Source organism: Flagellimonas sp. 2504JD4-2 (assembly GCF_053642935.1).
Window position 1 is genome coordinate 576,714 of the sequence record NZ_JBSIOV010000002.1, and the last position, 57,671, is coordinate 634,384.

Sequence of the window (57,671 nt, forward strand, 5' to 3'; positions counted from 1 at the left end):
TTGAAAACACTGAATTTTCCCCTTGCCGGTAGCGCAATATAATGTCTCCATAGATAATCGTGTTTAAGTTCGAGTTCCGTAGGGACCTTAAAACTATGCACCTCCACCCCTCTTACATTAAAATCCTTGAATACTTCCCTTATCAGGCTATCCTTTCCTGCAGTATCCATACCTTGAAGGCATACCAAAACGCCATATTTACCGTGGGCATAGAGGATATCTTGAAATTTTCCCAGTTCTTCCCGAATATCTTCCAAATCTTTCTTTAGTTCCTTGTCAGAGGCTCCAAAATCGGTATATGTGGCCTTTTCGGAGAGTTTTATGGTATTTTGTACCAGATATGCGCTTGAATCTACTTTTTCCATAGGTCTGAATATAGTTTTTTTTGATCATTCCTTCAACCATCGCCCAAAAACTACCGTTTAACGATCCTTTTTACGTTTCATAGTTTTTGACCGTTTTTTATCGATTTTTTTCGTCTCTCGCCAAGCTCCCAGCGTAACTTAGTGATAATCAAAGACGCATTGTCCCAAATCCTGCGCTATGAAAACAAGAAAGATTATCCTGCTTATAGTCTTTATAATAGGTATTCTCAGCCTATTATTGATGGCTTCCTTTACTACCCGGAATGCATGCGAGTACGCAAGTTCCAATATTGAATACATAAAAGGTCATGTTCAAAAAGCGATTATTGCTGATGAATTTGAGATGTCCAGATATTATGCATTCAAAGCACTTAATGGCATTGAGAAAACCCGTTTGAACTTTTTGGATTGTGGTTGCTCCGGAGCGATTGAAAGTTTGGAAAAAGCCGTTATGTACTTGAAAAGTGCAACAGTGACCAAATCTTTTGACGATTCGAAAGAATGGCTTCATTTGGCTTTGGAAAATACGGTTATCGGAATCAAAGTACTTCGGGTTTTTGAGCAGGAGACCTCTAGTCTTTACGGTAATGATCTTTTGGTTTTGAATACCAGAGACGCCAGTAAAAATGAAGTGGGGACACCCTTACCAATGGGGAATTTGAAAAAGCTTGTTCATAATTGCCTTTTGGGGTTTGAATCTTCTTTGGGTAAAGTAGTGACCGATGTGGAGTGTCAAGAGGCCAATAGGTTTATTTCCAAAATCCATGAAGATGCACAAACCACTTTACTTAAAACAGAATTGACGGTAGCCAAAAAAGAATATCACCAGCGGGTGAAAACCATTGCTCAAGAGGCCCTGAATCGACTGGGCGAATGCCCAGAAGAATAGACTACTTGCTTGCAAACAACTTTACATCATCTTCTGATACTTCTTTGCTCCCAAGAATTATTAAACGTTCCACAACGTTGCGAAGCTCCCTTACGTTTCCGGTCCAATCATAACCTTTTAAAAGGTCAATGGCCTTTTTTGAGAAACCTTTTTGGGCAGTACCCTGTTCTGATGCTATTTTCTGTGCAAAATGGTCTATTAACATGGGAATATCATCCCTTCTGTCATTTAGAGCAGGAACCTTTATTAAAATCACAGCCAATCTATGATACAAATCCTCTCGAAACTTGCCATCAGCTATTTCTTTTTTGAGGTCTTTGTTCGTAGCGGCCAAGACCCTAACATCCACTTTAATGTCTTTGTCCGTTCCGACCCTGGAAATCTTGTTTTCCTGCAGGGCACGGAGCACCTTGGCTTGTGCGGATAAGCTCATATCCCCAATTTCATCCAAAAAGATGGTTCCTTTGTTTGCCGCCTCAAACTTACCGGCCCTATCCTTAACCGCCGAAGTAAAAGCTCCCTTGACATGACCGAAAAGTTCACTCTCAATCAATTCCGAAGGAATGGCAGCGCAATTCACTTCAATAAATGGTGCAGATGAGCGCTGACTCTTTTCATGCAACCAATGAGCCACCAATTCTTTTCCGGTGCCATTGGGTCCAGTGATCAAAACTCTGGCATCGGTTGGAGCAACTTTTTCTATCATGTCTTTAATGACCCCGATCTCCTTGCTTTCTCCGACCATTTCATAATTTTTGGAGACTTTCTTTTTAAGGATTTTGTTCTCGACCACAAGTTCTTTTCGATCCAAGGCATTTCTAACAGTGGTCAGAAGACGATTTAAATCCGGGGGTTTGGAAATGTAGTCGAATGCTCCCAATCTCATTGTGTTGACAGCCGTATCCAAATCACCATGGCCAGAAATCATGATAAATGGAACTTCCGGTTTGATTTTTTTTGCGGCTTCAAGCACTTCAACCCCGTCCATTTTGGGCATTTTTATATCGCATAGCACTAGGTCAAAATCATCTTTTTTAATGGCTTCAACACCTTTTAACCCATCTTCAGCTTCGTGAACATCATAGCTATCGCTTTCCTCACCCAATATCTTTACCAAAACCCTTCTAATGGCCGATTCATCTTCAATTACCAATATTTTTGACATAGTTTGCTATTTAAAAAATTCCAATTTTGAACCCAGTCCTAATATAAAGATTTGATTCATCATTCAATAAAAAAACATCTCCCCGGTCATCATTCCGCAGCTTCCCTTCTTGCTCAAACGTACGCCCAAAATATGCGTAGAGGGCCATTCGTTTGGAGATATTGTATTGATACCCCACTGCACCTACCAAAGCCGATAACGAAATTTTGGAAGCCAGTTGATTCTCAGGCAACGCAATATCGTCTTGGATGTTCAAAAAGTATCCATCCAAGAATAATGCCATTTCAAACGTATGCTTTTTAGCAACATGGTGTTTGAAGTTTGACCGTGGTATTCCAAGCGTAAAAGACCACTTCGGATGGAACCTTCGGTAATAACTGACCAGAGGTAGGGGAATCGGGAGTCCTGTTGTGCTATTGTAGGATAGTCCAAGTACGATTCGATAAGGTTTATCCGCCTTATTGTTTTCCTTCCAAAAGGTTGCTGTTGCATTCATAAAGAAGTCATCCGTCATTACCCCATCCGTAAAATTCGAGGCCAACCTTGGTGTAAGGATGGTGACCAAATTCCAATTCTCGTTCCATTTGGTAATATAACCAAGGTTTAGATCCATGACATGAAAGCGAATCAAATCACTTTTGTCAAATGGAAAATCCTGCGAATATCCAATATCAAACCTATTATATTCAAATCCAGTGATCAGATAGTCCTTTTTCTCATTGAGCTTTATGGGAAGATTAAACAGGATTTTATAGCGCTGGGTCTTTATCCCTGTATCATTCTCCGGGATATTCAGATAATCAATCTTAAAAATATCTGAGCTTTGACTATGTAACAAAGAGGCACAAAAGAAACCTGTGGAAACCAAAAGAATCCTAAAAACGGTATGACATGCCAGGGTTTTTATGCTATTGTAGTTTTTGTGGCGGAATTAAATGAACATCCCGTTGAGGGAACGGAATGCTAACGCCATGTTCCTTGAATTTAGTATTGATGTTGTAACGTATGTCACTTTTTATTTTAAGATCCCCAAAGATATCATTGGTAAAATAGTGCAGGGAAAACAAAAGTGCCGAATCCCCGAAGTCATCAAAAAGGACAAAAGGTTTTGGGTTTTTCAATACTCTTTTTTGTTCTGCGGCGACTTGTTCCAAAAGTTGGGTTACCAATTCCACATCGCTACCGTACGCCACTCCGACATTTACACGCTCTCTTGTCGTCTTATGGTTTTGGGTGTAGTTGTAGACGATATCACTAATAAATTTATGATTGGGAATAATGATGATCTTATCATCCCGGGTTATTGCCCTGGTCGTTCGCAGTTTGATTTCATATACTTTGCCCACTTTGCCATCTACCTCAACAATATCACCAACTTGAAGGGACTTATCCACTATGATAAAAATACCACCGAGGATATCTTGGAACAACTCCTGTAATGCAAGCCCCAAACCAACAAAGAGTGCGGCGGAAGCAGTAATTACCAAGGTAATATCGATTCCGGCCGCGCTGAGCGTGACCAAAACCACCACCAAGTAAATCACGTAATTGATGAATTTGAAAACACTGGTGAATTTATGCCTGTCCTCCGTTTCCATCTTACGGGTCAACAGGTGTTTAAGCCATTTCAGGAGAAATTTAGTAACTACGAACGCAACAGCCAAGAGCAGAAGTAATCCGATGGTAAGATGAATGGATTTCTCCCCTTCGCCCAAGTGGATTCCCCAGTTTAGAAATTCCTTTATGGACCCCCAGATATCTTCTTGGATAATTTCCTTTATTTCATTGTTATCGTCTTGCGTTACCATCTAATACCTTAACCATTTGAAAAGTTCCTTATATGTTGGTCTTTTGCCATACATTAAAATTCCAATCCTATAAATTTTTGCTGCCAAAGAAACAATTCCCCAAAAAGTAACTATTAAAAGTATAATCGACAACAACAATTGCCATAAAGGTACACCTCCTTCTCCAATGCCCCCGGGCAAGCGCATCAGCATAACAATGGGGGATGTAAGGGGAAATAATGAAAAGCCTACGGCAATAGGCCCATGGGGATTGCTGAAAACAGAGAAAAATCCAACGTAAATAGCCAACATCAATGGCAAAATAATCGGAAATATAAATTGTTGCGTATCTGTTTCATTGTCCACGGCTGCACCAATTGCGGCATATATCGAACTGTAAATCAAATAGCCCAAAATAAAGTACACCAAAAATGAACTGATTAAAAGTACCCAGGGAATGTTGATGATCTCTTGGGCATATAGCATCATTTCACCATCAAGTTTTGGTATCCCCTGCATTCCTGGGGCTGCGAGGTTTGCTTCTCCAGAAAGTGCTCCCAAATCAATTTTGAAGACCAACATTGAAATAAACAGCAAAATTGATGCTGAAACAATCCATATGGCAAATTGTGTTATCCCTGCCAAGGACGTCCCTATGATTTTCCCAAGCATCAATTGAAAAGGTTTTACCGATGAAATGATCACTTCTATAATCCTGCTTGTTTTTTCTTCAATGACGCTTCGCATAACAAAACCGCCATAAATAATAATGAACATCATTATCGCATAGCCAAAAACCCCACCGATAAATGCCTTTATCTCATTGATTCCCTTTACACTTTTTTCTCCATCGAAACTGGCCAAATTGAGTTCGAACCGTTTTTCAATGTTCGAAAATTGTTTAGAGGACACTCCCAATCCTTCCAAACGTTTCTGTCTTAAGCTTTTTTGAAAGATGTTTTCAAGATTCCCAATAACATTGGTATTCGGATTGTCTTGTGTAAATAGAAAGGCGCCCTTGGCTACTTGTTCCAAATTTTCTCCAGAGGGAAGGTATATCAATCCATAATAGCCAAGTGAGATCGTTGAATCTTTGGCCTCTTCCAAAGAAAGGTCCTCAAATTGCACATAAGATGTATTCTTGGTAGCTGTAAACTCCTTTTTAAAAAAATCACTTTGATTCAGTACGGATATTACCCTTTTCTCATTGTCATTGATGTCGGTCAGAAAAGCAATCAACACAATCATGCCCACAATCAGGATTGGACTCAAGATCGTCATTACAATAAAGGACTTGTTGCGCACCTTTGCCAGATACTCCCGCTTAATGATCAACCTCAACTTATCTATCATTGTCCTTCTTGTTTACGGTTTGAATGAAAATGTCGTTTGCAGAGGGAATAGTTTCCTCAAAACGGTTGATGTTTGCTTTTTTTGATAGCTCGGCAATCACTTCCGAAGTCTGATTGGATGGGAGTTGCAAGGTAAAGTCCAATTGATTTTCACTGGCATCAAAATGGGATGAACGTATGTTGAATTTATCTTCGAGTGCCTTCAAGAATGTATCAGCTTCTTGCTGAATTTCCAATCCTACGTTAAAAACATTGTTCTTATAGGCTTTCTTTATATCGGATAACCTACCGTCCAATATTTTTTCTGATTTATGGATGAGTGCGATGTACTCACAAAGTTCTTCGACCGATTCCATACGGTGGGTCGAAAATATAATGGAGGTCCCTTTTTCCTTTAGCTGAAGAATTTCGTCCTTGATGACATTGGCATTGATAGGGTCAAATCCACTGAAGGGTTCGTCAAAAATCAACAGTTTGGGCTCATGCAAAACAGTGACAATAAATTGTATTTTCTGCGCCATTCCTTTGGAAAGCTCCTGTATTTTCTTGTTCCACCAATCTCCAATTTGAAGACGATCGAACCAGTATTCCAGCCTTTTTTTGGCCTCATTTTTTGAAAGTCCCTTGAGCTGAGCCAAATAAAGCGCCTGCTCTCCAACCTTCATACTCTTGTAAAGTCCCCTTTCCTCCGGGAGGTAACCAATATGGGCAATATGCTCGGGCGCAAGTGGTTTTCCATCAAAAATCACTTCCCCTGCATCCTGATAGATTATTTGGTTGATGATACGGATAAATGTGGTCTTGCCAGCACCATTTGGTCCTAGGAGTCCATAAATACAGTTTTTGGGGATTTTAAGGGAAATATTGTTCAGTGCCGTATAGTCTCCATAGGATTTGGAAACGCTATTGGCAACAAGGATGTCATCCATTTAAGGTGTTTTTTCATTTATTTAAAAATTTTTATCAGCCCATATTAGGATAATAAAAATTATTCCACATAAATCAACCGCTTCGCTTTCGCAAAAAAAAGATTAATTATTTTGGGAAAGGATATTAATAATTAGTTTTTTTTATGCGCATTTCAAAGATATGTATTTGCCCAAAAATATGGACTGCTCTATAAAAACAAAACCCACCCTCAAATAAATCAAGGATGGGAAAAAAATTGCTATGAAAAAGAAAATTAGATATTGGTTGCCCAACATCTGTTTCAAATATACGTTTTTTATTTAAACAGTAAACTTTTCAATTAAGAGAACATATCTTTTACCTTCTCAAAAAACGATTTATCGGATTTTTCAGGTTTTGGCTCAAAATTCTCATCATTCTGCATTCGCTCGAAAAATTCTTTCTGTTCCTTGCTCAACTCCTTGGGTGTCCACACGTTAACATGAACCAACAAATCTCCACTACCATAACCATTGATGCTGGAAATGCCTTTACCCCGTAATCTTAAAATTTTACCGGATTGAATTCCGGGTTCCAATTTTATGCGAACCTTTCCTCCTACCGTATCAATTTCTTTTGAGCTTCCAAGAACCGCTTCTGAAAAACTGATATAAAGGTCGTAATGAAGGTTGTCACCCTCCCTTTTCAAAGTATCGTGTTCGAGCGTCTCAATAGCAACCAATAAATCACCCGGAACACCATTTCCCGGAGCTTCGTTACCCTTACCAGAGACTTTAAGCTGCATTCCTTCCTCTACTCCAGGTGGTATTTTAATGGAAACCGTTTCTTCTTCAACAATCAATCCCTGAGCATCCGCCCCACTAGGTCTGTTATCTATGGTTTGTCCGGCTCCCCCGCAAGTATTACAGGTAGTAGCGGTCTGCATTCTACCCAAAATAGTATTGGTAATCTTGGTCACTTGACCACTTCCATTACAGGTAGGGCAGGTTTTATAGGTTACACCCTGGGCCTGCTTTTTCCTTCGGACCTTAACTTTTTTCTCAACTCCTTCGGCAACTTCTTCCAAGGTAAGCTTCACGCGAATGCGAAGGTTACTGCCCTTTACACGGCGCTGTCCACCACCGAAACCACCAAATCCGCCGAAACCGCCGCCAAAAGCACTGCCAAAAATATCACCAAATTGACTGAAGATGTCATCCATGTTCATGCCGCCACCGCCGAATCCAGCACCACCTTCAAAGGCTGCATGACCGAATTGGTCATACTTGGCTCTCTTGTCCGGATCACTCAGTACCTCATAGGCTTCGGCCGCTTTTTTGAACATTTCCTCCGCCTTGGCATCACCTGGGTTTTTATCTGGGTGAAATTCAATCGCCTTCTTTCTGTAGGCCTTTTTGATCTCAGCTGCCGAAGCACCTTTGGAAACACCCAATATTTCGTAATAGTCCTGCTTCATGTGCTTTTAGTTACCGACAACCACCTTCGGGTGTCTTATGATGCGTTCACCCAATCTGAATCCTTTCTCGACCACATCTATTATTTTTCCTTTCAACTTTTTGTTTGGAGCGGGTATTTGGGTAATGGCATCGTGCACCTCTGCATCAAACACATCTCCTTCTTTTACCTCTATCTGTTCCAGTCCCTTTCCTTTCAAAGTCTCTTTGAGTTTGTTGCTTATCAACTCCACTCCTTTGAACATTTCCTTATCCTCGGATTTTGATATTTCCTTTAAGGCCCTATCAAAATCATCCAAAACAGGGAGCAGGGATACAATCACCTCTTGCCCGGCAGTTTTGAAAAGATCCATACGTTCTTTTGAGGTTCTTTTCTTAAAATTCTCGAATTCAGCAAAAAGTCTTAGGAATTTATCTTTTTCCTTTGCCAAATCATTACGCAATTGATCCTCAGCAGAAATTTTTTCCTGCCCATCAACTTGGTTTTCATTGGCCATATTTTCGTCGTTCAGCTCAGGATTTTCAAAAACTTGGGAATCATTAAGCTCCCCATTCATTTCCTCAACCTTACTTTTCTTGCTCATATATTCTTGATTTTATCTTTTTTGAAGTGGCAAAAGTACTGCCAATTGTCCAAAAATGTCAAAATGTCACCACAAAACATAAAAAAATCCGCCAAGGGCGGATGCGCTGTTTTATTTATACTGACTTTCTACACTAGCTTTTCATCCAACGATTCAATTTCGGGTTCCCCATTTCCACTTGGGGGGATATAAATTTGCTGCAGAGCAGAGCCAATATTGGCGTATTGAAATTGAAATCCTTTCTGCTCTATACGTTTACAGCTCACTCGTTGCGAGGCGAAAAGTAAATAGGCCATCTCACCTAACAGCAATCGCATCACAAATTTTGGAGTATTTGGTAAAATCAACGGCCTTTCAAGGATTTTTGCCAACTCTTTGGTCATTTTCGCATGGGTCACAGGGTTTGGCGCGACACCGTTAAATGTTCCTTGGAGGTTCTTTTCGATTGCATATACAAACATTTCGGCCAAGTCATCGATATGAATCCAAGATTGCCACTGTTCTCCACTTCCAAAGATGGAGCCAACAAAATTTCTAATCGGGGCAGCCATTTTTGGCAAGGCCCCTCCTAAATTAGAGAGTACAATGCCTATTCTAATTTTGGAGACATTACATCCAAAATCTTCGAAAGCATCTATTTTTCTCTCCCATTTCTGGACCACTTCACCCAAAAAGCTATCATCGACCTCAGTCGTTCCCTCATCATAAAAATTAGACAAGGAGTTCGGGTAAATTCCAATGGCGGATGCGGAAACAAAGGTATTGATGGCGGAAGTATCTGCATTTTTCAAGGCCAAATGCAACGTTTCCAAGCTTTCTACCCTGCTTGCAACGATTTTTTTCTTGTTTCGCGCAGACCATCTATTGGCGATACTTGATCCCGCCAAATTGATTATAGCACTAACATCTTTGAAACAAGCAGCATCAATTTCTCTTTTTGAAGGATTCCAATAAAATCCCCTATAGTTATCCTTGGTAACTATTTTCTTTTTGTTCGTGGACAGATAATTGACGGCAATTCCCTTTTCATGAAGAACTTTGACAATTGCCTTGCCAACCAATCCAGTAGCCCCTGTCACCAACACCTTCATACTAACATTTTAGGGTAAAATTAATGGTTTAAATAGCTGGTTCTGTGGCATTAGTTTAGGTTTAACACAAATGTTCAAACTTTAGATTAATTTATGATAATATTCTGTCGTCATTTAACACCTCTTTTACAAACGTCAAGATTTAGTTGCACGCAACATTTCTCTTTTTCCAGGAGGACCTGGAAGACGTTCAACGGTGAAACCAACCGCTTGTAAGGCCCTGCGCACGCTCCCTTTAGCCGCGTAGGTCACCAAAACTCCCCCATCCTTTAATGCCTTGTACATTTTTGAAAAAATCTCCTCCGTCCAAAGCTCAGGTTGCACTCGGGCCCCGAAAGCATCAAAATAGATAAGGTTAAACAAATTAGTGTCGTTTATCGCTTTAAAATCCTTTAGCTGCTTGGTCAAGTTGAAGCCTTCATCTATGGCAATCTCTTTATCCCAAGGCTCATTATGCATTTTTATAAATGCCTTCTTACCATCTTTTGCATCTAGTCCATCACAATAATCCAACTGCTCAATTTCTTCCGATGAAACAGGAAATGCTTCCACCCCAGCATAATCAATCCGCAAACCTAGTTTTTCCTTTTCCAAAAGCGTTATAAGTGCATTGAGACCAGTACCAAAACCTATTTCCAGAATCTTTACATGCGTATCTTTAAACAACCGGAGCCCGTGTTCGATAAACACATGATAGGCTTCTTGAATGGCTCCATGTTTGGAGTGGTACTGCTCGTTCCAATCCTCAATTTGAATGGTTTTGGAACCGTCACCCGTTGCAATTATTCTTCGCTTCACGACGGTTAAAAGATAGTTTGTAAAATAATTAAGAAATATTGAATCGTTTTAATTGTTACTCAATATCACGTTGGTTGTTATAATTGTGAGCTGTTATACCTAGATATTTTTAAATAAAAAGGTATGCAAAATTAAAAACAAACCTCTGGTTTTATCAAAGTACAATTTGTAAGTCAAAATTTGCTCTACCTACAGACCACAAAGAAGTTATTGTGCTAATAGAAAATTAAAAGTACCACATGTCAATATATCTAATAAATAAAGAATTACAATTCCACCACTGATATAGCCTTTTTCCTATTTTTTTGACAGATAAATATCTTAGTATTATGAAATAATACATACATTGCTGAAATTTTAAAACTTTTTTTATGAAAAAAAACATTGAATTACCAGAACTAAAAAACCCCGCAATCACTAATGTTGAGCAAAACAGTCGAACTCTTAACGCTGTTGTCATTGCCGCTGTTGCTGTAGCAGCCGTCAAAGCAATCTTGTAACTCATTAATGTTGTCAGGAGGCTATTTTTGCCTCCTGTTTTTTACTCTTATGCACGTACTTAACCGGCTATTAAAACAATTTGAAAAAGAATTCTGCTTTGAATCAAGTTTTCATAAAATTTGTAATGATCTTCAAAATTTGGGTAATTCAATGGACTATAGAGGGTTTTTAAATTCAGATTTAAATGCTCTCAAAAATCAAGGCTATTACTCAATACTCAATATCCAATATAACCCACACATATACAGGCTCTTAGAGAATGAAAGCTATTTTTTAGGCTTGTTGGTCAACAAAGAAAAAGTCAGATATAATTCTTCTAAAGTGCTTTACAGCAATGATTGCGATGCTGTTTTTCACATATTGAATGTTAGCAAAACATCAAGATATAAAATCTATCGAGATTCTAATTTCGATAGACTAACCCCAGAGATCATGAATCATTCATCACAACCAAAACTATATAAACAAGGAGCCTTTTCTACTGCATCAACAATATATGTAAAAAAGTTTATCGACATATTAGATTTACCAGAAAAAGCTTCTTTTACGTCCTTAGTTGTAATGAAAAAGAAAAATATCAACGATTTCGTCTGGGAGTACATTATTGATAAAAATTCCATTATTCCCAACAAATTAATTTTAACCAATAGAGATTCAGCCAGATTAATAGTTATGTCAAAAATCCTTGGGAATTCAGGAAACACATTATTCAAATCAAGTCTAATTAACTTAACCAAACATCGAGTTCACAGTGTCAGATGGGAAGCTGTAAAAAACTTGATAAAACTTGATTATGATGAGGGTATTTCCGTTTTAAAACATATGAAATGTAATGACCCACATCCTGAGATTAATGAGGCAGCTCAAACTTCACTTTCATTTTTATAATCCATAAATATCAATGGCAAGAACATATTTTTCTGAAACGTCAAAAGAATTAGATTTTGAGGAATTTATAAAAATAATTTCCAAGAAGTTAGATCATAGAGATGAAGAATCACTTTTGGATTGCGTGGACCCTCTTTTTGAAGTGGCAAATAACAAAACTTTTTTCTATCAGGTTTTAAACGAGAACCTTAACAACAGCCTTAATGGTAAGCTTCCTAATAACAGCAGTTATAATGAGCAAAGTATTTTGCTTTATGATTGTGATGAATTTTATGTAAGAATGACTTATTGGCCAATTTCCTCGACCAATCCAATAGTAAAAAATGCTCAGGACAGAGCTTTCTCTTATGGAAACGTTCATGATCATAACTTCCCTCTTCTTACAGCTGGTTATTTTGGAAATGGTTACAAAACTAAATTATGGGAATATGATTACAACAACGTAATAGGTTATGTTGGCGAAAAAGTAGAAACATCCTTTTTGGAAGAAACTCATTTAAATAAAGGAAAAATCTTGTTCTATAGAACAAGTCAAGATATCCATTGCCAATTTCCCCCATCTGATGTAGATTCGCTTGCGTTAAACATAATTCTAAAAACTTCAACCGCATTATTTCATAATCAATATGAGTTTGACGAAGATGCAAAATATATTACCTCAATACTAACCAGCAGTGCTTTGTCTTCAACTGAATTGTTGTTCTCCTTAATAGAACAATATCATAACTCAGAATCTCTAATTCATTTGGAACAAATATCCAAAACAAACAATTCTTCTTCAATAAGAAGAAAAGCCCTTGAAACTTTATATAACATAAAAGGTGAAAAAGAAATCTGGAAACTAGGTTTTGAAGACATCAATCATACAAATAGCAGATATTCGCAGTTTAGATTTGACAATTCAAAATAAACGAATAATCTTTCAACTCATAATAAAGTGCATTCCAATTCATAAAAACTCAAATAAATCATTTTTTGTGTAACTTTTTTCTTTATTCATACACTAATTATGAAAAAGACACGATGGATTTAGACGTCTTAAAAAAGGAATGGCTAAAAAATGATAGTTTTAATTATGCCAATTCAAAACGATCATATCAGGATATTTCATATTATATAAGTAAATCCAAGAAGAGTTTTAAAGGTCTATTCATTTTCACCAGTATGGAGTTTATCCTATGGTTAAGTTTAAATTTTCTTTTCAATTTTTCTTTTGACGCATGGGTTCCAGAGTCCTTTGTTGAATATACTCCTTTACTTTTTCTGGAAAAAATAAACTATGTCTTAATTGTTACCTTCATATTCTTATTTTTTAGGGCTTATAGAAAAGTTTCGGTAAATAAAAGTTTATCAGAATTCTTAAACAGCATGCATCGCGTTAAATTATTGACCATAGCATATATAGTTTATAATCTCTTGCTTTTCGCAAGCTCATTCTTGTTGAGTGTCTTTTGGGAAATAGACTATAATCCTCTTCTCATCCAATTCATAAATGGTTCTTCTTCCCTAAGATACCTTCTAATATTTGGCTCTATTTTTTTATCCTTTTTATTCACTGGGTTAATAGGCGTTCTTTATTGGGTCTTTTTTGGCAAACAGTTAAAACTAATAGCTAAGATGAAAAATGAATTATCCAATATTTCTTAGAAACCTAATAAGACTTACCATCAACAAGAGAAACTAATAACCCATTTCTTGTAAGTTTTTTTTCTTATAAGAAACATCTTGTTTTCGTGTAAAGTCATTACCGTATTCATTCATCTTTTTCATTCAAAAAAATTATGAAAACTCAAGCTAAAGATTTGCTCAAACACTAAAAATCCATCAAATCAATTTTTTCTTCTTTACAAGCCTCACCAAAAATGTTAAATACTTTGGAGAATGGAAAAATCCTAAAATTTCAGCGCAAAACTGTTTAATTTTAAATTAAAAGTAAGCAATGCTCTTGCTTATTGTTTACTTTTACCGGTTCAAATCTTTCAATATGGAAACAATGACAAATTCTTTGGTTGTAGAGAAAGCGAAAAGCTCCAAAATCCATGATGTTGATTTCGATAATCTATCATTTGGAAGCATTTACACGGATCATATGTTGGTCTGTGATTATGTCAATGGACAATGGCAAACTCCAAAGGTTGTTCCATATCAGCCAATTACCCTGGAACCATCGGCAAAGATATTTCATTATGGTCAATCCATTTTTGAAGGTATGAAGGCCTACAAAGATGAATCCGGCAATGCATGGTTGTTCAGACCGATTGAAAACTTTAAGCGATTGAACAAATCTGCAAAAAGATTGGCCATACCAGAACTTCCAGAAGCATATTTTATGGAGGGATTAACCACCCTTTTGCAGGTGGAAAGCGATTGGATTCCACAAACTCCCGGCAGTTCATTATACATTAGACCTTTTATTCTTGCCTCGGGTACCGGATTTCATGCCTCACCAGCTGATGAATACAAGTTTATCATTGCCTGTGCTCCATCTGGTTCCTATTTTTCGGGAAAAGTAAAAGTGTTAATTGAAGAGAAGTACTCTAGAGCTGCCAATGGAGGAGTAGGTTATGCAAAGGCCGGAGGAAATTATGCAGGACAGTTCTATCCAACCCAACTTGCGGTCGAAAAGGGGTATCAGCAAGTGATATGGACTGACGATAATAATCACGAGTATATCGAAGAGGCTGGTGCCATGAACATATTCGTAAGAATCAATGATACCTTAATTACAGGACCCACAAGTGACCGTATCTTGGATGGAATCACCAGAAAAAGTATTTTGGACATTGCCAAAGATGAGGGTATAGCCACAGAAGTTCGAAAGATTTCGGTAAGTGAAGTGGTTGAAGCCGCTAAAGATGGATCATTAAAGGAAATGTTTGGAGCTGGAACAGCCGCGGTGGTTTCTCCCATTGCTGCTTTTGGTTATAAGGAAGTAGATTACGATTTACCCGAATTGAAAGACAGTTATGCCTCATTGCTCAAAAAACGTATTACCGATATCCAATATAATCGCGCTGAAGATAAATTTGGTTGGCGATATAAAGTGTAATAAAAAAAGGGGCGTATAAAACGCCCCTTTTTTTATTTATCTAAAATTGTCTGAATATCCGGTTTGAAGTAATTGGGACCTTTCAATACCTTTCCATCTTCCCGATAAATAGGTTTCCCATCCTCTCCAAGTTTGCTCATGTTACTGCGTTGAATTTCCTCAAATACTTCTTCAATCTTATACTGCATTCCATGTTCCAAAATAGTACCGCACAAAATATAAAGCATATCGCCTAAAGCGTCTGCAACCTCGATCAGGTCATTGTTGGTGGCCGCTTCCAAATATTCCTTGTTCTCCTCATCCATAAGATTGAACCGTAAACGGTTCTTTTCCTCACCCAAATTGGCTGTAGGAGCTTGTGAGACCCCGAGTCCAAAAGAATTATGGAACAACTCAACTGCCTTTATTTTGCTTTTCATGTGTTTACTTTTGTTGTCTTACGGGAATCATGCAAAACCTTTGATGATTAAAATTATTTAAAGATTAATTTCAAGCATTACAGTTTTATTACCCTTGATTTAATTTAGTTTTGCATAAAAATATGAAATATGTTCAGCACCGGACAACTAATTTTTGCCGCCCTCTTTGTCATCGTTTTTGTAGCAGTAATCATTTTCACATATCGCAAGGATAAAACCCTTCACAAAAAGAACTACAAAGGGGTTTTATGGATCCTCGTCTCATTTATCACCTTTATAATGATTTTGTTTCTCATTAAATATTTCCTCAAAAATTAACAAGATTATTGCATTCACCACAAAAATCACATGCTTTACAACTTTAATCAGATAGTAGCACGGATACTATAGGAAAAGACGTACTTTTGTGTTAACTATCTCAAACCAAGAAATGACAACATTTTTCAGCATCCTTTTAGTTTTACTGGTAGTTAATGCTGTATTATTGATTTTCAGTGTTAACAGAACGGGTGAGACGTTCAAAAAGCCAGTTATCAAAATTTCCGAAGCATCAGCTGCTAAAGCTTCTGCTGATTTGCATTCCGATACCCAATACAAGAAAGCTGTTTAGTTTGTACCTTTAGGGTATGAAGCAGGTACTTCTTGTTTTTTTGGGCGGTGGTTTGGGCAGCGCCTTAAGATATCTCATCTCCAAGCCCCTTAATGTTGTTTTACAAAATTTCTTTTTAGGTACATTTTTGGTAAATATTATAGGTTGTCTTCTAATAGGTATAATCCTAGGTATATCCTCACGAAACAATTTACTTTCAACAAATACCACCCTTTTCTTGGCCACAGGCTTTTGTGGTGGATTTACCACCTTTTCTGCCTTCGCTTTTGAGAAGCATAGTTTATTAAAGACCAATGAACTGCTACATTTTTCCTTTTACACCATTGCAAGCATTGTTGTGGGTGTCATAGCTGTGGCTGTTGGTCTTTGGCTATCCAAACTGGGAGAGTAACCAACTCTTTTTTCCTTTTTTCAATCAATTATGGTACTGCTTTTTACAAAGCATCGATGTTTTGACCAAAATACCCCATGTATTGTCATGGTATATGGCTAACTCAATAGTCAATTTTCCAAAAAAATACTTTTTGAAATGACATACCCCTAAAATTAAGGGGGTTATTTTTAAATAAACATAAAAATCAAACAATAACCCTCTATTTTTTTATGGCATGAATTCAATTGCTATATATTTGGCGCATCAATTAACTACTTAATTATGAAAAAAGTTGAGGCAATTATTAGAAAATCCAAATTTGATGAAGTAAAAAAGGCACTTCATGAAATTGAGGTAAACTTCTTCAGTTACTGGGATGTAACCGGAGTTGGAAATGAAAAACAAGGACATGTGTATCGAGGTATTTCCTATAGCACCTCGGACATACAACGGAGGTACCTAGTTATCGTGGTGTCGGACAGTTTCTTGGAACGAACGGTAAACACTTTACTCGAGTCGGCTTCGACCGGGAATGTAGGTGACGGAAAAATATTCGTTTCCGATGTTATCGAAGCTTACAGAATCAGAACCAAGGAAAGCGGAAGCGCCGGAATTAATTAACCACAAAACTTAACTCACACAATATTTAAAGATTATGGACGCAGGATTATTTACAGCGAATAACGTTTGGATGATGATATGTACCGCACTTGTGTTTTTTATGCACTTGGGGTTCTCCTTTTTGGAAATCGGTCTTACCAGACAAAAGAATACGGTAAACATTTTATTTAAAAATGTATTTATTATATGTGTTGGACTCCTATTATATTATATAGGTGGTTTTAACTTGATGTACCCAGGATTTGAGGACGGCGATGCCGGTTTCCTTAAGTTTGCTGGATTTGGAATTGGAGCGCCTGAAAACGGAATGACTCCTGAATATGCAGATGGCGGATACACTTGGTGGACAGATTTCTTGTTCCAAGGAATGTTTGCCGCTACCGCAGCCACTATAGTTTCTGGAGCTGTGGCCGAACGTGTAAAACTTAAAAGCTTTATGCTATTCACAGTTTTATATGTTGGATTGGTATACCCAATAGTAGGTTCATGGCAATGGGGTGGTGGATTCCTTTCCTCCCTTTCTTTCGGTGAGGCAGAAGGATTCTACGATTTTGCAGGTTCTACCTTAGTACATTCCGTTGGTGGATGGGGCGCATTGATTGCTATCTATCTGCTTGGTGCTAGAATTGGAAAATTTGGCGAGGATGGCAAGACCAAAGCTATCCCAGGACATAACTTACCTCTAGCTGCAGCCGGGGTGTTGATTCTTTGGTTAGGTTGGTTTGGATTCAACGGAGGTTCTGTGTTATCCGCAGACCCAGAACTAACTTCTTTGGTTTTGGTAACTACTTCTCTCGCTGCAGCAGCTGGAGGTGTATCGGCTTTCCTTACATCGTTGTTTGCCTATAAAAACTATGACCTTACCATGTTCTTGAACGGAATCTTGGGTGGCTTGGTAGGTATTACTGCTGGAGCTGACCAAATGTCCCCCAACGAAGCGGTTATTATTGGTTTGATCGCCGGTGTTGTAATTGTAGCCGGTGTTGCCCTAATAGACAAGCTTAAATTGGACGATCCAGTTGGAGCTGTTGCAGTTCACTTAATTTGTGGAATGTGGGGCACCCTTGCGGTTGGAATTTTTGGACAAATGGCAGGCTTTGACCAGTTCTTGGTTCAGTTGGCAGGTATTGGAGCCGCAGCCACATTCTGTTCAATAACAGCATTTATTATTCTATTTACGATCAAGAAAGTATCTGGACTTAGAGTTGATGAACAAGAAGAGCTTCAAGGCTTGGATATCCATGAGCATGGAATGGATGCTTATGCTGACTTTAGAATGAATCAACACTAACCATAAACAGTAAAAAAAAGGAAACGGAGCGTTTGGCAGAACGCTCCGTTAAATAACCTTTTTCACTCTACAAATCTCTATTAAAAAAATTAAATGCTTCGTTATGAGGCACCTAAATGTTTAAGATTATGAAAACGATTATCAGCACAAAATACATAAAAAAAATAGCTTTTTTGGCCTTCGCCAGTATATCAACTATTGCTTTTGCACAGGAGGAAGAAGAGGTCAAAAAGAAGTTTGAATTTAGCGGAACTGTTGATGCCTATTATAGGACCAATCTTACAGCTCCCAATGGAGAAGATGCAATTGCACCAGGATCTTCCTTTGCTAATTTGGATGGATTCTCTTTAGGTATGGCCAACGTCATTGCTAGCTACGATGGCGACAAAGTAGGCTTTGTTGCCGATTTGGTATTTGGACCAAGAGGAACAGACGCTATTTTTGCATCACCCATGTACTCAGCTACTGGTGATATTGTTAACCAATTGTACGTATACTGGAATGTTAGCGAGTCGGTGACGTTGACCTTTGGTAACTTCAATACCTTTTTAGGGTACGAGGTTATCTCCCCTGCTGCAAATTTCAACTATAGTACTTCCTATTTATTTTCCTACGGACCTTTCAGCCACACTGGACTTAAAGCTGATTTCGATTTGGGCAGTGATTGGAGTGCTATGTTGGCCGTAATGAATCCTACCGATTTAACTGAGCTTAACGGAACTGGTGATTACGCGGTTGGTGCTCAGTTGGGATACTCGGGTCAGTTCCTAAATTTCCTTTACAGCCAAGGTGGATTTGAAATTGATTACACAGGTGGATTTGATGTAACCGATGATTTCTATTTAGGAATCAATGCTGCCCACTTCAGCCAAGAGGATGACGGTGGAAGCTTTACCGGAGTTGCACTATACCCACAGTTGGCAACATCAGAAAACTTTACTATTGGACTTAGAGGAGAATACTTTATGGAAGGTGACTTCTTCGGAGCAATTGGTGCTTCAGATGTAGACGGCGATGCCAGCGTTCTTGCACTGACCCTAACAGGAAGCGCTACCATTGGTGATTTGATACTAAAGCCTGAAATTAGATTGGACAGTGCATCTGAGGATGCTTTCATTGACAATGACTCTGACCCTACATCTAGCTTGGCTTCTGTGCTTTTTGCAGCCATTTACTCATTCTAACTCAATAGCAAAATGCAACTCAAAAAAGCCCTAGTCTCTACGGACTAGGGCTTTTTTAGTCCTTTACAAAGTCTTTCACTCCTGCTCTCACATTAGTTCTCAAATAATTTTGCCTCGGCACTAGAGGGCAGGAGTACTTTTTGTTATAAACACAATACGGATTATAGGCCTTGTTGAAATCGATTAAAATTGCGTTCCCTTCGGGAATAGTAAGGTCAATATAGCGTCCGCCGCCGTAGGTTTCAACTCCATTGGTCTCATCCAAAAAAGGCAAAAACAGATAGTCCTTATATTTTTCTTGAGTGAGCAAAGCTGGAGTTTGATAAATTTCAAGCTGATGTCGTTCTCCGTTCAACTCAAAATGGGCGATTCCATACACAACTTCTTCTGTTTTTTCACCTGTTGTGGTATCCAGCATAAAAGGAACCGCATCGGGAGTGCGTTCGAACCTCGCCAAAACCATATAGGTTGTATCCGGTTCAAAAAAGCCCAAACCCTCAAAATCCTTTCGGAATCTATCGGGTAGTGGCGATACTTCAGGGTCTTTGAACGTTGCGTTCATTCCTTCCTGAAATTCCACAATCTCTCTTATCTTGGAAGATTCAATCTGAACCTCTTGGCCCGAAGCATGGTATTTCTTATCAGATTTACAACCTATGGCCAAAAGCAAGGTCAAACATACTAAGCGTGTCATTTTACAAATTAGTTTGCTATAAAAGTAGTGGAAATCATTCTTAATGGTACCTTAGTGCCGCTTCATTTAAGTTGGGATTCTTATGAAAAACCTATTGATTTTATCGATTTCGCTGCTTATCATGTCCTGTAGCCCTAAAGTAGAGAAAAAAGAAACGGATGTTGCCCAAAGGATACTCCCTGAATTGGTCCCCGAGAGATACAATGCCGCCTTCTTAATCATGGATGGCGTATACAATACCGAGTTTACTGCACCTTTCGATATTTTTCAGCATACCCAGTATCGAAAAAATATCAAGGCAATGAACACGTTTACCGTGGCGAATACGCTAAACCCTATTACCTCATTTGAAGGCGTTCGTATTCTTCCCGATTTTGATTATACCAAAGATTCCATACCTAAAATTGATATTTTGGTAGTACCCAGTGCCGAACATCATTTGGATACAGATCTACAAGACACCATCATGCTCGATTTTGTCAAAAGGGTGAGCAAAGAAGCAATGTTTGTGACTTCGCACTGCGATGGCGCCTTTGTATTGGCAAAAACTGGAATTTTGGACGAAGTTGCCTCTACCACTTTTCCAAGTGATATTCCAAAGTACAAAACCATGTTTCCACATCTAGATGTAAAGGATAGCGTTCTCTTTGTGCACGATGGAAAATTCATCACTTCAGCCGGAGGGGCCAAAAGTTTTGAAGCTGCGCTTTATTTGTGTGAGCACTTATATGGAAAAGAAATAGCCGAGTCGTTGGCCGGCGGACTTGTTATTGATTGGAATCTGGAAGAAGTCCCAAAGTTCATTTCTCATTGACTTGATACCGGGCGTCTTTGAGGTATTTAGAAACCACTTCATTGAATTTAGGGTCGATACGAAGCAGGGCCGTGTGCTCCAAAGCATATAATTTTTCTGTATCCTTGAATCCTTTTTTAAATGCCTCCTCCAGGTAAAACAAAGCAGTACCAAAATCTTCATTTTTAGCACTCAGGGATATTATTTTTAGGTAAAAATCAAAGTTTTCAGGCTCTAGGATGGTCTTCAATTCGTACAAGAAGGCAAGCGCATCCTCATCAATTAAGGCTTCGGACTCAACCATATCAATATTATCCTCCGCAAGGGCATTCACATAACCGCGTAACCTATTCCCCATTTCCTTTTCATAAGGATTTGTACCCTTGACAAACTTATCCAATTCCGTCATTTGGTAATTCCACCAACCCAAATTATTGAAGTTATGGGTAATCACATCCTCTTCAATATAATATTGATAGTCTTCCTTGAGTAATGATTCCTTAAGCCTTGCAGCATTCTCGCCCCTTTTCATTCCCTTAAAAATTTTGTCTTTTCGCAATTCCTTCTGAACCAAGCGAAGAGAATCCAGATTTTTAAAAACCCCGTAAATTGACATCATTTCCGTTAGGTGTTGTTCTGCCAGCAAAAACTTCTTCAAATCCTTGAGTTCATTTATTTTTTCTAAATCAGCCTTGTAAACTTTCTGAACGTATGTAGAATCCGCAGGAACTGCCCTTTTGCGCATGGCTGTCAATGTAAAATACTGCAGTGCCTTTGACAGGTATTCGGTTTTTGGCCAATCTTTCGCTTGTCGATACAGCAGTAATTGGTTCGGAAACCTAAATCTGTCCAATACCCTTTTCATGACCCGCATGGAAGAATAATTATAATCATTCTTGTTTACTAGTCCTATAAAATGAAAAGGACGCTTAGGGCTTAACAATTCTATGTTGGCAATGGATGCTCCTATGGACAGTGCTCCTTTTACTTCTTTAAGAAAAAGTGGAACCAAATTTGCAAACCTCGCTCCTGAACCAGCTCCCGCCGAATAAATCCTGGATTTACCTATGGGAAGAATATCCAAAACCTTTTCGAGCGTTCTTCCTGTTTTGACCATATTGTTGGAAAGCGAAATACTATCGGACAATCGAGGAGCTGCCAGAACATAACCTTCGTCCTCAGCTGCCTGCAAAAACATGGACATGGTCTGTTTTTCCTTTCCTTTCATATCAAAGATCAAAAGCAACGGCCATTGTTTTTCCGTTGTGAAATTGGTGGGCAGGTACAATGAAAAAGTATCCGGTATGGAATCATTGACAGGCAACGCTTGCAGGATGGTTCCCTTTTTCAATACCATTTGCTGCGACACAACAGTTTGCAAAGCTGAAATGGCAAGAAAAAGCAGTACGTATTTTTTATTCATAATTCTTTCACAGCAAAAATCCGGCCAAAAAGATTTTCCCTTGGGCCGATATAAATTTAATCGAAAATTACCATTAATCCTTACCATCTGTAATGGGTGCATTGGCAACAACATTTGATAACACAATATGGGTACGGCATTCTCCATAGGTGATAAGTTCGTCAATAAATTTTTCCAAATGTGATTGATCTCTGAGCACCACTTCCATAATGATGTTCTCATTACCAGTAATCCGATAACAATTCACCACTTCCTTGTAGGTTTCCACCTTGTTTAAAAAAGGTTTCAGTTTTCCCATAAAGGCCCGTAGCATTATGATAGCTTTGAGTTGATGGCCGGCCAATGCATAGGAAACATTGGTATTATAACCTTCAATAACACCCATGTCTTCCATCTTTTTTACCCGCTCCGCCACAGCAGGTGGTGTAAGGCCTACCTTCCTCCCAATATTGGCAAAAGATTCCCTTGCATTTTGTTGTAGACATGTTAAAATTTCCCAATTAAGCTCATCAATTTGCATACCAAGAAAATTATAGGATAAAATTTTGTATTTTAAAGTAAATTAATGTTTTTGCTTTAAAATTCAAAGTAAACTTATTGTTTTCCTACGTAATTTTATGGTAGAAAATTGCTAGAAAAAATGGAGAGGAGTTCCTTAAATTCCCTTGGAGTATATCGTAAATCGCTGGCCTTGCGGGATATGAGTGAGGCCGTTGCCCATTATTTTTCTTATAACAGGGAGAGGTTGTCGTTGCGAAAAATTGACAATTTTCGAAATGATATTTCCAATTCCTTGTTGACCGATGCTTCACTGATCACCAAAGAAGTTGAAATGGCGGCTCTAAGCAACTCTTATTCCGTCCGAATGAAGAGTTTGACCTTCATCAACATTATGACCCGTAATATATTGGCCTATTGCAACGGGTTGGAACGGGATGGTGTCAAGGAAAAGGAGTATCTAAATCTGCTAAGAAAGGAAATCAAAAGCTTTAGGACTTCTTTCAAAAAATGGAGAAAATCGTTCAATAACGGAAACGATTAGCAACCACCACTTTCTTTTTCAACAAAAACCTACATATTTCTGCGATATTGACCGCCTACCTCAAATAGGGCATGCGCAATCTGTCCTAAGGAACAGTATTTGGAAACCCCCATCAACTTTTCAAAAAGGTTTTCATTCTGAATTGCTGTCCGCTTTAATTCATCCAGTTGTTTTTTGGCCTGCGCTTCATTTCTTTTATGCAAGTTGTGCAGCGTATCAATCTGATTTTGCTTTTCATCTTCCGTGGCCCTAATAACCTCCGCTGGTAAAACGGTCGGAGAACCCTTAGAGCTCAAGAAGGTATTCACCCCGATAATCGGATAAGCTCCTGAATGTTTTAAGGTTTCATAATGAAGGCTTTCCTCCTGGATCTTGGAACGTTGGTACATGGTCTCCATTGCTCCCAAAACTCCTCCGCGTTCCGTAATTCGGTCAAACTCCAACAAAACAGCCTCTTCAACAAGATCGGTCAACTCTTCAATTATAAAAGAACCCTGCATGGGGTTTTCATTCTTGGCCAAGCCCAGTTCCTTATTAATAATCAATTGGATGGCCATAGCCCTGCGGACCGATTCTTCGGTAGGTGTTGTAATTGCCTCATCGTAGGCATTGGTATGCAGCGAATTGCAATTATCATAAATGGCATAAAGTGCCTGCAAAGTTGTTCGTATATCGTTAAAGTCGATTTCCTGGGCGTGTAAGCTTCTACCAGAGGTTTGAATATGATATTTCAGCATTTGTGCCCGCGGGTCCGCACCGTATTTTTCCTTAAGTGCCTTTGCCCAAATCCTGCGTGCAACCCTTCCTATGACTGCATATTCAGGGTCAACACCGTTAGAGAAAAAGAAGGAAAGGTTAGGTCCAAATTTGTTGATGTCCATTCCCCTACTTAGGTAATACTCCACATAGGTAAAGCCATTGGAAAGTGTAAACGCCAATTGGGTAATTGGATTGGCCCCTGCCTCCGCTATGTGATAACCCGAAATGGAAACAGAATAAAAATTCCGCACCTGATGCCCAATAAAATATTCCTGTACATCACCCATCAACCGTAAAGCAAACTCCGTTGAAAATATACAGGTATTCTGTGCTTGGTCCTCTTTTAAAATATCGGCCTGCACGGTTCCCCGTACTTGGTTCAGGGTGTCTTTTTTTATCTTCTCATAAACTTCATCGGGTAACACTTGATCTCCCGTCACTCCCAAAAGCATCAGTCCCAATCCATTGTTACCTTCGGGAAGTTCCCCTGCATAACACGGTCTTTTGACCTTTTTTCCTTTGTAAATCTTCTCTATTTTTTTGGACACCTCCTTTTCCAAACCATGCTCCGTGATATACTTCTCACAGTTCTGGTCTATGGCGGCATTCATAAAAAAGGCCAACAACATGGGTGCTGGACCATTGATGGTCATACTTACTGAAGTCATTGGGTCGCTAAGGTCGAAACCAGAATAGAGCTTTTTGGCATCGTCCAAACAACAAATCGATACCCCGGCATTACCTATTTTACCATAAATATCAGGTCTATGATCCGGGTCACTACCATATAAGGTAACGGAATCAAAAGCTGTTGATAATCGTTTGGCGGGCATATCCAAACTCACATAATGGAAACGTCTGTTGGTTCGCTCAGGTCCGCCTTCACCAGCGAACATCCTAGTTGGATCCTCTCCCACTCTTTTAAAAGGATAAAGTCCAGCTGTATACGGGAACTCGCCAGGAACATTTTCTTGTAAGCTCCATTTGAGAACATCCCCCCAAGCTTCATATTTAGGTAAGGCCACTTTTGGTATTTGACTGTGGGAAAGTGATTCTGAATGCGTCTCTATGTTCACATCCTTACCTCGGACCTTGAAAGTATACACCGCTGCCCTATAGCGTTCTTTCTTTTCGTTCCATTTTAAAATCGTCTCCCAATTATGGGGATCAAGGTTCATTTTTACCCTATCGAACTCCTTTATCAATAAAGAAATCAATTGCTCATCTTCCTTGTTCTTTAGAAGCGCATGGACTTCCTTCTCCTCCAAACCCGATTTGGACAGTAGCTTCGACTCAGCCTTAGCTGCATCGATATCCAGAATGGAAGCTACCGTTAAAAATATACCATAGAGCTTTTGGGCTATCTTACTCTGCTCATCGACCCTTTGGTCATAGGAGCGGTTATTTTCCGCGATTTCCGACAGATACCGTGTTCTAGCAGGAGGTATAACAAATATCTTTTCCGACATTTCATCGGATACCTTATAGTTGGATGAGAGTGTTGAATTTGCCTTTGTGACCAAGGTATCCATAATGACCCGGTATAATTTGTTCATTCCGGGGTCGTTGAATTGGGAAGCAATGGTTCCAAAAATGGGCAAATCATCCTGATTGGTATCCCACAAACCATGATTGCGCATGTATTGCTTCTTCACATCCCGAAGGGCATCTTGGGCACCACGTTTATCGAACTTATTGATAGCAACTACATCTGCAAAATCGAGCATATCAATTTTCTCCAACTGGGTAGCTGCACCAAACTCTGGGGTCATTACATAGAGTGAAACATCACTATGCTCCAAAATCTCGGTATCTGACTGACCAATTCCTGAGGTTTCCAAAACTATTAAATCAAAATTTGCTGCTTTCAACACCTGGACAGCCTCTGCCACGTGTTTTGACAAAGCCAAATTGGATTGTCGGGTAGCCAATGAACGCATATAGACTCGTTCATTATTGATGGCATTCATTCGAATGCGATCACCCAAAAGTGCACCTCCCGTTTTTCGCTTTGAAGGGTCCACCGAAATTATGCCAATGTGTTTGTCTGGAAAATCTCCCAAAAACCTTCGTACTAATTCATCAACCAAACTGGATTTACCCGCTCCGCCTGTACCCGTAATCCCAAGTACTGGTACTTCTGATGTATTCTTTTCAATCGTGGGTAGATGAGATTCAAACTCTTCGTGCCGGTTTTCCGCTAGGGAAATCAATCTGGCCAAAGTGTTCACTTCTTTTTCTTGTAGCAGCGCATCCAAGGCTTTCTTTTCCGGTGTTTTCAAATCTGGGACCGGGGTATCGCAGCGTTTTATCAAATCATTGATCATACCCTGTAATCCCATTTCCCGTCCATCATCAGGGGAATAGATTCGTTCAATTCCGTAATCCATCAACTCCCTGATTTCCTGTGGAAGAATTACACCGCCGCCGCCGCCAAATATTTTAATATGCCCTGCGCCTTTTTCCTGGAGCAAATCGAACATGTATCTGAAATACTCGTTATGTCCCCCTTGGTACGAGGTCATGGCAATGGCATTGGCATCTTCTTGAATGGCACAATCCACCACTTCAGCGACACTGCGGTCATGTCCTAAATGGATCACTTCAACCCCAGTGGCCTGTATAATCCTTCTCATGATATTGATTGCAGCATCATGCCCATCAAAAAGGGAGGCAGCAGTAACAATTCGAATCTTATTCTTGGGCTTGTAGGGTTTTGTTTGCTCCATTGACAATAAACGGTCGGATTTTGAGCTGCAATTTACGAAAAATGCAACAAAAATTGTGTTTTACTTAGGATTTTCTAACGTCTTCAAAATTGAAAATCTTTTTGAGATCTTCTTTAGAAACCACTCAAACCAACAGCCCTTGGACAAATGTTGTCTAGCTATCAAAATCAGCAAGTTCAGATCTCCATCAGTGACATCTGCACCCGATGAACAAGAAATCCCACCTTACTCCGGAAAATTGGGCTCGATTAATTGTTAATATAACTTCTTATAGGCTTGTTATCCTGAATAAAATTCAGTCTATCACAGGTTTTTGTCCGATTTGCGTAAAAATTATTCTGTCCGGTTGATTCTTTTTATGATTAGTCTATTTTTATTTCAGATTACGATTGTTTATGGAGTTGACATTGCTCATTCATTGCCAAGACCAACCGGGAATTATAAGTTCGGTCACACAATTTATACATTCACAGAACGGCAATATTGTTTATTTAGATCAGCATGTGGATAAGGAGGCCGGAGTGTTTTTCATGAGATTGACCAGCGAGTTTGAAAATGGAATTCCCCTAGCTGAATTTAAGCATGAGTTTGATTTAAATCTTGCAAAAAGATATGCGATGCAATGGGATATTCATTTGGATGGGGAGAAACCAAAAATGGCCATCTTCGTTTCTAAATACAACCATTGTCTGTATGATCTTCTAAGTCGATTTAATTCTGGGGAGCTACCGGTCGATATTCCGTTTATTTTAAGCAACCACCCCGATCTTAAATATATTGCAGACCAGTTTCAAATTCCATATTATCATGTTCCGGTGTCCAAGGACACCAAAAAGACAGCTGAGCAAAAGCAGTTGGAATTGCTAAAAGAACATGGAGTCAACTTTATTGTGTTGGCCAGGTACATGCAAATTATATCTCCAGAGGTCATTGATGTTTACCCTCAAAAAATAATCAACATCCACCATTCCTTTTTACCTGCATTTGCAGGAGCCAAACCTTATCATGCAGCTTTTGAAAGGGGCGTTAAAATAATTGGGGCCACCAGCCATTATGTAACCGCTGAATTGGATGCCGGCCCAATAATAGAACAGGATGTAACAACCGTTTCACATTCACATTCCATAAAAGATTTTATTGCCAAAGGGAGAGATTTGGAAAAAATTGTGCTTTCAAGGGCAGTGCAACTTCATGTGGAAAGAAAAACTATTGTTTATAATAACAAGACTGTGATTTTTTCCTAAATATCCGTTACGAAGAATTGTTTTCTTAAGGATTCGCAGTAAATTGAGAGCAAACGCTAAACAATTTAACTATGAAACGATTACTGCTATGCTTCTTGGCTTTCCAACTTTTTGGATGTGCCGAACTACAACAGGTGGTAAACCAATTGCCTCAGGGAACCCCGGGAATTGGAAATGCTGAAATTGCGCAGGGCCTTCGAGAGGCGCTTAATTTTGGCATAGAAAAACAGGTGAACAAACTGACCGCTACAGATGGTTTCTTTAAAAATGACCTGGTCAAGATCCTGCTTCCGGATGAGCTCAAAAAAGTTGATAAAACTCTTAGGGACGTTGGTTTGGGAAAATTGGCCGATGAAGGACTCCGAATATTGAATAGAGCTGCCGAGGATGCAGTGAAGGAAGCCACTCCAATTTTTGTTGATGCTGTAAAAGGAATCACTTTCAATGATGCCAAACAGATTTTACTGGGCAATGACAATGCTGCCACTTCATACCTGGAAAGGGGTACGAGGGCCAAATTGAGTGAAAAGTTCACTCCTGTGATCAAAAACTCCTTTAACAAAGTGGGGGCGGATCAAATTTGGAGAAACATTATTACCAAATACAATAGCTTACCGCTGACCACAGATGTAAATCCCGATTTAACAAGTTATACTACAGAAGAAGCTCTTGATGGGGTGTTTACCATGATAGCGATTGAAGAAAAAGAAATCAGAACCAAAATCTCCTCCCGGACCACGGATTTGTTAAGAAAGGTCTTTGCTTTGCAAGACAATTGATAAATTTTTCTTAATTACGCAATAAGTTTCAAAAAATGCCGTTATTATCACAATAAAACGAGGCAATTTTAACAAATTCCTAAAGTTATCTTTACCTTGGACTTTAAATAATAAAGGAATTTTGTAGTAAATTATCTGAGTTAGCATTTTTTTGAGTTAGTTAGTTTAAACCGGTGCATGCACCGGTTTTTTGTTTTTCAATATTTAATTGATTTACAAGTAGTTATATTTTGTTTTTTGATAAAATTATGATTAACTTAAAAGGTAAGTTATTATCGGGGGTTACTTCTTTAAGATTTTTTTAACAAATTTAGGAGGGTAATATCGCTAATTTCATAGGGAAGGCTAATTCAATCAAAAAACATGGGACGGTCATGTTATATTGTATTATTGTTCGCATTCATCAGTGCGTCATCTTTTTCCTCCATTGGTAAAAATGGATGGGACAGTGTAGATAAATTAGCCAATCCAGTTTTCAAAGATTCTCTGGAATGGGCTGATTACTACTATAATATTGGTGAATACGGCAAAGCACTCTCAATTTATGAGAAACAACTTCATCACGGCAGTGTTGAGGAAGATGCGCATGTGCTCAGAAAACTTGCTTTGAGCTCTGCTGGCATTGATAAACCCTCTATGGCAACCAATTATGCCTTGGATTATCTTCAATTGGATTTTAAACCCTCGTTTCTTTTAAACGAAGGGTTTGACCCTATTCGTGAGACAACGGAATTCAAAAAAGTTTCCGAAAAGATCACACCAAATATAACCGCATGGATACTGATTTACCTTTTTGTTGCGGTTGTTGGTTTTTATGTGGTGTTTGTCATCACTATCAATAAACACATACATTTGGTTTCGAGGCTATTGATTGCTTCTTTCATTTTTATTCACTCCTTATTCATACTTAATATCAGCATTAACAATTCGAACTATGCTTTCGAATTTCCGCATACCTATCTAATGTCCACATGGGCCAGTTTTTTATATGGACCATTATTGTACTTCTATTTTAAGATCACTACACAGAAATATAAGTTTAAAAAGCTGGATCTTTTACATGCTATTCCTACCGTCTTAATATTTATATATCTCTTCTTCGAAGTATATTCGGTCTCAGCAGAGGACAAAATCCATTTAATGATAGGTAGAATTCAAAGTGGACTGAATCCCCAGGACTCAAGTAGACTATTATTGTTGGTGGCCTTAAAAATCGTTTCCCTTACCACTTACGGATTCTTCATACGCAAGGTGCACTTAAGGAGTGCAAAAGAAAAGCTCATGGACTCAAGGAAGCTTATCTGGCAGAAAAATGTCTACCAAATCCATATACTTTATGTAATAACGTATACGGCCTATGGCTTCTTGATAGTAAACCTAATAAACTCGGGAGTGATTTATGAGGTTTCCACAGCAGCAATGGCCTTAATGGTACTCTACGTGGGCTACTCGGCCAATATTCAGCCCGAGGTGTTCAGCGGTGCCTACGCATACAAAAACAGATTATTTCCCAAATATGAAAAATCTGGTCTTACACCAAGCTTGTCCAATGAATTAAAGGAAAACTTGATTCATCTCTTTGCAATTGATAAGATCTACAAGGAAAATGATATCAATCTTGATATGGTGGCACAGAAGCTGAATACCACCCGTCATAACGCCTCCCAGATCATTAATGAACATTTTGACGTGAGCTTTCACGAATTTGTAAATATGTATAGAATCAAAGAGGCCAAAAAACTATTGTTGGACGATAGCTCCAGAAAATTAAGTATCATCAATGTGGCCTACGAAGTAGGTTACAACAACAAGGTAACTTTCAATAAAGCCTTCAAAAAGGACACCCAACTTACCCCTTCAGAATATCAAAAAAGCACTCTTAGAAAAAGCGCTGTCCGGGTTTAAAAAAATTAGTATTTCTGCATCGGCACGGTAAAGGTTGATAAGTATTAGCCATTTTAACCTTACCTTTTCATTACTTTATTTGGAAAAACAGCCCATAGGGACACTTCTATTAAAATCTTTGGTCTCATTAGGTAAATATTTGAATTAGTCAATCAATATCACCTTTGGGCTGTTTTTTCATTTTTAACCCAGCCCACCTAGATTCTCTTCTGTTAATATTTTACCAAAAAACCATCCTTTTCCAAGGAATAGATATCTAATCTGTTAATTTTTAGATAAAGTACCTGATTTCTAGTTGAATACGCTCTACCTTGATAATCTAAACACTGTTTTTCAGCGTATCTTTGATATAACAAATCTTATAATATGAAAAATCAGTATTGCAAAGTTGGAGCTGTGACTCCAATTACCAGCGGAAATCAGGCAGTAACTGTTTTAGAGTTCAGATATAGGAACTTTATCGAAAAGGCGGCGGATGCTACCTATATTGACACTAATCTTGGTGAGTTCTTTAAAAAAAAGGCGCAGAACATTAAAAAGATATTGGAGGATTTAAGCAAATAAACTAAAATAGTTTATTCAACTCCAATGCCATTTCTCCTTGCATAAGTTTTGCTTTCTCAGCGGCTTTTTCTGCAAAATCCTCTCCTTGGGAAGCATATAGAATACCCCTTGAAGAGTTTACCAAAAGACCAATATTTTCAGTCATACCATATTTGCAGACTTCCTGCAAACTTCCTCCCTGCGCACCGACTCCCGGTACCAATAAAAAGCTCTCAGGAACAATTTCCCTGACCTCGGTTAGAAAAGTGGCTTTGGTTGCACCGACTACATACATCAAATTTTGTGCATTCTTGTAAGTCTTCGAAACTTCGAGTACTTCCTTATACAATTCTTTTTGATTGATTTTTTTTGTTTGGAAATCGAAAGCGCCTTGATTGGACGTTAAGGCCAACAGTATGGTATGTTTATCCCCAAACTCTAAAAAAGGTTCAACGGAATCTTTCCCCATATATGGTGCTATGGTAATGGAATCAAAATTTAAGGTTTCAAAAAAGGCTTTGGCATACCGGGTTGAAGTATTACCGATATCACCCCTTTTAGCATCGGCAATAGTGAAAATATTAGGATGTTTCTCGTTCAAATACTCCATGGTACGTTCCAAAGACTTCCAACCTTCCAGACCATAGGCTTCATAAAACGCGATATTGGGCTTGTAGGCCACACAAAATTCGTGTGTTGCATCGATAATGGCTTTGTTGAAGGCGAAGATGGGATCGTCTTCCTTAAGAAGGTGTTCGGGAATTTTATCTAAGTCCGTGTCCAAACCAACACAGAGAAAGGATTTTTTATGTTTGATTTGAGATACTAGCTCTTCTATTTTCATATGTATCTGTCGAAAGTGCTCGACCTAATGACATTAATGGCAACTGTCAATCTTTTAAAAGATTTCAGAAGCCTCTTTTAGTTTTTCCGTGTTTTCCACAAGCATCAGCTCATCAATAATCTTTTGGATATCCCCATTGATGATATTCTGAAGATCGTAGAGCGTAAGCCCGATCCTATGGTCTGTTACCCTACCCTGTGGATAATTGTATGTTCTAATTTTTGCAGAACGGTCACCACTACTTACTTGGGAATTACGTTTAGCCGCATCTTCTTCCTGTTTTTTGGCCAATTCGAGGTCATACAATCGCGAACGTAGTACTTTAAAGGCTTTTTCCTTGTTCTTATGCTGCGATTTCTGATCTTGGCACTGAGCAACCAATCCTGTAGGCACGTGCGTTAAACGAACAGCCGAATAGGTAGTGTTCACCGATTGTCCCCCAGGTCCGGAGGAACAGAAATAGTCTATACGTACATCTTTAGGGTCAATCTGGACATCGAAATCCTCAGCTTCAGGGATGACCATTACCGTTGCGGCACTGGTATGCACCCTCCCCTGTGTTTCGGTTTGGGGAACCCGTTGTACCCGGTGCACTCCTGCCTCAAACTTCAAGGTACCATAAACGTCCTCGCCTGATACTTCGAAGTGGATTTCCTTATATCCACCACTGGTACCTTCACTCAAGTCCATGATATTGGTCTTCCATCCTTTCGATTCGCAATACTTGGCGTACATGCGGTATAAATCACCGGCAAAAATACTTGCCTCGTCCCCTCCAGTTCCAGCTCTGATTTCCATGACCACATCTTTTTCATCTTCCGGGTCTTTGGGTATCAACAATAATTTAATCTCCTCTTCTAACTTGGGAAGGGCCGTTTTGGCCTCATCCAACTGCATTTTGGCCATTTCCAACATCTCCGCATCGCTTCCATCAGAAATTATTTCTTCTGCCTCAGCTATGTTATCAGAAAGGGTGATGTATTCCTCGCGCTTATCAACAAGTACTTTCAAATCTTTGTACTCCTTGTTCAGCTTTATGTATTTTTTTTGATCTGAGATTATATCAGGCTGAATGATAAGGTCGGAAACCTCATCAAAACGTTGTTTTACAATGTTGAGCTTGTCAAGCATAGATCCATCCGCGTTAAGGTGCGAATTTACGATTTTTGATTGGATTGAAAATGGTGGAATTCGGTCCTAATTCCCGATAAAAGTGGTTCCCAAAGTGACAATATAAGCATTTAGGCCATCGCTTCTATCGTATTGGCTAAACCGAAGGTCAATAGTCTTCAACCCAAAGGACAAAATCTTGGCATTGGTAAAAATATCCTTGTATTGCACCCCAAAACCGTACTGGTGCGCATCATACTTGGACAAGTCATAGTCCGAGGTGTAAAACTCAAACGTAGACAATGCTCCTTCCTTGGGGTAAAAATAATCTGCCGCGGATTGGGTATAATATCTGTAGGTAGGGTATACTGTAAACCTATCTGTTAACTTAATCGGAGTTTCAATGCTTGCGGTATGCGAAACAATGCCCCAGTCATCCCAATAGAAGCGGTAATAAGAACGTAAAATCAAAAAATCGCTCGCGTAATAGTTCAACCGTCCTCCAAAAGGGACTTTGAACCGGCTATCCGGCAATCTTTCTACATCATCGGCCAACTGAAAATCATCAATAAAAAAGTTCTCTGCATCCCCAAAATATACACGCTGGAAAGGTGTGCTCAACAATCCATTTTGGGAAACCAAATCCACAAATAAAGCTCCTTGCAATTTCTTGCTCAAAATCTGGGAAAAACTTAAGGATACGGAATACGAATTTCTGTTTTCATCACCAAAAGCTGTAAAATTGGGATTATAGGTCCCATTCCCTGTAATTCGGTCATCAAAGAATCCAGGGCGCAGCTCAATGGGGTAAATAGCATTCCATTTATCCAAAAATACTCCAGCGCTTATGCCAACCTCAGTGTTCTTTTCATTGAAAAGCTTGGAATAACTTCCTCCAAAACCAATGGAGAAGTAGTCATATTCAGCTGAAAAATAGGCATTGGCGCTCCAAATGGAGTTCCGGTCTTCAGAGCTGTGCTGATAACTAGGATTGATATAGGCCAGCAAATCTTTTCTGGATTCACCCGAAGAGGCATCAAATGGAGTGGTATTGATGTTGCCCCCATCCAAAGGGTTGACATTACTTGACGAGGCTGAAGTATAGGCAGAAAGACCAACATCCACGGTAAGCACATCATTTTCGTTCATGGGCATTCGCAAAACAATGGTCGAAGTGGCATCGGTAAGCTCTTCTGTGCCCTCTCCACCCGTTACCGCAGCATTTTGACCGTCTTGGTTGTAATAACTGAACAACAAATCAATTTCACTGGTTTCCAACACTCTTTTCGTGTAGGTACTATTGGTCTGTTGGGCCAAGCCTACTGAAATTCCAAAGCACAAAAACACAAAAACGCCCACTATATGTTTAGCCATTTGAATTTTTGAAAAATTTGATTTTTGGACCGTCAGATTTTTGGATAGCACAGCGCTCAATTTTGATGTTTGGTAATTGATGTTTGGGTTTTCACCACTAATTGCATCCACAGCCACCTCCTGTTTTTCCTCCGTTGGCTCCGGCCGATGCTTCTCTGTAAATCTGGAAATTGGTTTCAAAACGTTCAGAAGCCCGTGCTCCCAATTGCATTTCTATATCGTTGATATAGGCCTTATCATATTCCCTGACTGCTACACAAGAACTACCTAAAAGCAATAAAACAGCGAAAAAAACAAGCTTTTGCATATCTAAATTTATTGATTTTTCTCAAACACAATTCCCGAACTTTTATGGATTTTATTGTCAGCATCCACTACCACCACCTCAACACCATCAATTTGATTGATCAGGTGGATACCACTATCCCTTCCCATGGTGAATACGGCGGTCGCCATAGCATCACACAACTCTGCATTTTTGGCAAATACCGAAACACTATTGATTCCAGAGGTAGGATATCCCGTTCTAGGATCAATAATATGGGAATATTTTTTATCGTTTATAATGATGTATTTCTCATAATTTCCTGAAGTGGCCACCGAGGACTCCACAACAGGCAACCAACTGAATACTTTTTCCTTGCTCAAGGGATTTGCGATACCCACAAGCCATTTTTCTCCCGTAACCTTCGTACCCCATGTGGTAAGGTCCCCTGAAGCGTTAATAATCCCTGCCTTGACCTGTTTGGAAACCATAAGTTCTTTTGCCCGATCTGCGGCATACCCCTTCCCTATGGCACCAAAACCTATTCGCATACCCGGTTTTGTCAGGTATACGGTCTGTTCTTCAGCATTGAGCAATATTTTTTCATGACCTATTTTGGCTATGGAGCTCTTTATTTCGCCTTCTGAAGGCATGCCTTTCATGGAACCGTCAAATTTCCAAATGTTGTCCATGGAGGCATATGAAATATCAAACGCTCCATCCGTAATCTCAGAAATCTTCTTGGCCCTTTCTATCAGACCAAAAAGCTCTGGACTCACCTTGACCGGTTTAATCCCAGCATTTCTATTGATCAACGAGGTTTCCGAATTTTCATCCCATGAGGATATGATTTTTTCTATGCGTTCAATCTCAGACGCTGCTTCGTCGATGTTGATATAACCAATGTCTTCATTTGGGGCCACAACGGTAATTTCGAACCGTGTTCCCATGAGCTTCATGGTTCTCCTAACGGTAACATCTTTTTGTTGTCCGTGTGCAGACCATAAAAAAAAACAGCTCAAAAGAAATGGGAAAATCTTCATCGCATAAAACCTTTCAGAAGTGAGATGAATTCCTGGGGAGAAGTGCGTCGATCAACACCTGTCTTACCTAAAACCGATTTTTCCTTGTCCAGCACAACAACCAACGGAAAATGTCCGTTTGGATTGAATTGCTCCGCCAAGGACTTATTGGAATTTAATTTTTCCTGCGGAAGTTTATTTTTCTTTTTCCGTGGAAAATCAGCGTTGTAGAGCACATAATGGGTTTCAGAATAGTTCTTGAAATCCTCTGAGTCCAGAATATTTCGCTTAAACCTTATGCACGGAGCACACCAGTCCGATCCGGAAAAAACCAAAACGATGGGCTTATTGCCTTCATTGGCCAATTGTAACGCATCATCAAAACTTTGTAGCCACTGCGCTTGGAGTGTACCAAAAAAAAGACAGGATGCTATGAGCAATAAAGATTTCATGGGTTTGTGCCAATTTATTTGAAAATTATTCAAAAACCCTCAATGTTGTGCCATTGAGTTCGGTATTGAATACCTTAAGCGGATTGCTGGTAACAGAGTTTAAAGGAGTACCTGTTTGACTGAACCGGGATCCGTGCGTGGAGCATCTAAAAATTCCGCCATCTTCAGAAATAAAACGAACCTCTTCGGTTTGTTGATGGCTACAAATTTGACTTGCCGCGATTAGATTCCCTTCTAAGTTTCGAGCAACCACAATATCGGTATATCCCAAACTTGGGTTTGATTTTACCAAAATGAAACCTCCATTATTGGCCAATGGAGCTGAATCAGCAGCGGTAAGATCAACAGTAAAATCCACACCATCCGGTTCGGGAAACTGTTCCAGATCTTCTGCATCACTGGAGCATCCATTTAAACAGGGAAAAGTGAGGGCAAATGCTGCACTTGCGCCCAAACTTCTTAAAAAATCCTTTCTTTCCATAGCGTCGGGGTTTATTAGCTATAGAAAGAACGTTAAATTGAAGCGAATCGTATACTAGTACTCGAACTTGCCAAATTCGCTTTGGATGGTCAATTTTTTACTATCTGAAGCTTCTACCCTACCAATAACCTGTGCATCTATATTGAAGCTTTTTGAAATAGCTATGATGTTTGCCGCGATGGACTCATCTACATACAATTCCAGGCGATGGCCACAATTAAAGACCTGATACATCTCTTTCCAATCGGTATTCGATTGTTCTTGAATAAGTTTAAACAGTGGCGGAATCGGGAACATATTATCTTTAATAATATGCAGATTCTCCACAAAATGAAGGATTTTGGTCTGAGCACCACCGCTGCAATGCACCATTCCATGAATCTCGTTAGAAGAATAACTTTCCAATATCTTTTTAACTATGGGCGCATAGGTTCTTGTTGGAGATAATACCAGTTTGCCAGCATCCAGAGGAGCATTTTCAACAGAATCCGTCAATTTCGTATTACCAGAATACACCAGCTCTTCCGGAACAGAGGCATCAAAACTCTCTGGGTACTTTTCCGCTAAATATTTGGCAAAGACATCGTGCCGGGCCGACGTTAAACCATTGCTGCCCATTCCACCATTATATTCGGTTTCGTAGGTCGCTTGCCCAAACGAAGCCAAGCCAACAATTACATCTCCTGGCTTTATGTTCGCATTATCAATAACCTGATCTCTTTGTATTCGTGCGGTCACTGTGGAATCTACGATAATCGTACGCACCAAGTCTCCCACATCTGCCGTTTCACCACCGGTTGAATGAATGGTGATTCCATGTTTCCTTAAATCAGCTATCAGCTCCTCAGTCCCATTAATTATGGCAGAAATAACCTCTCCGGGAATCAAGTTTTTGTTTCGACCTATGGTCGACGACAAAACAATATTGTCGGTGGCACCCACGCATATCAGGTCATCGACATTCATGATCAGCGCGTCTTGGGCAATTCCTTTCCAAACAGAAATGTCACCGGTTTCCTTCCAATACATATAGGCCAATGAAGATTTTGTGCCTGCTCCATCAGCATGCATGATCAGACAATGGTCTTCACTTCCCGTTAAATGATCGGGAACAATCTTGCAAAATGCCTTTGGGAAAAGTCCTTTGTCAATATTTTTGATAGCATTGTGCACGTCTTCCTTGGACGCGGAAACCCCTCTTTGGGCATATCTTTTACTGGTGTCTGAGGACATTAATGTGGATTTTGCGCAAAAATAGTCCTTACTTGGCAAATAGCAACTCCCTATATTTTGTAAATGGCCATAAATCGTCCGAAATCAGCTTTTCCATTTTATCGGACTGTTCACGAATGGAATCAAAATAGGGTTTGACATTGTCACAATAGGATTGCGCCTTTTTATTTATCGTAGACAAACTATTGGCCCGCTTTCTCACGGTAGTCATCTCATCGGTCTGTCTTTTAATGGCAACAATATGCTCTCCTATTTGTTCCAGGATATTCAACTGGCTTTCCGCAAACTTTTTATGGGCTGCCCCATAGACTTCTTTTAAACCGTTGATATTTTCCAGTAGTAAGTTTTGATAGGAAATGGCCGAAGGCACAATATGTCCATACACCATTTCTTCCAAAACCCTACCCTCGATCTGAAGATGTAATATATAAGCTTCCAATTCTACCTCTTGATGCGCTTTGAGTTCTACCTCGCTCATCACATCCATATCCTTGAAAAGGGAAATGCTTTCTTTGGATGTAAGTATTTGAAGCGCTTCGGGAGTATTCTTGTTATTGCTAAGCTTGCGCTTTCTGGCTTCATCTTGCCATTCTTGACCATAACCGTCCCCATCGAAACGAATACGTTTGGAAGTCTTGATGTACTCCCTCAATACATTGAATACTGCTTCGTCCTTTTTAAGATTTTTCTTGTCAATCAGCGCATCGACCTCTTTTTTGAAATCAGTAAGCTGCTTGGCCACAATCGTGTTCAAAACGGTCATAGGTTTGGCGCAATTGGTTTTAGCTCCTACCCCTCTCATTTCAAATTTGTTCCCGGTAAAGGCAAAAGGTGATGTCCTGTTTCTGTCGGTATTATCCAACAAAATCTCTGGAATCTTTCCAACAACATTAAGTTTGAGCTCGGTTTTTTCCTCTGGAGACAGCTTCCCCTTGGAAACACCTTCAAGTTCATCCAAAACATCACTCAATTGTTGTCCTATAAATATGGAAAGAATAGCTGGCGGAGCTTCATTGGCACCAAGCCTGTGGTCATTACTTGCAGAGGCAATGGACGAGCGCAACAATTCTTCATAAGTATCCACGGCCTTTATTGTATTGACGAAAAAGGTCAAGAATTGCAAGTTTTTCATTGGTGTGGACCCGGGACTCAACAAATTCACTCCTGTATCCGTTTCCAATGACCAATTATTGTGTTTTCCGGAGCCGTTCACCCCAGCAAAAGGTTTCTCATGAAACAGGACCGTGAAATTATGCTTGTCCGCAACCTCTTCCATCACATCCATCAAGAGTAAATTGTGGTCAACGGATAGGTTGGCTTCTTCATATACAGGAGCCAGCTCAAATTGATTAGGCGCTACTTCATTATGCCGGGTCTTTACAGGAATTCCCAGTTTGGTACATTGCTTTTCCAAATCGCTCATAAAGGCCAATACGCGACTCGGAATTACACCAAAGTAATGGTCATCCAATTGTTGTCCTTTGGCAGCAGCGGCCCCTACAAGTGTTCGACCGGTCATTACCAAATCCAATCTGGATTTGGCCAGGGCCTTATCAACCAAAAAGTACTCTTGTTCCCAACCTAAGGTGGCATAAACCTTTCGTACATTCTTATCAAAGTACTGCGCTACTCCTGTTGCAGCTTCATCAATGGCATGGAGTGCCCGAAGTAACGGGGCTTTGTTATCCAATGCTTCACCCGTATACGCAACAAAAATGGTTGGAATACAAAGTGTTGTCTTATACACAAAAGCAGGGGAAGTTGGATCCCAAGCCGTGTAGCCCCTAGCTTCAAATGTATTTCGGATTCCACCACTTGGAAAACTGGAAGCGTCGGGTTCTTGTTGTACCAACTGCGCACCTCCAAACTTTTCCATGGCCCTACCATCGGGTAAAATATCAAAAAAGGCATCATGTTTCTCGGCCGTAGATCCTGTTAAGGGCTGAAACCAGTGTGTATAATGTGTTGCTCCCATGGACAAGGCCCATGCTTTCATTCCCTCGGCTACCTGATCCGCAATCTTTCTATCGATCTTGGTGCCCTGAAAAATCGCAGATTTCACTTTTTCAAATGCTTCCTTGGTCAAAAACTGAAGCATTCGTTCTTCATTGAACACGTTTTTTCCGAACAATTCGGATCGTCTACCTGTCTCCTCTACCTCAATATGGGTTCTGTTTCCACTCTCCTGTAAAGCTTGAAATCTCATAATTGATATCCCTTTTCCAATTAAAACACAAATCTACGATTAACAATTTAATAATATATTCCATAAAAATTACTTTTTTTTCAGTTCACCCCATAAAAAACAGGGGTAATGTAAATTATAGCGACTTCTTTGTCATTTTAACCCACTGAAATACATATTATCAAATGAAAAAATATATTTTTGTCAGCGAATATTTGAGAACAAATAACTACCGGAATTATGAGCAAATCAAAATTAGAGTACATCTGGTTGGATGGATATACACCAACCGCAAACTTGAGAAGCAAGACTAAAATTGAGGAAGATTTTAGTGGTAAGCTGGAAGACTGCCCAACGTGGTCTTTTGACGGAAGTTCTACACAACAGGCCGAGGGTGGTTCATCCGATTGTCTTTTAAAGCCTGTTGCTATTTATCCAGACCCTGCAAGAATCAATGGTTACTTGGTCATGACGGAGGTTTTAAATGCTGATGGCACTCCACATGAATCTAATTCCAGGGCTACAATAGATGACCCAGATGCTGATTTCTGGTTCGGATTTGAGCAGGAATACTTTATCATGGACGTTAATACTCAACTTCCGTTAGGTTTTCCAATTGGTGGTTATCCAGGACCTCAAGGTCTTTATTACTGCTCCGTGGGAGGAAAAAACACTTGGGGTAGAGATTTAGTGGAAGAACATGCTAATCAATGTATTGAAGCAGGACTTAATTTTGAAGGTATCAACCAAGAAGTAGCCGCTGGCCAGTGGGAATTTCAATTGTTTGCCAAAGGAGCTCAAAAGGCTGGTGACGAAATTTGGATAGCTAGATATTTACTTGATCGTTTAACAGAATCTTACGGTTATTATATTGAATACCACCCAAAACCTGTTAAAGGGGATTGGAACGGTTCTGGTATGCATGCCAACTTCTCTAACACCACCTTAAGAACATGTGGCTCGAAAGAGGTTTATGAGAAAATATGCGAATCATTTAGACCAGTAGCAGCTGAACACATTGCAGTTTATGGTGAATTTAACGATCAGCGCTTGACCGGATTACACGAAACGGCTTCCATTCATGATTTCAGCTACGGGGTATCGGATAGAGGAGCTTCTATTCGTATTCCTATTATGACTGTCGAAAAAGGATGGAAAGGATGGTTGGAAGATAGAAGGCCAGCGTCTAATGGAGACCCCTATAAAATTGCTGCCCGAATCATCAAGACTGTTAAATCTGCAGATGTATAGCGTATAAATTAATTGTTGATAGTGTTTAAGCCGCCCCTTTGGGGCGGTTTTTAGTTTAGGGTAAGATAGACAAAGAGCGCATAACAACCCAATAGCACAATACCATCTCTCCATCCCAAACGCAATCCCCTCGGAAAGAACACCAACGGAAGTATTAAGAAGGAAATTCCCAACATCCAAAAAATATCGCTGGTAAGTAGTCCCTGGTCCACCACTTTAATGGGTGTTATTATAGAGGTAATTCCCAGTACTGCCAGGAGATTGAAAATATTGGACCCAATCAAATTCCCCAAGGAAATTGCTTTTTCCTTTTTGAGCACCGCAATAATGGACGCCGCCAATTCAGGAATACTTGTTCCAACGGAGACTATGGTAATACCAATTACCCGATCACTGACCCCAAAGGTAGAAGCCATTCCCACTGCACCATCTATCAATAATTCGGAGCCGCCCCAAAGTGCCGTTCCCCCAATTCCCAAATACAATGCGGTCTGGTAAATTGGTAATAATACATCATCCTCTGGCATTTCATCAACAACAGCGGTTTTCTGGAACCTAAGTAAAAAAACCAGGAAAAGAAACAGGAACACCACCAATATAATTCCCTCATATTGCTGCAAAACCCCATCAAAATATATAAACCCCACAAAGAGTAAGGAAGCGACCATCATAACGGGCCAATCCGTGGTATAAAAACTCTTCCGCACATTAATACTACCCATCAAGACCGTTATGGCCAAAACCAAGCCTAAGTTGGCAATATTTGACCCTACTACATTACCCAAGGCCAAATCTGGGAAACCATCCAATGCAGCCTTTATACTAACAATAAGTTCCGGCGCTGAAGTAGCAAAGGATACCACCGTCATCCCGATCACAATTTTTGGAATTGACAAACGGAGTGAAAGATCCACCGCAGATTTCAACAGCCAATTCCCCCCTAAAATCAATAGAATAAGGCCGAGTACAATAAAAAGTAGATTTCCCAAATGGTAAATTTTGGCGTAAATATAGATGAAGATTTAATCAAATTATACGATAGCGAGGAAAAAGAACAACTGCATAAATAGTTAAATAACTATAATAATAGTTGTATAACTAGATTTATAATTATACATTGCTTAAAATTTTATAGCATGCAAAAATTAACGAACAAGGAGGAAGAGGTCATGAAAATCCTCTGGAGTTTGAAAAAGGCCTTCGTAAAGGAGGTTTTAAAGGAAATGAAGGGAGATAAACCACACTATAATACCTTATCCACCATTATACGAAACCTTCAAGAAAAAAAGTATGTAGGACATGAGGCCTTTGGCAATACCCACAGATACTACCCATTGGTTACAAAGGAGGCCTATAGAAAAAAGTTTATCAATTCGACCATAGCCGATTACTACGATAATTCATATAAAAGTTTGGTTTCGTTTTTTGCCAAAGAGGAAAAAATATCGGTTGAAGAATTGAAGGAAATCATTTATCTCATCGAAAAGAAAAAGTGATGGAAACATTGTTCATATATCTATTAAAGGTATCGGGAATTGCAATGCTTTTTTTAGGGTGCTACCATCTTTTTCTAAAAAGGGAGACCTTTTTTAGAAGTAATCGATGGTTTTTGCTAGGCGGGCTCTTGCTATCGTTTTTAGCACCTTATATCACCTTCACAAAAAACGTAGTTCGCGAATCCCTTCCTGTTTATGATTTACAATCCATTGCCATAACGTCTGCCACCAATACTTCAGGGAATTACGGGATAAATCTATGGTATGTAATCCTTTCCATTTATCTATTGGGCGTAGCTGTTCTAGGTATTAGATTGATTCTTCAATGTATGCTACTAAAAAGATTGGTGGCAACGGGACATTTAATAAAGGAATATCCCTTTTACCATGTGCAAACCATGGAAAATATATCCCCCTTCTCTTTTTTCAGGTACATTTTTTACAATCACGAAGGACTCAATGCTTCCGAGTTGCAATCCGTCATCGAACATGAGAAGGTGCATGCAAGAGAGGGGCATTCGCTGGATATCCTGATTACGGAAGTGGTTCTAATCATACTTTGGTTCAATCCTGTTATTTGGCTTTACAGGGCCGCACTTAAACTGAATTTGGAGTTTTTGGCGGACTCAAAAAGTTGTCTTACCGGGGAAGGTAAAAAGTTCTACCAATACCTGATGCTAAAGCAAGCCACAGGAAATCAAAGGCTGTCGATAGCCAATCCATTTTACAATTCATTAATCAAAAAACGAATAGTCATGTTAAATCAAAATCAATCCAAACGAATAAAAGTGCTCAAAATGGGCTTTATATTGCCCGCAGTTGTGCTTTTCCTAGTTAGTTTCAACACCAAAACCGAATATATCTTAAATGTTGATGCCCCTATTATGGGAGTTGGCGATAAGGATAGCAAGTCAATCGAACTGCTCATAAACAAGGACACATCAAACGAAGAGCTGGAAAAAATAAAGCAAGATCTCTCCAAAGATGGTATTGACTTCTCCTACACCGTCGTGCACAATGCGGAGGATGAAATCATAGACATTTCGTTGCACTTAAGTGGAAAAAGCACGGATGGTGAAAATTTCGTTGGAAATTATAGCACAAGTTCAGATGGCCCGATAAAGCCAATTTCGATTTATTATAATGACGAGGCCAACACCATAACTTTTGGCAATTCCGATTTCACCAAAATCAAATCACATGCGGAACATGACAAGGTTTGGGTACGTTCCGGGGACAAAAAGCACAAAACAATTGTTATTGAGGAAAAAGATGGTACGAAGAAAATAACCTTGGATGGAAAAGAGGTCAGTGAGGAAGAAATGGAAGAAATGCATATTGAACATCATGATGGTGCTGTGGAGGTACATATCAATTCGGACAATGATACCGACCAACATGAGCATATCGAAATCAGAAAACACAAATCCCATGATGCAACTGTTCACGAAGACATAAATATTGTCGAAGAATTGGATGTGCACAATGACTCGGATGCATTGCCTGGAAGTAACAGATTGTTATTTAGGGACAGTGATTCAAAAGAAAAACCTCTGTACTTTGTGGATGGTAAAAAAGCAAAGGAAAAAGATGTCCAGAAACTTTCACCACACGATATTGAATCCATGAATGTTTACAAAGGCGATGGAGCCATAAAAAAGTACGGTAAAAAAGCTAAAAATGGGGTGATTGAAATCGCCACCAAAAAGAAAAATTAGCCGCTAGAAAACATATAAATTATGATTTAAACCGATCTACAACAGATCGGTTTTTTATTTCCGCCTTAAACGAGATTGTCAAAAAACATCATTTTTTGATCAAATTCTCCCTTGGTTTTTAAAAATGTATCAAAAACACCCCTACAAATGCTTCAAATTGTAATGCATTTCGAATATTACGCTTACATTTTAAAACTTTACTGAAGAAGGTCACATCTTTTTTAAAGTCAATCTCATTTATTTACTTACAAACCTGTATGCAATTGTATTGATTTCCTTCCAAAAACTTGCAAACATGATTCTTGTCATTTTATCTTAAAAGAACGTAACCGGTTCACAGCAATTTTTCAACCATTAAAATCCATCATTCAATGATCACAATTGTTAAGTTTTTAGTGATGCTGCTCATTCAGCTCATCGCAATCATTTTTGTCTAACCTTTAAAACCAATCGCTATGCTTACATTATTTGGAATACTGATTATATTATTAGGAATTGTTACCCTGGTTACAAAACCAATCTTTAAAAACAGCGGACTACTGCAATGGTTCACACCTAAGCGTAGTTTGCAAATTATAGGAGTGGGAATTGTACTGAGCATTGTTACCGGAACGCTGTTTTATGCAGAGCCTGGTACGGCCTATGCCGTGCAATATCCATGGGGAGGCCAAAAAGCCGTCTTTAGGCAAGGTATACACACCAAAATGTGGGGAAGACTCATTCCAATTCAGTTTGAACTGCCCATCAAATATGTAATCCCAAACCAAGATGGAGATCTTGGAGAGCAGAGCGAATATGCAAATGTGGATGCCGCAAAATACTGGGCTTTCAGTGATGCGGTAAAGGCTAGGATTGCCACCTCCGTTGTCATAAGCATTAACACAGAGGATGAAATGCAGTTCTTATCTGTTGCCGATCGTAACAAAACGGAAAAAAACATGATTCGTTCGCGTATCATCCCCAACATTGACCAATCCATCAAAAATACCTGTAAACTGATGGATGCCCAAGATTACATTTCCGGTCAAGCTTCTGATTTTGACCGTTATTTTAAGGATCAACTGGAAAATGGCATGTACGTTTTGGAAGAGTATGTCTATGACGAGCAAAAGGACATTATTGGCGATAGCAGTACCGTCCGTACCATTGTGAATAAAGAATCAAAACAAAAACGTTTCCGTATTAAGTTCAAAGATGGACAACCTATCCGCGAGGCCGGAAACTCTTTAAAAGCTTATGGTCTGACCGTAGTACAGGCCGTAGTTACCGAAATTGACTGGGAGACCACCTTTGACAAACGCCTGCAATTGCAGAAAGAAGAGGTAGCACAGACCCAGTTGGAAAAGCAACAAGCTGAGCGCGAGTTTTACAGGGCGCAAAAAGAAAAGGCCCGTGGTGAAGCAGAAAAAGCCGCAGAGCGTGCCCGTTTGGAAAAAGAGCAAATACAGAAGACCATTGCAGCAGAAACTGAGGCCAAAGTTGCAGAATTCAATCTGGTCAAAGAGAAAAAGCAGTTTGAAGTGGAAAAATATAAAGCCCAGAGCAAAAAGGTCGCTGCCGATGCTGAAGCCTATCAGAACGCAAAACTGGTAAGTGCGGGATTGACCCCTCAAGAGCGTGCTGAGTGGGATTATAAAACCTCCGTTGGTGTTGCCCGTGAGTTGAAAGACCTCAGACTCCCCGAAATATTTATTGAGGGTGGTGATGAAAAACAGGACAGTAACTTACTTCAATCTTTGATTGGGGCTGAACTTGCCAAAACAATGATTGATAAAAACACCAATAAATAATAAAACGAAAACCCGGTCTTGGACCGGGTTTTTTAATTGTGGAACTGAATCTTATCCTTCCTCTCCCATTTTCTGCAAAAAGGCAATATCTTCCTCCACGGTCAATAAAAGCAGACTGGTCGCCGTACAAAAAACTGGGCTGGTAATGCAATGATGACCATTCCAGCTACCATCTTTATTTTGAATTTTTAGAATACGTCCGCTCATATTTTCGTACCAATCCTTCCAATCCTCATCCTTGCTTACCAGCAGGGATTCTCCGGTCTGCAGATAACTTAAAAACTCCTCTCCCCCATTGTTCCCAAAACCGTCCAAAACCTCATCTCTTTGGGCCGTTTGCTTTGCAGATTCATATACCTTGTAGGCGGTTCCATATTTCTGGGCATCACCCGAGGCATATCCTATCTCTTCCAGGACTTCAGCGTTCACTTCGGCATCGGCCGCTATCTTTCCTTCGGCCTTTGCTTTGTTGATATCCGCTTTGACTTTTCTGGCTTCTTTGGCACTTGCCCTCACGCTACCGCTTACGGAGTACAGTATGATACCAGCTCCGTCATCCGTTTTAACTGAACCATCTTTTTCATTGTAGTTTTCCTTTTGGTACTTTTTGGATCTTTCCAAAATATCATTGTCAACCGTAGCTCCCACCGCCTGGGCAGCTTCCAAAGCACTATTGGCCATTCCGCTTTGCAATACGCCGGCCCAGCCAGCACCTCTTTGTTTGCCATGCTCGTCGGTTCCTTCTTGGATGCGCGCAATGCAAATGTCGAGACACCGAACGATTCGTTTTTTATCTATTCCATCCAAATCCCTGTCCAAAATATTGGAAAGGAACTGAGCTGCTAAAACTGCATCAATGTTCGCTCCCAATTTTGACTGTATTTGTGTATTTCTGACCTGGGTGATATATGGTTCGTTATTTCTCACACCTTCAATGGTCTCCAACAGATAATCAAGTACTTTTTTAAGGTTCTGGGCATATTCCCCTTTTTGTAAGGTCGTACCACTCCTTAGCATTGCCATCCCTACCATAGCTGTAGTCGCTGGGTCTGCTTTTACGGCATGCGGATCTCTAATATGCTGCGCCGAATGACTCCCAGCACCATATCCTCCACTTGGCAATTGTGCTTTTGAAAGCCATTGAAGTCCATCTCTCACCGCCAATTGTAAATTTTCATCAGATTTATAGCCATTATAGCCCTCGGACGACTGTTCACCCATAACGGTCATGTATACGCAACCCTTTTCAGGCTGTAAAGTTCTTTTTACGCCAGGAGCTGTTGAAGTAGTATAAAACACCACTCCCATCAAAACAACGGCAGGCGCCAACAGCAATTTCAATTTTGTACTCATAACTAAATTTTTTGATTTTTTGTGAAGCTAGACAACCCACTACATCGAAAAAACAGAGATTTAGTTTTCAAGGATGCCCAATGAGCAAAACCGGCTTTTAAGTGAGGGAAGATGAAAGCGTAATAGTGTCCAATGGTTCCCACTAAAATCATAAAGATTGATTCCCAGGTTTTTTTATAAAAACTTTAGCAATTGACTTGAGCTCCATCTTCTACGTTTTGATTACTTTACATTTTTGTAACAAATCAAACTCAAAAAAGTGAAAAAAATAACAATTTTATTGGTTTCCCTAGTGTGCTTGCAATCCTGTAAGGAAGCATCAAAAAAAGAAGAAACTCCAAATCTCAGTGAAGACTTTGCAATCCTCTTGAACAATTATTATGAAGACGGATTAAAGCTTAATCCAATTACTGCTACGACAGCGGGAGATCATCGCTATGATGATGTTTTCGCAAATCAGCTATCAGATGAACATATCGCTAAAGCAAAGGCTCATTATGAAGGCTATAAGAACAAGTTGAATAATTTTCCAAACGAAAGTCTTACCGAAAGTGAGCAAATGAGCAAGGCAATTCTAGAATGGCAATGCGACATCAATTTGAACGAATTCAACCACAACGCAAACCTCACCCCAATTGACCAAATGTGGTCTCCCAATTTGTTTATGGGACAATTGGCCAGTGGATCCAGTGCGCAACCTTTTGAAACCGTTGAGGATTACCAAAAGTGGACCAAAAGAGTGGATGGCTTTTTGGAATGGTTAGCCAGTGCGGAGGATAAAATGCGCGAAGGAATGGAAAAAGGGCATGTGCTTCCAAAGTCGCTAATCAAAAAAGTATTGCCACAACTTGAATCGTTGACGGTCAAAGATTTGGATAAGCACCTTTTCTACACACCTATTAAGAATATGCCCGATAGTTTCTCCGAAGATGAAAAATCGCAACTTACTGAGGCGTATCAGGCTATGGTGAACGATAAGATAATTCCAGCCTACGAAAAATTGCATGCCTTTATGGCCAACGAATATCTTGAAGCTGGTCGTGAATCAAGCGGTATACAAGGAGAACCCAACGGCGATGCTTACTATGCGCATCAAATAAAAAAATATACCACGACGGACATGACCGCAGCTGAAATCCATGAATTGGGATTAAGTGAGGTCGCTCGGATACGTTCCGAAATGGAAAAAATTAAAGAGCAAGTAGGTTTTGAAGGTGACCTTAAAGCCTTTTTTGATTATGTGAGGGAAAATAAAGCATTGATGCCTTTTACGGACCCGCAACAGGTGATTGACAACTTCAATGCGATTCACGACCGCATGAAGCCCCAGATTGAAAAGCTTTTTGACGTAAAACCGAAAACTCCTTTCGAAGTTAAACGCACCGAGGCTTTCAGGGAAAAATCCGCCAGCGCTGAATACAACCCAGGTTCGTTGGATGGCACACGTCCCGGAATCTTTTACACTCCTATTCCGGAAGTTACAAAATACAATACCTATTCGGATGAATCCTTGTTTTTACATGAAGCAATCCCTGGGCATCATTACCAAATATCATTGACCCAGGAAAACGAAGAATTACCCAAATTCAGAAAAACGCTCTGGTATAGTGGTTATGGCGAAGGATGGGCTCTATACAGCGAATCTTTAGGAACCGAATTAGGTCTTTACACAGATCCTTATCAATTATTTGGCATGTTAGGGGCCGAAATGCACCGAGCTGTTCGATTGGTTGTAGATACCGGATTACATTCGAAAGGATGGACCAGGGAACAAGCCATTCAGTACTCCTTGGATAACGAAGCAGAATCTGAAGCATCCATTATTTCAGAGATTGAACGTTATATGGCCAATCCCGGGCAAGCCCTATCCTACAAAATAGGTCAACTTAAAATAAGGGAATTGCGAAAAAAGGCCCAAGATGCTTTGGGTGAAAAGTTTGATATCCGTCAGTTCCATAATCAAGTTTTGGAAACTGGATGTGTTCCGCTCGCATTGTTGGAAAATAAAATTGACAATTGGGTCAAAAAGAACAGTTAAGTATATGAAGGGCCGCTAAAGCGGTCCTTTTCTTTTTGGGTTGATAAGCTAAAAGTTTGGTTATCTTTGCATTGACCAACCACTAAAGTTATGTTCTACAAATTTTTGGCAAAAGTCAATAAGGTCATCCTCCCTTCATATACCAAAAGAGGGCTGGATCTTTCCAAAGCATCCAAGCTACAATTGGCCATCATCGGTTGGCGTTATTATATCACCACAAGGGCTTTGGATTAGTATTGAAGCAGAGCTTTGATGGGATAACCATTTAATTTGTCCGCTCCGTTGAGAAAGGCAAGATGAATTAAAAAATTACACTGTACTACTTCGCCGCCTAATTTTTCGACCAATTTGCATACCGCACTGGCAGTTCCTCCCGTAGCCAACACATCATCATGTACCAGGACCTTTTCACCAGGTCGAATAGCGTCGGTGTGTATTTCCAACATGTCCTGTCCGTATTCCAATTCATAGGACTCGGAAACTGTCTCATAAGGAAGTTTACCTTTTTTACGTACGGGGACGAAACCGGCTTTGAGTTTAGCGGCCAACATTGGAGCAAAAATAAAGCCCCTACTATCCACCCCAACGACCTTATCTATGCTTTGATTCCCAACCATATTGCAAAGTACGTTGCACGCCTCGGTCAATGCTTTGGGATCCTTTAAAAGTGGAGTAATATCTTTAAAAATGATTCCGGGTTTGGGAAAGTCCTCTATATCTCGGATAAAGGCATTAAAATCCATATTTTTTTTTGGATGAAGTGGTTTTGTTGTAAAGGTAAAAAGAAATATATTTGCACCCCATTAAAAAGGCCGCGTGCCCGCCCGTACCGAACGGTACGTTCGGGCGGGGCGCATGGAACAGATCTCTGAGATGTTTTATGTTTACGTTCTTTACAGTTCTAGATTCGACAGGTACTATATCGGGATGACAACAAATCTTGAGAAGAGGCTTGCTGAACACAATAATGGAAAAACACAATCGACCAAACCGTATGTTCCTTGGGAAATAGTTTGGAGAGAAGATTATGAAACCCGTGAATCAGCAAGAATTCGAGAAAAATACCTGAAATCTGCTGCTGGAAGAAGATGGAGAAAACAAAATATTAGGCCGCGTGGCGCAACTGAATAGCGCATCTGATTACGGCTCAGAAGGTTGCAGGTTTGAATCCTGCCGCGGTCACGAATAAATTGTTCGATAAGAAAAAACGCCAAGCTTGCTTGAGCGTTTTTTTGTTTGAACGGTTTTCAAAGCGGAGCTTTGTCAGGATGTTTGCGAAGCAAACAATCCTGCGCGGCAGGATGCCAACACACCGCCGGGCGGCAGCCATGCCAGTTTGCATTTTCAGGAGGGGACTCAAAGGAACACCGTAGGTAATCCCATTCTCCACGGCTTCAACTGATAGGCCTGCCACAGTTGCTGAACACATTATTCCTAACGTTCATTTATTACATGCTAATCTTCTTTTTCCCCAGACAACTTACTTTGAAACTGGGAAGGGGTAATACCGTATTTCCTCTTAAAAGCAATAGAAAAATTATTGGAGTGTTGATAGCCAACTTTTTCCGAAACGGTTGCCACTGTTTCATCAAAATGTGATAAAAACTCACACGCCTTTTGCAACCTAAAGTCGGTCAGGAAGGTAATCAAAGGTTTACCAAACAAGGATTTAAATCCAGTTTTAAGTTTGTATTCATTGATCCCAAATTTCCGTGAAAGATTCTTAATCGTATGTAGTTTGTGAAAATTTAAGGTTAAATGGTCCTTAACCTCATAAACTATGAAGATATCCTTTGGATTAAGCGTTTCCAACATTTTATTCTCGACGGCAATTCCATCTTTTAAAAACGTTTGCAGCGCTATCAGTTCGGCTGATTTAACACCAAACCAAGGCAAATGGTCTTTACCTGGAGTGGCAATCAATTTAGAGTTCTTAATCTTAGCCGAGAGATATTTTCCATGCCCGTATTCTATCAATAAATCACCTGTTCTGTGTAAAATCAAGGTTGGGCAATCTACTTTTTCCAAAAGATGGCGCACATCAATTTCCGTGTTCATCTCATAGAATATCCTCGCAGTTTTCGGGCTTGCACTCCTCCTCAGAAACCTTGCCCATTGTTCTTGGGCATTGCTATCATCCTTAACACTTGGGGCCATCAAACTCAATCCAATTGGATTGCCCCAGTTTGAAAAAATGAATTTCAAGATACGGTCGTGCTCTTCCCTCGCAAGACCGATTGGGTAGTCCTCCGTTTTGACCCATTTGGCAAAACTCCCGATCAACACTAATTTATCAACCATTTGAGGAAACTTGGCCGCAAGATATATGGCCAATGGTCCTCCCTCCGAAAGCCCTAAAAAACTTGCTCTTTCTACTCCTATACTTCTTAAAATGATTTTTAAATCATCGGAGCGCTGCTCTATATTAGGTAAATTATCTTCGCTTACCCTGTCCGACAGTCCCGTTCCTCTTTTGTCGAATACCACTATTTTCATAAAAGAGGCCAAATAGCTCAACCAAGCCGACAGTTGCTGAATATTCCAGATATCTTCAATATTTGAAACCCATCCAGGAATCAAAATAAGATACTCATCTCCTTTCCCTATTACCTGATAAGCCAGATTAACATCTCCTGACTTGGCATACTTGGTCTGAGGTCTCAAATTCATTCCATAAAGTTAGTCATTGAAAAAATTCATCCCTCCATAAATCCTTATTGCAGCTATTTTAATCCCGATGTAATAGTATCAAAATCCCTCCCCAATACTTTTTAATCCACATTGCATATGCTCCTTCTCAAGCGGACCCCATAAGTTTGGACTGTGTAATTAAATGCATCTCAATTTAACAGAGATTATGGTCCACCTTATCAAAGAAGACATATTAGAAGATACACGCCATCCCTTTATGGATGAATCGTCCAAGTGCTATTCTTGGCGTGGTCATAACATTCATTATAAAGATGAAGGTAAGGGAACTCCCATTGTTTTGCTCCACGGTACATCCTCCTCTTTGCAAACTTGGGATCAATTGGCCGTCAACTTAAAGCATCATTATAGAGTTATAAGACCCGATCTTATCGGTTTTGGATTGACAGGGCCCCACAAGACCTCCGATTATTCTTTGGATGCTTATCAGCGGTTCATTTTCGATTTTACCCAGTTCTTGGGATTGGACTCCTTTTTTATTGGAGGAAATTCTTGGGGTGGTCTACTGTGTTGGAATTTTGCATCATCCCATCAAAAGAATCTGTTAGGGTTGATTCTGATAAACTCAGCAGGCTTTAAACTTCATAAAGTACCCAAAAGATTTGTGTTATGTCAATTTGGTTTGGGCAGATGGCTTCTAAAGAACCTATCCTTTAAATGGTTTGTCAAAGAAGGATTGAAAGAAGTATTCCATTCAAAAGCCCTTATCTGCGCCAATACAATAAATCGATATCATAAACTTCTAATAAGGCAAGGCAATCGAAAAGCCTTTCTGGAATTCATACAACAACGCAATCGAGTTGATACTTCCATATTATCCAGGATAAAAATTCCTACGCTCATCTTGTGGGGTTCAGAAGATAAACTCTATCCCTTGTACCAAGGGTTCATATTTAAGAGGAAAATCAAGAATTCATACCTAAAAATAATAGAAAAGTCAGGGCACATCCCCATGGAAGAATCTCCAACCCCCTGCTATATCGAAATCAACAGATTCATTACAAACCTAAAACAAAAGAAAAATGTGTAAACCAAAATCAGACAACGGGAACCCAATAAGGGGAAAATTCAATTCATGGCTATTCGGTGTACTTGACGGATATTTTCATTACATGTACAAAAAAAAGAAAGAGCGTTTATTTGGTAGTATATCGGGAACACTTGTAGAAATCGGGTCCGGAGCTGGGGCCAATTTTAAGTATTTAAAAGATGTCGACCAAGTTATAGCTGTTGAGCCGAACCCATATATGCATGCAAGCCTTCAAGAAAGCGCTGACAAACGAAACATTAAACTACAAATAAATCCTTGTAGTGCGGAAGAAATAACTATTGAAAGCAATAGCGTTGATACCGTCATAAGCACCTTAACGCTATGCACCATCAAAAACGAAAAGCGGGCACTCGATGAAATAAAGCGAATATTGAAACCCAATGGAAAATTCATTTTTATTGAGCATGTCAGTGCCAAAAAGGGGAGTTTGGTAAAGTTTATTCAGTGGTTGATACGAAAGCCCTGGTTTTGGCTCTTTGAAGGCTGCCATACACATAAAGATATTGCTTCAAGTATCCAAAATGCTGGATTCTCCAAGGTAAATATCACAAGATTTAAGTTTATTTCTCCGTTTATACCTATAATTCCGCAAATCTCAGGTTACACCATCAAATAACATGGTTATGATACTTCATAATGGGAATAGAAAGCTGCATGGCGAAACGTTTATAAATCCAAGTAGCAATAGAGTCTTGATCATCGCTCCTGCAATGGGTGTATCGCATAAATTTTATCGCAAGATTGCCGACTATTTCTATAAGAAAGATTACAGCGTAATTACGTTTGGTTATTTTGGGATGTTCCATGATCAACGTACCAAAAACCTTAAAGACCTTCAAATCAGTGATTGGGGACGAAAAGACATAAACGCCGTGATAGCGTATGCAATGCAGCATTTCCCAGGGCAAGAATACTTCTTCTTAGGCCATAGTATTGCCGGGCAAGTACTTCCATTAGCCAAAAAAAGTAAAGCTTTGACCGCAGCTTTCCTAGTGGCGTCGCAAAATGCGTCCAAAAAGTATTGGGATGGCAGTTGGAAAATCAAGGTTTTACTGTTCTGGCATTTTATAATTCCCCTATTTTCCTCGCTATTGGGGTATGTCCCTGGATTCGCCTATGGCGGAAAACATGGCTTGAACAAATCTATCGCCAAAAATTGGGCTGTTTGGGGCAAAAACAAGGTGGGATCATTAGGGATGGAGTTCGATTACAAAGCTTTTAACGTTCCCGTAAAATTTCTCAGCTTTTCGGATGATAAGTTATTGGCTCCTCCACAAGCGGTAAAAGCAATTTATAACTCGTATGGTTCGGACCACAAAGTACATGAACATATCAAGCCCAAAGAAGTAGGGTTTACATCAATCGGGCATTTCAATTTTTTTAGGGATGAATATTCTTCTTTATGGCCCAAAATAACCCGTTGGTTTAATATGGCACATAGCCATTCAAAAGCCGTATGACCAATAATCCTTGTTCTCATTGATTTATTTTCGTACATTTTTTATCGTAAACAAAAACCTGGATAAGTGATTCTAAAGAGATTTTTCGCATTGTGCTGTTTATTTACGATGCTTTCTTGCAACACAGATACGGGCGAACCAGACTTTGAGAACAACCAGGCCGAGCAAACTGATTCGAATACTAATCAGGGTGAAGGGAATGGAGAAGTTGATGATCAACCTGACGATGATATCGAAGATGAATCCATATTTTTTTCGAGAATAAGTTATGTTAACACCACAAATAAATTTTATGCCCGTCTTGAATTAATGTTTGAGGGCAACAAGGTTATTCGGGAAGAAGTGTTTAATTCTATTGATGTGTTGCAGAACTACAACACATATCAGTATAATGAAAAAGGACTTTTAGAGAAGCGTATTTACTATTCTGCGGATGGTATTGTTGATATTATCAACAGCTATAGTTATGACTCCGACGATAACCTAGTTTTGGTTGAGACGATACGAAAAAATTCGACCCTGGATACGCTTTATACTGTTTATACATATTCGGATAATCTCATTGAACAAGAAACCACTGACAAGGATGGCAATCGCCTAATGTATAGTCAACATTACCTGAACAGTGAAGGTTTTATCTACAAGACGGATAACGGTATTATTGCCGAAATCGCCTTACAGGATGGCCTACCAATATCGAAATCTGTACAATATCCCGATAAGACTATCCAATTTGAGCATGTTTACTTAGATAGCCCATTACCAAAAGGGCCTTTGAAGAACTTTTGGCGAAATTTTTATGGTAAAATGAACAATCAAATCATTAGATCCGGAGCTGGTGTAATTTCCCATGAAGATGCAGTTGATTTGCCCAAATACATTGTTAGTGCCGGAGATCAATTACAACAGGAATTTGAATTTAATTCGGACGGACTACCTGTTAAGATTGTAAAAACTTTTGACCTTATCAAGTCAGTATGGGAAATAGAATACCAAAATTAAAACAGGTGCGTAAATAATTCAGTGTATCAGCATTCTTTTTATACCTCCAATCTAATCCTCCTTTAATGGCTTATCTCGGTTTGGTTCGAACAAACTATCCGGAATTTGCTTTTCCTCAATTGAAACTGCTTCACTAATGGATTTGAAAAATGGAACATATTCTGTTTCGTTCCTTATGCTTATTGCACCTGACTCGTTTACATATCTGTTCCAAAAGCCGTTACCATAATCTTTATATTTTTCCTTGTTGAGACGATATTTGGGACTAAAATAGTGAGTTCCCCTAATCTCTTGTGCAAATGGAATTTCCTCTCCGGGATGATGGACTATGGTCACCGATTCGCACAACTCGTCAAGCACTTCCTTTTTCTCAGCGTGGTTTCTTTCGAACAAAAAGAGTTCTCTTTTTTCGGGTGCAAACTTTGTTTTGGTAATGGTATCCTGTTTTTCAAATTCGGTATAGTAATATCCTTTGTCCAATCTAACAATGATTTTCATCCATCCATTCGTTCCATCGGCATTATAAATCATTGAATATCTATCTTCCTTGACATGGGCGGTAAATGACTTACCTATTTCCTTTTCTAAGTACTCAGTGGATATGTTCTGATTCAATGCCTCGTATTCAATTTTGTATTGAATCTCACCCTCGAAATAATCTTGGGAATAACCTGAATTGATATATGCAAATAGAAAAAAATAGAGCAGATATTTTTTTATCATCTTAATATTGCGAAAAGGTTGATTATTCGAAATTTGATTGGGTGAATGAGTCCATGATTTTTTGTCCGATTTCCTTATCAACATACATTACGGTAAAAGTGAAATCTCTGTTATCAAATAGACGATTGTATGTAACTCCCTTTAATTGATTACCATTCGGAAGGCCTATTACTACTTCAAATTTTTGAAATTCGAGGTCATCAATTATTTGGACTGATGACACAGAATCCAAAGGAGCATCCGGCAATTGTAATTCATATGTTTGAAATATTGCTTCCTGGACAAGTTTGTTGGTTTCAAGGTATTCTCCATCAACGTCAGAATCATAGGGCTGCCAGTTGCATTCCATCATATTGCCAAATCCATTTTGATAAAAAAATACGGGTATCGTTCGGTTAATAACTTCTTCCCCTACGGTTTCTCCTAGGGCATCCAAACCTCTTTTTTGTATTTTTTGCGCTGCTTCCTCCTCAATTTGGACAAAATTCTCTGGAATGGTAATTGTCCAATTAAATTCGTCAACTGTAATTGTTTTGGGTTCCGATTTTGTTTGGCTTTTGCAACTTGAGGCAGTTAAGACAAGGACAAAAAGCAACGTGAGAAATCTCATCAATTATTTATTTGGACTAAACTTACTAATTCAAAATTTGATATCGCTTAAAACCATAAGAAAAACGTAATCCATTCCGTTAACCATTATTTTAATGCCTTGAACTTTTTCAGAATCTCAATTCGCTAAGTTCTCTCTTCCACCATTTTAATTGTACTTTTAAGTTTGTTAGCTTCATATTCAGACATCAAAAAACCAATCAAGTGAATAAAGTACTATCCCTAATCTTTGGACTTATCCTTTTTACAGGATGTAAAAACACC

At 39.4% G+C, this 57,671-nt stretch carries 59 protein-coding genes and 1 tRNA gene (2 of these 60 cut by a window edge); 30 read left to right on the plus strand and 30 right to left on the minus strand.

Annotation, left to right across the window (positions count from 1 at the left end; all coding sequences use genetic code 11):
* On the minus strand, positions 1-365 hold the beginning of the coding sequence (locus ACULLH_RS09295) for a PPK2 family polyphosphate kinase (protein WP_454088467.1). It extends 520 nt beyond the left edge of the window; only the first 365 of its 885 coding nucleotides appear in the window; the start codon lies at positions 363-365; the stop codon falls past the left edge of the window.
* Positions 366-543: 178 nt separating this feature from the next.
* On the opposite strand from ACULLH_RS09295, the gene ACULLH_RS09300 reads away from it, so the two are divergent.
* Positions 544-1,254, plus strand: coding sequence for a hypothetical protein (locus ACULLH_RS09300; protein ID WP_454088468.1), 711 nt, complete (start codon positions 544-546; stop codon positions 1,252-1,254).
* Between the two features lies 1 nt (position 1,255).
* On the opposite strand, the gene ACULLH_RS09305 is transcribed toward ACULLH_RS09300, so the two are convergent.
* The 9 genes from ACULLH_RS09305 to mnmD form a co-directional block, all read right to left on the minus strand.
* Positions 1,256-2,419: a sigma-54-dependent transcriptional regulator gene (locus ACULLH_RS09305; protein ID WP_454088469.1), complete on the minus strand. Its 1,164-nt coding sequence runs from the start codon at positions 2,417-2,419 to the stop codon at positions 1,256-1,258.
* Between the two features lie 10 nt (positions 2,420-2,429).
* Positions 2,430-3,257 (minus strand): DUF6268 family outer membrane beta-barrel protein, encoded by an 828-nt coding sequence (locus tag ACULLH_RS09310; RefSeq protein ID WP_454088470.1) that lies wholly within the window; start codon positions 3,255-3,257, stop codon positions 2,430-2,432.
* Between the two features lie 70 nt (positions 3,258-3,327).
* Entirely contained in the window at positions 3,328-4,227 is a 900-nt protein-coding gene (locus tag ACULLH_RS09315; RefSeq protein WP_454088471.1) for a mechanosensitive ion channel family protein, read from the minus strand.
* Positions 4,228-5,556 (minus strand): ABC transporter permease, encoded by a 1,329-nt coding sequence (locus tag ACULLH_RS09320; RefSeq protein ID WP_454088831.1) that lies wholly within the window; start codon positions 5,554-5,556, stop codon positions 4,228-4,230. It abuts the gene before it with no gap.
* Positions 5,549-6,487 (minus strand): ABC transporter ATP-binding protein, encoded by a 939-nt coding sequence (locus ACULLH_RS09325; protein WP_454088472.1) that lies wholly within the window; start codon positions 6,485-6,487, stop codon positions 5,549-5,551. The genes ACULLH_RS09320 and ACULLH_RS09325 overlap by 8 nt, the downstream gene beginning before the upstream one ends.
* A gap of 320 nt (positions 6,488-6,807) precedes the next feature.
* Positions 6,808-7,923 (minus strand): molecular chaperone DnaJ, encoded by a 1,116-nt coding sequence (gene dnaJ, locus ACULLH_RS09330; protein ID WP_454088473.1) that lies wholly within the window; start codon positions 7,921-7,923, stop codon positions 6,808-6,810.
* A gap of 6 nt (positions 7,924-7,929) precedes the next feature.
* Positions 7,930-8,505, minus strand: coding sequence for a nucleotide exchange factor GrpE (locus ACULLH_RS09335; RefSeq protein ID WP_454088474.1), 576 nt, complete (start codon positions 8,503-8,505; stop codon positions 7,930-7,932).
* 128 nt (positions 8,506-8,633) lie between these two features.
* Positions 8,634-9,596, minus strand: a complete 963-nt coding sequence (locus ACULLH_RS09340) for a TIGR01777 family oxidoreductase (RefSeq protein WP_454088475.1) — start codon at positions 9,594-9,596, stop codon at positions 8,634-8,636.
* Positions 9,597-9,731: 135 nt separating this feature from the next.
* On the minus strand, positions 9,732-10,394 hold the full coding sequence (gene mnmD, locus ACULLH_RS09345) for a tRNA (5-methylaminomethyl-2-thiouridine)(34)-methyltransferase MnmD (RefSeq protein ID WP_454088476.1): 663 nt from the start codon (positions 10,392-10,394) through the stop codon (positions 9,732-9,734).
* 371 nt (positions 10,395-10,765) lie between these two features.
* Here mnmD and ACULLH_RS09350 point away from each other — a divergent pair, with 371 nt between their 5' ends.
* The 4 genes from ACULLH_RS09350 (at position 10,766) to ACULLH_RS09365 (ending at position 14,832) form a co-directional block, all read left to right on the plus strand.
* Positions 10,766-10,894 (plus strand): hypothetical protein, encoded by a 129-nt coding sequence (locus ACULLH_RS09350; RefSeq protein WP_454088477.1) that lies wholly within the window; start codon positions 10,766-10,768, stop codon positions 10,892-10,894.
* 151 nt (positions 10,895-11,045) lie between these two features.
* Positions 11,046-11,783 carry a hypothetical protein gene (locus ACULLH_RS09355; RefSeq protein ID WP_454088478.1) on the plus strand — a complete coding sequence of 246 codons (738 nt, stop codon included), beginning with the start codon at positions 11,046-11,048 and terminating at the stop codon, positions 11,781-11,783.
* A gap of 13 nt (positions 11,784-11,796) precedes the next feature.
* Positions 11,797-12,693 (plus strand): hypothetical protein, encoded by an 897-nt coding sequence (locus ACULLH_RS09360; RefSeq protein WP_454088479.1) that lies wholly within the window; start codon positions 11,797-11,799, stop codon positions 12,691-12,693.
* Positions 12,694-13,767: 1,074 nt separating this feature from the next.
* On the plus strand, positions 13,768-14,832 hold the full coding sequence (locus tag ACULLH_RS09365; RefSeq protein WP_454088480.1) for a branched-chain amino acid aminotransferase: 1,065 nt from the start codon (positions 13,768-13,770) through the stop codon (positions 14,830-14,832).
* A 32-nt stretch (positions 14,833-14,864) separates the two neighbouring features.
* On the opposite strand, the gene ACULLH_RS09370 is transcribed toward ACULLH_RS09365, so the two are convergent.
* Positions 14,865-15,251 (minus strand): pyrophosphohydrolase domain-containing protein, encoded by a 387-nt coding sequence (locus ACULLH_RS09370; RefSeq protein WP_454088481.1) that lies wholly within the window; start codon positions 15,249-15,251, stop codon positions 14,865-14,867.
* A gap of 129 nt (positions 15,252-15,380) precedes the next feature.
* Between ACULLH_RS09370 and ACULLH_RS09375 the strand changes: the two genes are divergently transcribed.
* The 6 genes from ACULLH_RS09375 to ACULLH_RS09400 all read left to right on the plus strand — a co-directional run bounded on the left by ACULLH_RS09375 (position 15,381) and on the right by ACULLH_RS09400 (position 19,330).
* The gene (locus ACULLH_RS09375) at positions 15,381-15,569 is read left to right on the plus strand and encodes a hypothetical protein (protein WP_454088482.1); all 189 of its coding nucleotides are present in this window, start codon (positions 15,381-15,383) and stop codon (positions 15,567-15,569) included.
* Between the two features lie 112 nt (positions 15,570-15,681).
* The gene (locus ACULLH_RS09380) at positions 15,682-15,861 is read left to right on the plus strand and encodes a hypothetical protein (RefSeq protein ID WP_454088483.1); all 180 of its coding nucleotides are present in this window, start codon (positions 15,682-15,684) and stop codon (positions 15,859-15,861) included.
* A 16-nt stretch (positions 15,862-15,877) separates the two neighbouring features.
* Entirely contained in the window at positions 15,878-16,252 is a 375-nt protein-coding gene (gene crcB / locus ACULLH_RS09385; RefSeq protein WP_454088484.1) for a fluoride efflux transporter CrcB, read from the plus strand.
* A gap of 264 nt (positions 16,253-16,516) precedes the next feature.
* Positions 16,517-16,855 (plus strand): P-II family nitrogen regulator, encoded by a 339-nt coding sequence (locus ACULLH_RS09390; protein ID WP_136468426.1) that lies wholly within the window; start codon positions 16,517-16,519, stop codon positions 16,853-16,855.
* A 34-nt stretch (positions 16,856-16,889) separates the two neighbouring features.
* Positions 16,890-18,146 carry an ammonium transporter gene (locus ACULLH_RS09395; RefSeq protein ID WP_454088485.1) on the plus strand — a complete coding sequence of 419 codons (1,257 nt, stop codon included), beginning with the start codon at positions 16,890-16,892 and terminating at the stop codon, positions 18,144-18,146.
* Positions 18,147-18,274: 128 nt separating this feature from the next.
* Entirely contained in the window at positions 18,275-19,330 is a 1,056-nt protein-coding gene (locus ACULLH_RS09400; protein WP_454088486.1) for an outer membrane beta-barrel protein, read from the plus strand.
* 55 nt (positions 19,331-19,385) lie between these two features.
* Here the strand turns inward: ACULLH_RS09400 and ACULLH_RS09405 are convergent, their stop codons facing one another.
* On the minus strand, positions 19,386-20,024 hold the full coding sequence (locus ACULLH_RS09405; RefSeq protein ID WP_454088487.1) for a DUF1684 domain-containing protein: 639 nt from the start codon (positions 20,022-20,024) through the stop codon (positions 19,386-19,388).
* An 82-nt stretch (positions 20,025-20,106) separates the two neighbouring features.
* Between ACULLH_RS09405 and ACULLH_RS09410 the strand changes: the two genes are divergently transcribed.
* On the plus strand, positions 20,107-20,838 hold the full coding sequence (locus ACULLH_RS09410) for a DJ-1/PfpI family protein (protein ID WP_454088488.1): 732 nt from the start codon (positions 20,107-20,109) through the stop codon (positions 20,836-20,838).
* On the opposite strand, the gene ACULLH_RS09415 is transcribed toward ACULLH_RS09410, so the two are convergent.
* Both ACULLH_RS09415 and ACULLH_RS09420 read right to left on the minus strand, forming a co-directional pair.
* Complete coding sequence (locus tag ACULLH_RS09415) at positions 20,825-22,240, minus strand: alpha/beta hydrolase (protein WP_454088489.1); 1,416 nt, start codon at positions 22,238-22,240, stop codon at positions 20,825-20,827. The genes ACULLH_RS09410 and ACULLH_RS09415 overlap by 14 nt on opposite strands.
* A gap of 73 nt (positions 22,241-22,313) precedes the next feature.
* Positions 22,314-22,760 (minus strand): Lrp/AsnC family transcriptional regulator, encoded by a 447-nt coding sequence (locus ACULLH_RS09420; protein WP_454088490.1) that lies wholly within the window; start codon positions 22,758-22,760, stop codon positions 22,314-22,316.
* A gap of 120 nt (positions 22,761-22,880) precedes the next feature.
* On the opposite strand from ACULLH_RS09420, the gene ACULLH_RS09425 reads away from it, so the two are divergent.
* Positions 22,881-23,282 carry a hypothetical protein gene (locus ACULLH_RS09425; protein ID WP_454088491.1) on the plus strand — a complete coding sequence of 134 codons (402 nt, stop codon included), beginning with the start codon at positions 22,881-22,883 and terminating at the stop codon, positions 23,280-23,282.
* A gap of 29 nt (positions 23,283-23,311) precedes the next feature.
* Here ACULLH_RS09425 and ACULLH_RS09430 read toward each other — a convergent pair whose 3' ends face one another.
* The gene (locus ACULLH_RS09430) at positions 23,312-26,770 is read right to left on the minus strand and encodes a methylmalonyl-CoA mutase family protein (RefSeq protein WP_454088492.1); all 3,459 of its coding nucleotides are present in this window, start codon (positions 26,768-26,770) and stop codon (positions 23,312-23,314) included.
* A gap of 395 nt (positions 26,771-27,165) precedes the next feature.
* On the opposite strand from ACULLH_RS09430, the gene purU reads away from it, so the two are divergent.
* The 4 genes from purU (at position 27,166) to ACULLH_RS09450 (ending at position 31,262) form a co-directional block, all read left to right on the plus strand.
* Positions 27,166-28,014, plus strand: coding sequence for a formyltetrahydrofolate deformylase (gene purU / locus ACULLH_RS09435; protein ID WP_454088493.1), 849 nt, complete (start codon positions 27,166-27,168; stop codon positions 28,012-28,014).
* Positions 28,015-28,085: 71 nt separating this feature from the next.
* Positions 28,086-28,793 (plus strand): DUF4197 domain-containing protein, encoded by a 708-nt coding sequence (locus tag ACULLH_RS09440; RefSeq protein ID WP_454088494.1) that lies wholly within the window; start codon positions 28,086-28,088, stop codon positions 28,791-28,793.
* Between the two features lie 363 nt (positions 28,794-29,156).
* Positions 29,157-30,698 carry a helix-turn-helix domain-containing protein gene (locus ACULLH_RS09445; RefSeq protein ID WP_454088495.1) on the plus strand — a complete coding sequence of 514 codons (1,542 nt, stop codon included), beginning with the start codon at positions 29,157-29,159 and terminating at the stop codon, positions 30,696-30,698.
* A gap of 366 nt (positions 30,699-31,064) precedes the next feature.
* Complete coding sequence (locus tag ACULLH_RS09450; RefSeq protein WP_454088496.1) at positions 31,065-31,262, plus strand: hypothetical protein; 198 nt, start codon at positions 31,065-31,067, stop codon at positions 31,260-31,262.
* A 1-nt stretch (position 31,263) separates the two neighbouring features.
* On the opposite strand, the gene pyrF is transcribed toward ACULLH_RS09450, so the two are convergent.
* From pyrF to ACULLH_RS09495, 9 genes are all read right to left on the minus strand, one after another.
* Positions 31,264-32,085 carry an orotidine-5'-phosphate decarboxylase gene (gene pyrF / locus ACULLH_RS09455; protein WP_454088497.1) on the minus strand — a complete coding sequence of 274 codons (822 nt, stop codon included), beginning with the start codon at positions 32,083-32,085 and terminating at the stop codon, positions 31,264-31,266.
* Between the two features lie 54 nt (positions 32,086-32,139).
* Complete coding sequence (gene prfA, locus ACULLH_RS09460; protein WP_454088498.1) at positions 32,140-33,216, minus strand: peptide chain release factor 1; 1,077 nt, start codon at positions 33,214-33,216, stop codon at positions 32,140-32,142.
* 66 nt (positions 33,217-33,282) lie between these two features.
* Positions 33,283-34,569 (minus strand): DUF3570 domain-containing protein, encoded by a 1,287-nt coding sequence (locus ACULLH_RS09465; RefSeq protein WP_454088499.1) that lies wholly within the window; start codon positions 34,567-34,569, stop codon positions 33,283-33,285.
* Between the two features lie 97 nt (positions 34,570-34,666).
* Complete coding sequence (locus ACULLH_RS09470; RefSeq protein WP_454088500.1) at positions 34,667-34,876, minus strand: DUF4266 domain-containing protein; 210 nt, start codon at positions 34,874-34,876, stop codon at positions 34,667-34,669.
* A gap of 8 nt (positions 34,877-34,884) precedes the next feature.
* Entirely contained in the window at positions 34,885-35,877 is a 993-nt protein-coding gene (locus ACULLH_RS09475) for an FAD:protein FMN transferase (RefSeq protein ID WP_454088501.1), read from the minus strand.
* Positions 35,874-36,308, minus strand: a complete 435-nt coding sequence (locus ACULLH_RS09480; RefSeq protein WP_454088502.1) for a thioredoxin family protein — start codon at positions 36,306-36,308, stop codon at positions 35,874-35,876. Before ACULLH_RS09480 ends, ACULLH_RS09475 begins: the two co-directional genes overlap by 4 nt.
* A gap of 25 nt (positions 36,309-36,333) precedes the next feature.
* Entirely contained in the window at positions 36,334-36,789 is a 456-nt protein-coding gene (locus ACULLH_RS09485) for a QcrA and Rieske domain-containing protein (RefSeq protein WP_454088503.1), read from the minus strand.
* A 54-nt stretch (positions 36,790-36,843) separates the two neighbouring features.
* Positions 36,844-38,022: an AIR synthase related protein gene (locus ACULLH_RS09490; protein ID WP_454088504.1), complete on the minus strand. Its 1,179-nt coding sequence runs from the start codon at positions 38,020-38,022 to the stop codon at positions 36,844-36,846.
* Positions 38,023-38,050: 28 nt separating this feature from the next.
* On the minus strand, positions 38,051-40,228 hold the full coding sequence (locus ACULLH_RS09495; protein ID WP_454088505.1) for a glutamine synthetase III family protein: 2,178 nt from the start codon (positions 40,226-40,228) through the stop codon (positions 38,051-38,053).
* Positions 40,229-40,447: 219 nt separating this feature from the next.
* Between ACULLH_RS09495 and ACULLH_RS09500 the strand changes: the two genes are divergently transcribed.
* Positions 40,448-41,458 (plus strand): glutamine synthetase beta-grasp domain-containing protein, encoded by a 1,011-nt coding sequence (locus ACULLH_RS09500; RefSeq protein ID WP_454088506.1) that lies wholly within the window; start codon positions 40,448-40,450, stop codon positions 41,456-41,458.
* A 50-nt stretch (positions 41,459-41,508) separates the two neighbouring features.
* Here the strand turns inward: ACULLH_RS09500 and ACULLH_RS09505 are convergent, their stop codons facing one another.
* Positions 41,509-42,447: a calcium/sodium antiporter gene (locus tag ACULLH_RS09505; RefSeq protein ID WP_454088507.1), complete on the minus strand. Its 939-nt coding sequence runs from the start codon at positions 42,445-42,447 to the stop codon at positions 41,509-41,511.
* A gap of 147 nt (positions 42,448-42,594) precedes the next feature.
* Here ACULLH_RS09505 and ACULLH_RS09510 point away from each other — a divergent pair, with 147 nt between their 5' ends.
* From ACULLH_RS09510 to ACULLH_RS09520, 3 genes are all read left to right on the plus strand, one after another.
* Complete coding sequence (locus ACULLH_RS09510; protein ID WP_454088508.1) at positions 42,595-42,954, plus strand: BlaI/MecI/CopY family transcriptional regulator; 360 nt, start codon at positions 42,595-42,597, stop codon at positions 42,952-42,954.
* Positions 42,954-44,672 carry a M56 family metallopeptidase gene (locus ACULLH_RS09515; RefSeq protein ID WP_454088509.1) on the plus strand — a complete coding sequence of 573 codons (1,719 nt, stop codon included), beginning with the start codon at positions 42,954-42,956 and terminating at the stop codon, positions 44,670-44,672. Before ACULLH_RS09510 ends, ACULLH_RS09515 begins: the two co-directional genes overlap by 1 nt.
* Positions 44,673-45,127: 455 nt before the next feature.
* Entirely contained in the window at positions 45,128-46,462 is a 1,335-nt protein-coding gene (locus tag ACULLH_RS09520; protein ID WP_454088510.1) for a hypothetical protein, read from the plus strand.
* Between the two features lie 51 nt (positions 46,463-46,513).
* Here ACULLH_RS09520 and ACULLH_RS09525 read toward each other — a convergent pair whose 3' ends face one another.
* Positions 46,514-47,815, minus strand: coding sequence for a hypothetical protein (locus ACULLH_RS09525; RefSeq protein ID WP_454088511.1), 1,302 nt, complete (start codon positions 47,813-47,815; stop codon positions 46,514-46,516).
* Between the two features lie 259 nt (positions 47,816-48,074).
* Between ACULLH_RS09525 and ACULLH_RS09530 the strand changes: the two genes are divergently transcribed.
* Both ACULLH_RS09530 and ACULLH_RS09535 read left to right on the plus strand, forming a co-directional pair.
* A complete protein-coding gene (locus ACULLH_RS09530) occupies positions 48,075-49,853 on the plus strand; it encodes a DUF885 domain-containing protein (protein WP_454088512.1) in 1,779 nt (592 codons plus the stop codon).
* A 90-nt stretch (positions 49,854-49,943) separates the two neighbouring features.
* Positions 49,944-50,087 carry an SsrA-binding protein gene (locus ACULLH_RS09535; protein ID WP_454088513.1) on the plus strand — a complete coding sequence of 48 codons (144 nt, stop codon included), beginning with the start codon at positions 49,944-49,946 and terminating at the stop codon, positions 50,085-50,087.
* Here ACULLH_RS09535 and ACULLH_RS09540 read toward each other — a convergent pair.
* Positions 50,084-50,596, minus strand: coding sequence for an adenine phosphoribosyltransferase (locus ACULLH_RS09540; RefSeq protein WP_454088514.1), 513 nt, complete (start codon positions 50,594-50,596; stop codon positions 50,084-50,086). The two genes, ACULLH_RS09535 and ACULLH_RS09540, sit on opposite strands and share 4 nt — an antisense overlap.
* Before the next feature lie 112 nt (positions 50,597-50,708).
* Between ACULLH_RS09540 and ACULLH_RS09545 the strand changes: the two genes are divergently transcribed.
* Together ACULLH_RS09545 and ACULLH_RS09550 are read left to right on the plus strand one after the other, a co-directional pair.
* Positions 50,709-50,984 (plus strand): GIY-YIG nuclease family protein, encoded by a 276-nt coding sequence (locus ACULLH_RS09545; RefSeq protein WP_454088515.1) that lies wholly within the window; start codon positions 50,709-50,711, stop codon positions 50,982-50,984.
* Positions 50,962-51,035 (plus strand) — tRNA-Arg (locus ACULLH_RS09550). Before ACULLH_RS09545 ends, ACULLH_RS09550 begins: the two co-directional genes overlap by 23 nt.
* Positions 51,036-51,308: 273 nt before the next feature.
* Here the strand turns inward: ACULLH_RS09550 and ACULLH_RS09555 are convergent.
* Positions 51,309-52,523, minus strand: coding sequence for an alpha/beta fold hydrolase (locus tag ACULLH_RS09555; RefSeq protein WP_454088516.1), 1,215 nt, complete (start codon positions 52,521-52,523; stop codon positions 51,309-51,311).
* A gap of 163 nt (positions 52,524-52,686) precedes the next feature.
* Between ACULLH_RS09555 and ACULLH_RS09560 the strand changes: the two genes are divergently transcribed.
* The 4 genes from ACULLH_RS09560 (at position 52,687) to ACULLH_RS09575 (ending at position 56,075) form a co-directional block, all read left to right on the plus strand.
* Positions 52,687-53,592: an alpha/beta fold hydrolase gene (locus ACULLH_RS09560; protein ID WP_454088517.1), complete on the plus strand. Its 906-nt coding sequence runs from the start codon at positions 52,687-52,689 to the stop codon at positions 53,590-53,592.
* The gene (locus ACULLH_RS09565) at positions 53,585-54,229 is read left to right on the plus strand and encodes a class I SAM-dependent methyltransferase (protein ID WP_454088518.1); all 645 of its coding nucleotides are present in this window, start codon (positions 53,585-53,587) and stop codon (positions 54,227-54,229) included. Before ACULLH_RS09560 ends, ACULLH_RS09565 begins: the two co-directional genes overlap by 8 nt.
* A gap of 7 nt (positions 54,230-54,236) precedes the next feature.
* Complete coding sequence (locus ACULLH_RS09570; RefSeq protein ID WP_454088519.1) at positions 54,237-55,073, plus strand: alpha/beta hydrolase family protein; 837 nt, start codon at positions 54,237-54,239, stop codon at positions 55,071-55,073.
* Positions 55,074-55,139: 66 nt separating this feature from the next.
* The gene (locus tag ACULLH_RS09575) at positions 55,140-56,075 is read left to right on the plus strand and encodes a hypothetical protein (protein ID WP_454088520.1); all 936 of its coding nucleotides are present in this window, start codon (positions 55,140-55,142) and stop codon (positions 56,073-56,075) included.
* A 51-nt stretch (positions 56,076-56,126) separates the two neighbouring features.
* Here ACULLH_RS09575 and ACULLH_RS09580 read toward each other — a convergent pair whose 3' ends face one another.
* Together ACULLH_RS09580 and ACULLH_RS09585 are read right to left on the minus strand one after the other, a co-directional pair.
* The gene (locus tag ACULLH_RS09580; RefSeq protein WP_454088521.1) at positions 56,127-56,798 is read right to left on the minus strand and encodes a hypothetical protein; all 672 of its coding nucleotides are present in this window, start codon (positions 56,796-56,798) and stop codon (positions 56,127-56,129) included.
* 22 nt (positions 56,799-56,820) lie between these two features.
* The gene (locus tag ACULLH_RS09585; RefSeq protein WP_454088522.1) at positions 56,821-57,408 is read right to left on the minus strand and encodes a hypothetical protein; all 588 of its coding nucleotides are present in this window, start codon (positions 57,406-57,408) and stop codon (positions 56,821-56,823) included.
* A gap of 203 nt (positions 57,409-57,611) precedes the next feature.
* On the opposite strand from ACULLH_RS09585, the gene ACULLH_RS09590 reads away from it, so the two are divergent.
* Positions 57,612-57,671, plus strand: the 5' end (the start) of a protein-coding gene (locus tag ACULLH_RS09590) for a glycoside hydrolase family 3 protein (protein ID WP_454088523.1). The gene runs 1,869 nt beyond the window's last position; only the first 60 of its 1,929 coding nucleotides appear in the window; its start codon is at positions 57,612-57,614; the stop codon falls past the right edge of the window.

Bases quoted from the DNA above. Each gene is read 5' to 3' on its own strand.
- ACULLH_RS09300 (WP_454088468.1), top strand. From the start codon at position 544: ATGAAAACAAGAAAGATTATCCTGCTTATAGTCTTTATAATAGGTATT.
- ACULLH_RS09305 (WP_454088469.1), bottom strand. From the start codon at position 2,419: ATGTCAAAAATATTGGTAATTGAAGATGAATCGGCCATTAGAAGGGTT.
- ACULLH_RS09315 (WP_454088471.1), bottom strand. From the start codon at position 4,227: ATGGTAACGCAAGACGATAACAATGAAATAAAGGAAATTATCCAAGAA.
- ACULLH_RS09325 (WP_454088472.1), bottom strand. From the start codon at position 6,487: ATGGATGACATCCTTGTTGCCAATAGCGTTTCCAAATCCTATGGAGAC.
- dnaJ (WP_454088473.1), bottom strand. From the start codon at position 7,923: ATGAAGCAGGACTATTACGAAATATTGGGTGTTTCCAAAGGTGCTTCG.
- ACULLH_RS09335 (WP_454088474.1), bottom strand. From the start codon at position 8,505: ATGAGCAAGAAAAGTAAGGTTGAGGAAATGAATGGGGAGCTTAATGAT.
- ACULLH_RS09340 (WP_454088475.1), bottom strand. From the start codon at position 9,596: ATGAAGGTGTTGGTGACAGGGGCTACTGGATTGGTTGGCAAGGCAATT.
- ACULLH_RS09350 (WP_454088477.1), top strand. From the start codon at position 10,766: ATGAAAAAAAACATTGAATTACCAGAACTAAAAAACCCCGCAATCACT.
- ACULLH_RS09355 (WP_454088478.1), top strand. From the start codon at position 11,046: ATGGACTATAGAGGGTTTTTAAATTCAGATTTAAATGCTCTCAAAAAT.
- ACULLH_RS09360 (WP_454088479.1), top strand. From the start codon at position 11,797: ATGGCAAGAACATATTTTTCTGAAACGTCAAAAGAATTAGATTTTGAG.
- ACULLH_RS09365 (WP_454088480.1), top strand. From the start codon at position 13,768: ATGGAAACAATGACAAATTCTTTGGTTGTAGAGAAAGCGAAAAGCTCC.
- ACULLH_RS09370 (WP_454088481.1), bottom strand. From the start codon at position 15,251: ATGAAAAGCAAAATAAAGGCAGTTGAGTTGTTCCATAATTCTTTTGGA.
- ACULLH_RS09375 (WP_454088482.1), top strand. From the start codon at position 15,381: ATGTTCAGCACCGGACAACTAATTTTTGCCGCCCTCTTTGTCATCGTT.
- ACULLH_RS09380 (WP_454088483.1), top strand. From the start codon at position 15,682: ATGACAACATTTTTCAGCATCCTTTTAGTTTTACTGGTAGTTAATGCT.
- crcB (WP_454088484.1), top strand. From the start codon at position 15,878: ATGAAGCAGGTACTTCTTGTTTTTTTGGGCGGTGGTTTGGGCAGCGCC.
- ACULLH_RS09390 (WP_136468426.1), top strand. From the start codon at position 16,517: ATGAAAAAAGTTGAGGCAATTATTAGAAAATCCAAATTTGATGAAGTA.
- ACULLH_RS09395 (WP_454088485.1), top strand. From the start codon at position 16,890: ATGGACGCAGGATTATTTACAGCGAATAACGTTTGGATGATGATATGT.
- ACULLH_RS09400 (WP_454088486.1), top strand. From the start codon at position 18,275: ATGAAAACGATTATCAGCACAAAATACATAAAAAAAATAGCTTTTTTG.
- ACULLH_RS09405 (WP_454088487.1), bottom strand. From the start codon at position 20,024: ATGACACGCTTAGTATGTTTGACCTTGCTTTTGGCCATAGGTTGTAAA.
- ACULLH_RS09410 (WP_454088488.1), top strand. From the start codon at position 20,107: ATGAAAAACCTATTGATTTTATCGATTTCGCTGCTTATCATGTCCTGT.
- ACULLH_RS09415 (WP_454088489.1), bottom strand. From the start codon at position 22,240: ATGAATAAAAAATACGTACTGCTTTTTCTTGCCATTTCAGCTTTGCAA.
- ACULLH_RS09420 (WP_454088490.1), bottom strand. From the start codon at position 22,760: ATGCAAATTGATGAGCTTAATTGGGAAATTTTAACATGTCTACAACAA.
- ACULLH_RS09425 (WP_454088491.1), top strand. From the start codon at position 22,881: ATGGAGAGGAGTTCCTTAAATTCCCTTGGAGTATATCGTAAATCGCTG.
- ACULLH_RS09430 (WP_454088492.1), bottom strand. From the start codon at position 26,770: ATGGAGCAAACAAAACCCTACAAGCCCAAGAATAAGATTCGAATTGTT.
- purU (WP_454088493.1), top strand. From the start codon at position 27,166: ATGGAGTTGACATTGCTCATTCATTGCCAAGACCAACCGGGAATTATA.
- ACULLH_RS09440 (WP_454088494.1), top strand. From the start codon at position 28,086: ATGAAACGATTACTGCTATGCTTCTTGGCTTTCCAACTTTTTGGATGT.
- ACULLH_RS09445 (WP_454088495.1), top strand. From the start codon at position 29,157: ATGGGACGGTCATGTTATATTGTATTATTGTTCGCATTCATCAGTGCG.
- ACULLH_RS09450 (WP_454088496.1), top strand. From the start codon at position 31,065: ATGAAAAATCAGTATTGCAAAGTTGGAGCTGTGACTCCAATTACCAGC.
- pyrF (WP_454088497.1), bottom strand. From the start codon at position 32,085: ATGAAAATAGAAGAGCTAGTATCTCAAATCAAACATAAAAAATCCTTT.
- prfA (WP_454088498.1), bottom strand. From the start codon at position 33,216: ATGCTTGACAAGCTCAACATTGTAAAACAACGTTTTGATGAGGTTTCC.
- ACULLH_RS09465 (WP_454088499.1), bottom strand. From the start codon at position 34,569: ATGGCTAAACATATAGTGGGCGTTTTTGTGTTTTTGTGCTTTGGAATT.
- ACULLH_RS09470 (WP_454088500.1), bottom strand. From the start codon at position 34,876: ATGCAAAAGCTTGTTTTTTTCGCTGTTTTATTGCTTTTAGGTAGTTCT.
- ACULLH_RS09475 (WP_454088501.1), bottom strand. From the start codon at position 35,877: ATGAAGATTTTCCCATTTCTTTTGAGCTGTTTTTTTTTATGGTCTGCA.
- ACULLH_RS09480 (WP_454088502.1), bottom strand. From the start codon at position 36,308: ATGAAATCTTTATTGCTCATAGCATCCTGTCTTTTTTTTGGTACACTC.
- ACULLH_RS09485 (WP_454088503.1), bottom strand. From the start codon at position 36,789: ATGGAAAGAAAGGATTTTTTAAGAAGTTTGGGCGCAAGTGCAGCATTT.
- ACULLH_RS09490 (WP_454088504.1), bottom strand. From the start codon at position 38,022: ATGTCCTCAGACACCAGTAAAAGATATGCCCAAAGAGGGGTTTCCGCG.
- ACULLH_RS09495 (WP_454088505.1), bottom strand. From the start codon at position 40,228: ATGAGATTTCAAGCTTTACAGGAGAGTGGAAACAGAACCCATATTGAG.
- ACULLH_RS09500 (WP_454088506.1), top strand. From the start codon at position 40,448: ATGAGCAAATCAAAATTAGAGTACATCTGGTTGGATGGATATACACCA.
- ACULLH_RS09510 (WP_454088508.1), top strand. From the start codon at position 42,595: ATGCAAAAATTAACGAACAAGGAGGAAGAGGTCATGAAAATCCTCTGG.
- ACULLH_RS09515 (WP_454088509.1), top strand. From the start codon at position 42,954: ATGGAAACATTGTTCATATATCTATTAAAGGTATCGGGAATTGCAATG.
- ACULLH_RS09520 (WP_454088510.1), top strand. From the start codon at position 45,128: ATGCTTACATTATTTGGAATACTGATTATATTATTAGGAATTGTTACC.
- ACULLH_RS09525 (WP_454088511.1), bottom strand. From the start codon at position 47,815: ATGAGTACAAAATTGAAATTGCTGTTGGCGCCTGCCGTTGTTTTGATG.
- ACULLH_RS09535 (WP_454088513.1), top strand. From the start codon at position 49,944: ATGTTCTACAAATTTTTGGCAAAAGTCAATAAGGTCATCCTCCCTTCA.
- ACULLH_RS09540 (WP_454088514.1), bottom strand. From the start codon at position 50,596: ATGGATTTTAATGCCTTTATCCGAGATATAGAGGACTTTCCCAAACCC.
- ACULLH_RS09545 (WP_454088515.1), top strand. From the start codon at position 50,709: ATGGAACAGATCTCTGAGATGTTTTATGTTTACGTTCTTTACAGTTCT.
- ACULLH_RS09555 (WP_454088516.1), bottom strand. From the start codon at position 52,523: ATGAATTTGAGACCTCAGACCAAGTATGCCAAGTCAGGAGATGTTAAT.
- ACULLH_RS09560 (WP_454088517.1), top strand. From the start codon at position 52,687: ATGCATCTCAATTTAACAGAGATTATGGTCCACCTTATCAAAGAAGAC.
- ACULLH_RS09565 (WP_454088518.1), top strand. From the start codon at position 53,585: ATGTGTAAACCAAAATCAGACAACGGGAACCCAATAAGGGGAAAATTC.
- ACULLH_RS09570 (WP_454088519.1), top strand. From the start codon at position 54,237: ATGATACTTCATAATGGGAATAGAAAGCTGCATGGCGAAACGTTTATA.
- ACULLH_RS09580 (WP_454088521.1), bottom strand. From the start codon at position 56,798: ATGATAAAAAAATATCTGCTCTATTTTTTTCTATTTGCATATATCAAT.
- ACULLH_RS09585 (WP_454088522.1), bottom strand. From the start codon at position 57,408: ATGAGATTTCTCACGTTGCTTTTTGTCCTTGTCTTAACTGCCTCAAGT.